This window comes from Amycolatopsis sp. NPDC052450 (assembly GCF_044547565.1).
Taxonomy (GTDB): Bacteria; Actinomycetota; Actinomycetes; order Mycobacteriales; family Pseudonocardiaceae; genus Amycolatopsis.
The window spans coordinates 446,954-500,744 of the sequence record NZ_JBIUAQ010000002.1 but is presented as its reverse complement, the minus strand read 5'-3'; the positions used below and the strand labels follow the sequence as shown (position 1 = coordinate 500,744).

Annotated in this window: 61 protein-coding genes (1 of these 61 only partly in view); 30 read left to right on the top strand and 31 right to left on the bottom strand. The window is 68.7% G+C overall.

Annotated features, from left to right (window positions below):
- Positions 1–253: 253 nt before the first annotated feature.
- The 3 genes from ACIHAO_RS07350 to ACIHAO_RS07340 all read right to left on the bottom strand — a co-directional run bounded on the left by ACIHAO_RS07350 (position 254) and on the right by ACIHAO_RS07340 (position 4,497).
- Positions 254–1,327 carry a SagB/ThcOx family dehydrogenase gene (locus ACIHAO_RS07350; RefSeq protein WP_396555357.1) on the bottom strand — a complete coding sequence of 358 codons (1,074 nt, stop codon included), beginning with the start codon at positions 1,325–1,327 and terminating at the stop codon, positions 254–256.
- A gap of 53 nt (positions 1,328–1,380) precedes the next feature.
- Positions 1,381–1,503: a hypothetical protein gene (locus tag ACIHAO_RS07345; protein ID WP_255431256.1), complete on the bottom strand. Its 123-nt coding sequence runs from the start codon at positions 1,501–1,503 to the stop codon at positions 1,381–1,383.
- A gap of 81 nt (positions 1,504–1,584) precedes the next feature.
- Complete coding sequence (locus ACIHAO_RS07340) at positions 1,585–4,497, bottom strand: AfsR/SARP family transcriptional regulator (RefSeq protein WP_396555355.1); 2,913 nt, start codon at positions 4,495–4,497, stop codon at positions 1,585–1,587.
- Positions 4,498–4,927: 430 nt separating this feature from the next.
- On the opposite strand from ACIHAO_RS07340, the gene ACIHAO_RS07335 reads away from it, so the two are divergent.
- Both ACIHAO_RS07335 and ACIHAO_RS07330 read left to right on the top strand, forming a co-directional pair.
- Positions 4,928–5,206: a YggT family protein gene (locus tag ACIHAO_RS07335; RefSeq protein WP_396555353.1), complete on the top strand. Its 279-nt coding sequence runs from the start codon at positions 4,928–4,930 to the stop codon at positions 5,204–5,206.
- Between the two features lie 58 nt (positions 5,207–5,264).
- Positions 5,265–6,194, top strand: a complete 930-nt coding sequence (locus tag ACIHAO_RS07330; protein ID WP_396555351.1) for a Ku protein — start codon at positions 5,265–5,267, stop codon at positions 6,192–6,194.
- Here the strand turns inward: ACIHAO_RS07330 and ACIHAO_RS07325 are convergent.
- On the bottom strand, positions 6,181–6,828 hold the full coding sequence (locus ACIHAO_RS07325) for a B3/4 domain-containing protein (protein WP_396555349.1): 648 nt from the start codon (positions 6,826–6,828) through the stop codon (positions 6,181–6,183). The two genes, ACIHAO_RS07330 and ACIHAO_RS07325, sit on opposite strands and share 14 nt — an antisense overlap.
- Positions 6,829–6,839: 11 nt before the next feature.
- A complete protein-coding gene (locus tag ACIHAO_RS07320) occupies positions 6,840–7,451 on the bottom strand; it encodes a LysE family translocator (RefSeq protein WP_396555347.1) in 612 nt (203 codons plus the stop codon).
- Positions 7,452–7,599: 148 nt separating this feature from the next.
- Between ACIHAO_RS07320 and ACIHAO_RS07315 the strand changes: the two genes are divergently transcribed.
- From ACIHAO_RS07315 to ACIHAO_RS07305, 3 genes are all read left to right on the top strand, one after another.
- Positions 7,600–8,100, top strand: a complete 501-nt coding sequence (locus tag ACIHAO_RS07315; RefSeq protein ID WP_396555400.1) for an ATP-binding protein — start codon at positions 7,600–7,602, stop codon at positions 8,098–8,100.
- Positions 8,100–8,984: an alpha/beta fold hydrolase gene (locus tag ACIHAO_RS07310; protein ID WP_396555345.1), complete on the top strand. Its 885-nt coding sequence runs from the start codon at positions 8,100–8,102 to the stop codon at positions 8,982–8,984. The genes ACIHAO_RS07315 and ACIHAO_RS07310 overlap by 1 nt, the downstream gene beginning before the upstream one ends.
- Positions 8,985–9,079: 95 nt before the next feature.
- A complete protein-coding gene (locus ACIHAO_RS07305) occupies positions 9,080–9,286 on the top strand; it encodes a CsbD family protein (RefSeq protein WP_396555343.1) in 207 nt (68 codons plus the stop codon).
- Between the two features lie 48 nt (positions 9,287–9,334).
- Here ACIHAO_RS07305 and ACIHAO_RS07300 read toward each other — a convergent pair whose 3' ends face one another.
- Positions 9,335–10,441, bottom strand: coding sequence for a cytochrome P450 (locus tag ACIHAO_RS07300; RefSeq protein WP_396555341.1), 1,107 nt, complete (start codon positions 10,439–10,441; stop codon positions 9,335–9,337).
- A gap of 87 nt (positions 10,442–10,528) precedes the next feature.
- Between ACIHAO_RS07300 and ACIHAO_RS07295 the strand changes: the two genes are divergently transcribed.
- The 3 genes from ACIHAO_RS07295 to ACIHAO_RS07285 all read left to right on the top strand — a co-directional run bounded on the left by ACIHAO_RS07295 (position 10,529) and on the right by ACIHAO_RS07285 (position 12,410).
- Positions 10,529–10,984, top strand: a complete 456-nt coding sequence (locus ACIHAO_RS07295; protein WP_125794995.1) for a MarR family winged helix-turn-helix transcriptional regulator — start codon at positions 10,529–10,531, stop codon at positions 10,982–10,984.
- Between the two features lie 116 nt (positions 10,985–11,100).
- Complete coding sequence (gene sigK, locus ACIHAO_RS07290) at positions 11,101–11,697, top strand: ECF RNA polymerase sigma factor SigK (RefSeq protein ID WP_125788560.1); 597 nt, start codon at positions 11,101–11,103, stop codon at positions 11,695–11,697.
- Positions 11,694–12,410, top strand: a complete 717-nt coding sequence (locus ACIHAO_RS07285) for an anti-sigma factor domain-containing protein (protein ID WP_396555338.1) — start codon at positions 11,694–11,696, stop codon at positions 12,408–12,410. Before sigK ends, ACIHAO_RS07285 begins: the two co-directional genes overlap by 4 nt.
- A gap of 74 nt (positions 12,411–12,484) precedes the next feature.
- On the opposite strand, the gene ACIHAO_RS07280 is transcribed toward ACIHAO_RS07285, so the two are convergent.
- The 5 genes from ACIHAO_RS07280 to ACIHAO_RS07260 are packed head-to-tail and all read right to left on the bottom strand — an operon-like array spanning position 12,485 to position 14,642.
- Entirely contained in the window at positions 12,485–13,051 is a 567-nt protein-coding gene (locus ACIHAO_RS07280; protein ID WP_396555336.1) for an alkaline shock response membrane anchor protein AmaP, read from the bottom strand.
- Positions 13,048–13,575 carry a DUF6286 domain-containing protein gene (locus tag ACIHAO_RS07275; RefSeq protein ID WP_396555334.1) on the bottom strand — a complete coding sequence of 176 codons (528 nt, stop codon included), beginning with the start codon at positions 13,573–13,575 and terminating at the stop codon, positions 13,048–13,050. The genes ACIHAO_RS07280 and ACIHAO_RS07275 overlap by 4 nt, the downstream gene beginning before the upstream one ends.
- Complete coding sequence (locus tag ACIHAO_RS07270) at positions 13,572–13,958, bottom strand: Asp23/Gls24 family envelope stress response protein (protein WP_396555332.1); 387 nt, start codon at positions 13,956–13,958, stop codon at positions 13,572–13,574. The genes ACIHAO_RS07275 and ACIHAO_RS07270 overlap by 4 nt, the downstream gene beginning before the upstream one ends.
- A 5-nt stretch (positions 13,959–13,963) precedes the next feature.
- Complete coding sequence (locus tag ACIHAO_RS07265) at positions 13,964–14,140, bottom strand: hypothetical protein (RefSeq protein WP_037321503.1); 177 nt, start codon at positions 14,138–14,140, stop codon at positions 13,964–13,966.
- Positions 14,141–14,180: 40 nt separating this feature from the next.
- A complete protein-coding gene (locus ACIHAO_RS07260) occupies positions 14,181–14,642 on the bottom strand; it encodes an Asp23/Gls24 family envelope stress response protein (protein WP_396555329.1) in 462 nt (153 codons plus the stop codon).
- A 211-nt stretch (positions 14,643–14,853) separates the two neighbouring features.
- Here ACIHAO_RS07260 and ACIHAO_RS07255 point away from each other — a divergent pair, with 211 nt between their 5' ends.
- A complete protein-coding gene (locus ACIHAO_RS07255; protein WP_396555327.1) occupies positions 14,854–16,071 on the top strand; it encodes an alkaline phosphatase in 1,218 nt (405 codons plus the stop codon).
- A gap of 7 nt (positions 16,072–16,078) precedes the next feature.
- Here the strand turns inward: ACIHAO_RS07255 and ACIHAO_RS07250 are convergent, their stop codons facing one another.
- Entirely contained in the window at positions 16,079–16,429 is a 351-nt protein-coding gene (locus ACIHAO_RS07250; RefSeq protein ID WP_125795002.1) for a metalloregulator ArsR/SmtB family transcription factor, read from the bottom strand.
- Positions 16,430–16,477: 48 nt separating this feature from the next.
- Between ACIHAO_RS07250 and ACIHAO_RS07245 the strand changes: the two genes are divergently transcribed.
- Entirely contained in the window at positions 16,478–17,764 is a 1,287-nt protein-coding gene (locus ACIHAO_RS07245) for an MFS transporter (protein ID WP_396555398.1), read from the top strand.
- On the opposite strand, the gene ACIHAO_RS07240 is transcribed toward ACIHAO_RS07245, so the two are convergent.
- Together ACIHAO_RS07240 and ACIHAO_RS07235 are read right to left on the bottom strand one after the other, a co-directional pair.
- The gene (locus ACIHAO_RS07240) at positions 17,700–19,250 is read right to left on the bottom strand and encodes an MFS transporter (RefSeq protein WP_396555324.1); all 1,551 of its coding nucleotides are present in this window, start codon (positions 19,248–19,250) and stop codon (positions 17,700–17,702) included. The two genes, ACIHAO_RS07245 and ACIHAO_RS07240, sit on opposite strands and share 65 nt — an antisense overlap.
- Before the next feature lie 517 nt (positions 19,251–19,767).
- The gene (locus ACIHAO_RS07235) at positions 19,768–20,010 is read right to left on the bottom strand and encodes a hypothetical protein (protein WP_396555322.1); all 243 of its coding nucleotides are present in this window, start codon (positions 20,008–20,010) and stop codon (positions 19,768–19,770) included.
- A 215-nt stretch (positions 20,011–20,225) separates the two neighbouring features.
- Between ACIHAO_RS07235 and ACIHAO_RS07230 the strand changes: the two genes are divergently transcribed.
- On the top strand, positions 20,226–20,606 hold the full coding sequence (locus ACIHAO_RS07230; protein WP_396555318.1) for a hypothetical protein: 381 nt from the start codon (positions 20,226–20,228) through the stop codon (positions 20,604–20,606).
- A gap of 38 nt (positions 20,607–20,644) precedes the next feature.
- On the opposite strand, the gene ACIHAO_RS07225 is transcribed toward ACIHAO_RS07230, so the two are convergent.
- Together ACIHAO_RS07225 and ACIHAO_RS07220 are read right to left on the bottom strand one after the other, a co-directional pair.
- A complete protein-coding gene (locus ACIHAO_RS07225; RefSeq protein WP_396555316.1) occupies positions 20,645–21,268 on the bottom strand; it encodes a TMEM175 family protein in 624 nt (207 codons plus the stop codon).
- A gap of 17 nt (positions 21,269–21,285) precedes the next feature.
- Positions 21,286–21,810 (bottom strand): DUF6790 family protein, encoded by a 525-nt coding sequence (locus tag ACIHAO_RS07220; RefSeq protein WP_396555314.1) that lies wholly within the window; start codon positions 21,808–21,810, stop codon positions 21,286–21,288.
- Positions 21,811–21,866: 56 nt separating this feature from the next.
- Between ACIHAO_RS07220 and ACIHAO_RS07215 the strand changes: the two genes are divergently transcribed.
- Positions 21,867–22,286, top strand: coding sequence for a MarR family winged helix-turn-helix transcriptional regulator (locus tag ACIHAO_RS07215; RefSeq protein WP_396555312.1), 420 nt, complete (start codon positions 21,867–21,869; stop codon positions 22,284–22,286).
- 17 nt (positions 22,287–22,303) lie between these two features.
- Here ACIHAO_RS07215 and ACIHAO_RS07210 read toward each other — a convergent pair whose 3' ends face one another.
- Positions 22,304–23,554: a LuxR C-terminal-related transcriptional regulator gene (locus ACIHAO_RS07210; protein ID WP_396555310.1), complete on the bottom strand. Its 1,251-nt coding sequence runs from the start codon at positions 23,552–23,554 to the stop codon at positions 22,304–22,306.
- Positions 23,555–23,705: 151 nt separating this feature from the next.
- On the opposite strand from ACIHAO_RS07210, the gene ACIHAO_RS07205 reads away from it, so the two are divergent.
- Positions 23,706–24,791, top strand: a complete 1,086-nt coding sequence (locus tag ACIHAO_RS07205; protein ID WP_396555308.1) for an S-(hydroxymethyl)mycothiol dehydrogenase — start codon at positions 23,706–23,708, stop codon at positions 24,789–24,791.
- Positions 24,788–25,420, top strand: a complete 633-nt coding sequence (locus ACIHAO_RS07200; RefSeq protein WP_396555306.1) for an MBL fold metallo-hydrolase — start codon at positions 24,788–24,790, stop codon at positions 25,418–25,420. Before ACIHAO_RS07205 ends, ACIHAO_RS07200 begins: the two co-directional genes overlap by 4 nt.
- Positions 25,421–25,429: 9 nt before the next feature.
- Here the strand turns inward: ACIHAO_RS07200 and ACIHAO_RS07195 are convergent, their stop codons facing one another.
- The 4 genes from ACIHAO_RS07195 to ACIHAO_RS07180 form a co-directional block, all read right to left on the bottom strand.
- On the bottom strand, positions 25,430–26,407 hold the full coding sequence (locus tag ACIHAO_RS07195) for a teichoic acid biosynthesis protein C (RefSeq protein WP_396555304.1): 978 nt from the start codon (positions 26,405–26,407) through the stop codon (positions 25,430–25,432).
- Positions 26,408–26,505: 98 nt separating this feature from the next.
- Positions 26,506–28,224: an ABC transporter ATP-binding protein gene (locus ACIHAO_RS07190; protein WP_396555302.1), complete on the bottom strand. Its 1,719-nt coding sequence runs from the start codon at positions 28,222–28,224 to the stop codon at positions 26,506–26,508.
- Positions 28,221–29,963, bottom strand: coding sequence for an ABC transporter ATP-binding protein (locus ACIHAO_RS07185; RefSeq protein WP_396555300.1), 1,743 nt, complete (start codon positions 29,961–29,963; stop codon positions 28,221–28,223). The genes ACIHAO_RS07190 and ACIHAO_RS07185 overlap by 4 nt, the downstream gene beginning before the upstream one ends.
- 27 nt (positions 29,964–29,990) lie before the next feature.
- Positions 29,991–31,106: a serine hydrolase domain-containing protein gene (locus ACIHAO_RS07180; protein ID WP_396555298.1), complete on the bottom strand. Its 1,116-nt coding sequence runs from the start codon at positions 31,104–31,106 to the stop codon at positions 29,991–29,993.
- A 108-nt stretch (positions 31,107–31,214) separates the two neighbouring features.
- Here ACIHAO_RS07180 and ACIHAO_RS07175 point away from each other — a divergent pair, with 108 nt between their 5' ends.
- Positions 31,215–31,868 (top strand): TetR/AcrR family transcriptional regulator, encoded by a 654-nt coding sequence (locus tag ACIHAO_RS07175; RefSeq protein ID WP_396555296.1) that lies wholly within the window; start codon positions 31,215–31,217, stop codon positions 31,866–31,868.
- A 29-nt stretch (positions 31,869–31,897) separates the two neighbouring features.
- On the opposite strand, the gene ACIHAO_RS07170 is transcribed toward ACIHAO_RS07175, so the two are convergent.
- Positions 31,898–33,160, bottom strand: a complete 1,263-nt coding sequence (locus tag ACIHAO_RS07170; RefSeq protein ID WP_396555294.1) for an MFS transporter — start codon at positions 33,158–33,160, stop codon at positions 31,898–31,900.
- Positions 33,157–33,696 carry an ArsR/SmtB family transcription factor gene (locus tag ACIHAO_RS07165; protein WP_396555292.1) on the bottom strand — a complete coding sequence of 180 codons (540 nt, stop codon included), beginning with the start codon at positions 33,694–33,696 and terminating at the stop codon, positions 33,157–33,159. The genes ACIHAO_RS07170 and ACIHAO_RS07165 overlap by 4 nt, the downstream gene beginning before the upstream one ends.
- 163 nt (positions 33,697–33,859) lie before the next feature.
- On the opposite strand from ACIHAO_RS07165, the gene ACIHAO_RS07160 reads away from it, so the two are divergent.
- Positions 33,860–35,002 (top strand): oxygenase MpaB family protein, encoded by a 1,143-nt coding sequence (locus tag ACIHAO_RS07160; protein WP_396555290.1) that lies wholly within the window; start codon positions 33,860–33,862, stop codon positions 35,000–35,002.
- 5 nt (positions 35,003–35,007) lie between these two features.
- On the opposite strand, the gene ACIHAO_RS07155 is transcribed toward ACIHAO_RS07160, so the two are convergent.
- From ACIHAO_RS07155 to ACIHAO_RS07145, 3 genes are all read right to left on the bottom strand, one after another.
- On the bottom strand, positions 35,008–35,694 hold the full coding sequence (locus ACIHAO_RS07155) for a PAS and ANTAR domain-containing protein (RefSeq protein WP_396555288.1): 687 nt from the start codon (positions 35,692–35,694) through the stop codon (positions 35,008–35,010).
- Entirely contained in the window at positions 35,694–36,269 is a 576-nt protein-coding gene (locus ACIHAO_RS07150; protein ID WP_396555286.1) for a response regulator transcription factor, read from the bottom strand. The genes ACIHAO_RS07155 and ACIHAO_RS07150 overlap by 1 nt, the downstream gene beginning before the upstream one ends.
- 199 nt (positions 36,270–36,468) lie before the next feature.
- Positions 36,469–37,020 carry a CGNR zinc finger domain-containing protein gene (locus ACIHAO_RS07145; protein WP_396555284.1) on the bottom strand — a complete coding sequence of 184 codons (552 nt, stop codon included), beginning with the start codon at positions 37,018–37,020 and terminating at the stop codon, positions 36,469–36,471.
- Positions 37,021–37,544: 524 nt separating this feature from the next.
- On the opposite strand from ACIHAO_RS07145, the gene ACIHAO_RS07140 reads away from it, so the two are divergent.
- The gene (locus tag ACIHAO_RS07140) at positions 37,545–37,886 is read left to right on the top strand and encodes a hypothetical protein (RefSeq protein WP_396555282.1); all 342 of its coding nucleotides are present in this window, start codon (positions 37,545–37,547) and stop codon (positions 37,884–37,886) included.
- 58 nt (positions 37,887–37,944) lie between these two features.
- On the opposite strand, the gene ACIHAO_RS07135 is transcribed toward ACIHAO_RS07140, so the two are convergent.
- Positions 37,945–38,682 (bottom strand): hypothetical protein, encoded by a 738-nt coding sequence (locus ACIHAO_RS07135; RefSeq protein ID WP_396555280.1) that lies wholly within the window; start codon positions 38,680–38,682, stop codon positions 37,945–37,947.
- 849 nt (positions 38,683–39,531) lie between these two features.
- Here ACIHAO_RS07135 and ACIHAO_RS07130 point away from each other — a divergent pair.
- Positions 39,532–40,002 (top strand): hypothetical protein, encoded by a 471-nt coding sequence (locus ACIHAO_RS07130; protein ID WP_396555278.1) that lies wholly within the window; start codon positions 39,532–39,534, stop codon positions 40,000–40,002.
- A 158-nt stretch (positions 40,003–40,160) separates the two neighbouring features.
- Here ACIHAO_RS07130 and ACIHAO_RS07125 read toward each other — a convergent pair whose 3' ends face one another.
- The 3 genes from ACIHAO_RS07125 to ACIHAO_RS07115 form a co-directional block, all read right to left on the bottom strand.
- Entirely contained in the window at positions 40,161–40,511 is a 351-nt protein-coding gene (locus ACIHAO_RS07125; RefSeq protein ID WP_396555276.1) for a hypothetical protein, read from the bottom strand.
- A gap of 318 nt (positions 40,512–40,829) precedes the next feature.
- Complete coding sequence (locus ACIHAO_RS07120; protein ID WP_396555274.1) at positions 40,830–41,180, bottom strand: hypothetical protein; 351 nt, start codon at positions 41,178–41,180, stop codon at positions 40,830–40,832.
- A 304-nt stretch (positions 41,181–41,484) separates the two neighbouring features.
- Positions 41,485–42,408, bottom strand: coding sequence for a hypothetical protein (locus tag ACIHAO_RS07115; RefSeq protein ID WP_396555272.1), 924 nt, complete (start codon positions 42,406–42,408; stop codon positions 41,485–41,487).
- Positions 42,409–42,655: 247 nt separating this feature from the next.
- Here ACIHAO_RS07115 and ACIHAO_RS07110 point away from each other — a divergent pair, with 247 nt between their 5' ends.
- From ACIHAO_RS07110 to ACIHAO_RS07080, 7 genes are all read left to right on the top strand, one after another.
- Positions 42,656–43,657, top strand: coding sequence for a polysaccharide deacetylase family protein (locus ACIHAO_RS07110; RefSeq protein WP_396555270.1), 1,002 nt, complete (start codon positions 42,656–42,658; stop codon positions 43,655–43,657).
- Positions 43,658–43,688: 31 nt separating this feature from the next.
- Positions 43,689–44,594 (top strand): DUF3152 domain-containing protein, encoded by a 906-nt coding sequence (locus ACIHAO_RS07105; RefSeq protein ID WP_396555268.1) that lies wholly within the window; start codon positions 43,689–43,691, stop codon positions 44,592–44,594.
- 112 nt (positions 44,595–44,706) lie between these two features.
- Positions 44,707–45,117: a hypothetical protein gene (locus ACIHAO_RS07100; RefSeq protein ID WP_396555266.1), complete on the top strand. Its 411-nt coding sequence runs from the start codon at positions 44,707–44,709 to the stop codon at positions 45,115–45,117.
- A gap of 34 nt (positions 45,118–45,151) precedes the next feature.
- The gene (locus ACIHAO_RS07095) at positions 45,152–45,490 is read left to right on the top strand and encodes a hypothetical protein (RefSeq protein WP_396555264.1); all 339 of its coding nucleotides are present in this window, start codon (positions 45,152–45,154) and stop codon (positions 45,488–45,490) included.
- Between the two features lie 105 nt (positions 45,491–45,595).
- On the top strand, positions 45,596–46,150 hold the full coding sequence (locus ACIHAO_RS07090; RefSeq protein ID WP_396555262.1) for a hemerythrin domain-containing protein: 555 nt from the start codon (positions 45,596–45,598) through the stop codon (positions 46,148–46,150).
- Positions 46,151–46,257: 107 nt separating this feature from the next.
- On the top strand, positions 46,258–46,731 hold the full coding sequence (locus ACIHAO_RS07085) for an SRPBCC family protein (RefSeq protein ID WP_396555260.1): 474 nt from the start codon (positions 46,258–46,260) through the stop codon (positions 46,729–46,731).
- Between the two features lie 25 nt (positions 46,732–46,756).
- Entirely contained in the window at positions 46,757–47,116 is a 360-nt protein-coding gene (locus tag ACIHAO_RS07080; RefSeq protein ID WP_396555258.1) for a hypothetical protein, read from the top strand.
- Positions 47,117–47,185: 69 nt separating this feature from the next.
- Here ACIHAO_RS07080 and ACIHAO_RS07075 read toward each other — a convergent pair whose 3' ends face one another.
- Entirely contained in the window at positions 47,186–48,862 is a 1,677-nt protein-coding gene (locus tag ACIHAO_RS07075) for a RecQ family ATP-dependent DNA helicase (RefSeq protein WP_396555396.1), read from the bottom strand.
- A 126-nt stretch (positions 48,863–48,988) separates the two neighbouring features.
- Here ACIHAO_RS07075 and ACIHAO_RS07070 point away from each other — a divergent pair, with 126 nt between their 5' ends.
- From ACIHAO_RS07070 to ACIHAO_RS07050, 5 genes are all read left to right on the top strand, one after another.
- Positions 48,989–49,198 (top strand): hypothetical protein, encoded by a 210-nt coding sequence (locus tag ACIHAO_RS07070; protein ID WP_396555256.1) that lies wholly within the window; start codon positions 48,989–48,991, stop codon positions 49,196–49,198.
- A 91-nt stretch (positions 49,199–49,289) separates the two neighbouring features.
- Complete coding sequence (locus ACIHAO_RS07065; protein WP_396555254.1) at positions 49,290–50,477, top strand: cupin domain-containing protein; 1,188 nt, start codon at positions 49,290–49,292, stop codon at positions 50,475–50,477.
- Positions 50,474–51,349, top strand: coding sequence for a sucrase ferredoxin (locus ACIHAO_RS07060; protein WP_396555252.1), 876 nt, complete (start codon positions 50,474–50,476; stop codon positions 51,347–51,349). Before ACIHAO_RS07065 ends, ACIHAO_RS07060 begins: the two co-directional genes overlap by 4 nt.
- A 107-nt stretch (positions 51,350–51,456) precedes the next feature.
- Positions 51,457–53,493 (top strand): DNA ligase D, encoded by a 2,037-nt coding sequence (gene ligD / locus ACIHAO_RS07055; protein WP_396555250.1) that lies wholly within the window; start codon positions 51,457–51,459, stop codon positions 53,491–53,493.
- A 142-nt stretch (positions 53,494–53,635) separates the two neighbouring features.
- On the top strand, positions 53,636–53,791 hold the beginning of the coding sequence (locus ACIHAO_RS07050) for a ferritin-like domain-containing protein (protein ID WP_396555248.1). The gene runs 843 nt beyond the window's last position; only the first 156 of its 999 coding nucleotides appear in the window; its start codon is at positions 53,636–53,638; its stop codon lies beyond the right edge, outside the window.

Here is a 53,791-nt window from a genome sequence, read left to right as displayed (position 1 = left end):
GCGTGGATCTCGGCGAGTTGTGTTTTCGGCAACGACAAGACCGTCGGCTCGAAGACGCACCCGGCTGGACTATCGGCTGGCGCCGGACGACACTGTCACGCCACAGCCGCTACGCCCCCCGCCTGACCGTTGCCGGAGAACAGCGACGGCATCCGAGCCGGCCCGGCGACGAACCCCGACTGGGATCTCCCGCCGAGGCCGCGGCACCCCAAGTCACTGCAGCGCTAAGCAAAGCAAAGCAAACACGCGACCCTCAAGCGCGGGTACCGAGCACCGACATCCCCAGCACCAGTTCGTTCGCCGGATCGCAGCCGAGGAGGTCCTCGACCAGTTCGTCGCGGAGCGCCGCGGTGAACGTGACGTTCAGGCCGAGCGCGGTCGCCAGCAGGTACACGGTCTGGCTGAGGTGGCCGACGTCCATCAGCAGGACCCGATAGGTGCGGCTCACCGGGTACTTCCACTGGTTTCGCTCGATGACGCTGGTGTAGATCAAAAGCGCGCCGGCGTTGCCGGTCCAGTGCTGGTCGCCGGCGAGCGCGATCAGCTGATCGTCGTCGATCTTGCCGTCCAGTGGCGTGAGGCCGTGCCGGAAACCGTCGTAGTGGTAGACGGCCCGATCCAGGCCTTCGACGTTCCTCGCGTAGACGTAGACCTCTGTCGGGTGCCTCGCGCCGCCGGACGGGCTCGTCTTGAAGACGTTGCCGGTGGCGGGAATGTCGGGATGCGTTTCCGGTCTCGTCGGCCGGGCGGCGGTGAGGAGTGCGCTCAAATCGCGCAGCCGCAGAGGTTCTTCGCCGAACTCGCGGACGCTTCTGCGCTGGTTCAGTGCGTCGCCGAGCCCGATCGCGTTCAGTTTTTCCGGTGACGGTTCGGGGAGTGCTATCGCCTCGTACTCGCCCGAAGGCCGCACCGGAGAAGGCGGAGGGCTGGCCTTCGCCTTCTCCAGCAAGGATTTCGCGGTCATTTCGCTGGTCGTGAACTCGGTTTCACGCAACGAGCGGGTGCCATAGTGAAAAGCCCTCGCGGACGTTCCCCAAGGGCCCCAATCCCGAAGGATCTCTTCTTCCCGCTGGTGCCGGGAAGAACCTTTGACCACCAGCACGTCGTACCGGATCATCGCGCGCGCGATACGGACGAGCCTTTCCCCGATCTCGGGATTCTCGTCCGCCGCGCGGACCGATTCCGGTTCTCGCCAAGAACCGAACCAGCGCAGGACGCGTTCGGTTCCTTCGGCGAGTTTGAGCTGGCGATGTCCGAGGTGGTCGTCCCAGACGACGTCACCATCGGACCAATAGAGCGTTCCGCAAGAGGAAACCCTTACCAGCATCGAAAGTCTTGTGCCCCAGTCCCCAGTAATACTTTCCGAATACGTCAGGTCATTCAGCGTCGCGAGCGGAAAGGAGGCCCGCCGTTCGGCGGCGGCTCGAACCCGCCCCAGGTGCTCTGTGCCTTGTACTCCGCTTCAAGCTCGTACAAGAACTCGTCGTCATCTTCATCGTGCATGCCGTCGATCCTCTCCGTGAGCGGTTACTCCGGTCAAGCGAATATACCTACGCCAACAGAGTACCGGAGCAGAACGGCTAATTACGCCGAGTAATCAGTCAGGTGCTGTTTGAGTTCGCGCACCTCTGGCGACTCGGAAATGCCGAGATCGGTGTACAAGCGCAATGCGAAGCGGCGATGACGTTCCGCATTCAGTCGCTTACCGAGAATGTCGAACGCCGCCGCCATCTCCTTGTGGGCGATGGGCAGCATGCTGCGATTACCGGTCGATTCGAGCACTTCCACCGCGGTGGTGAACTGGGTGACCGCGAGTGCGGCATCGCCGAGTGCACGCGAATTGATACCGAGAGCGAGAAAGCATTCCGCCTCGAGATCGGGTGATTCGTTCTCGTGCGCGAGTCTCAGCGCCTCGTCGAGTTCCTCGGCGGCTTCGGGATAGCGCCTGTTCTCGGTGTGGATCAGCCCGATCCGGTGCCTGGCGCGGGCTTCGATGAGCACGCTGCCGTGGGCGTGGGCGGTCTCGCGGACCCAGCCGAGGTGTTCGATCGCCTCGTCCGACTCGCCTTTGAGCCAGTGGGTGACCCCCGAGTTGCCCCTGGCCCGGCACTGCATCCGGATGTCGCCGGTGGTCGCGGCCAGTTCGAACACCTCGTTGAACAGCCGGTTCGCTTCGGTGAACTCGTTGAGCCGCCACAGGGTCAGCGCGTACATGTGCAGGGCCTGGTACTCGAGGACCACGTTCCCGGTGACCCGCGCGGCGGACAGGGCGAGGGTTTCCAGCTCCCTGGCCTGCCGGTAGTAGCCGCGGTTGTCGAAGTAGCGCCACACCGCCGAGCAGAACGGCACGAGGTCCGAGTAGTGCTGGTGGTTGTTCATCGCGACGGCCACCGGCAGCACGTTCTGCCATTGGGCGTCCATCCAGTGCGCGGCCTGGTCGTAGTCCGCGAAGGACTGTCCGTACTCGCTCTTCGGGACCTCGAGGCCGCCTGGCTCCTCCTCGGAATCCGGGTCGATGAAGTCCATCGCGGCCGCGACGGTGCTGCGGTAGTAGTCGAACAGCCGCCGCATCATCGCCTCACGCTGGTGTTCGGGCTCCTCGGCGAGCAGGAGTTCGCGACCGTAGCTGCGGAGGAGGTCGTGCATCTCGTACCGGTCCATCGACGGCTGACGCAGGAGGTTCACGTCGACGAGGCGTTCGGCGAGGCGGCGGGCCTCGCCGAGGTCGACTTCCGCCAGCGCCGCGGTCGAATGGAGGTCGAAAGCGGCACCGGGATGGTGGCTCAGCCGGCGGAACACCCGGCGTTCGGTTTCGCTCAAGTTCAGATAGGACACCCGGAAGGCGCCCGCGACATCGCGTTCCCCCGCGGTGAGTTCGCCGAACCGGTTCCGCTCGTCGCGCAGCTGCCTGGCGACGAAGTCGAGCGTCCACGAGGCACGCGCGCGCAGCCTGCTCGCCGTGACCGCCAGCGCGAGCGGGAGGTCGCCGCACAGGCTCGCGACCTGGTCGGCCGCGTCGGGGGATTCCCGCTTCAGCCGGGAGGGGCCGACGATCCGGCCGAGCAGGTCCACCGCGTCGGCCCGGCTGAACGGTTCGAGGGACAGCAGTTCGGCGCCGTCGAGGTCCACGAGCCGGGTGCGGCTGGTGATCAGCACGCAGCAACTCGCCGAACCGGGCAGCAGCGGGTTCACCTGCGCCGCCCCGATGGCGTTGTCGAGCACCAGGAGCACGCGTTTGCCGGCGAGGCAACTGCGGAACAACGCCGCGCGCTGCCCCGTGCCGGCGGGGATGTCCGAACCCTGGATGCCGAGCGATCGCAGCAGTGCTTCGAGCGCGGACCCCGGGTCGACCGGATCACCCGCCGGCGAGAAGCCTTCGAGGTTCACGAACAGCTGTCCGTCGGGGAACAGCGGGGCGAGCCGGTGCGCGGCGTGCACGGCCAGCGCGGTCTTGCCGACACCGGGCATCCCGTCGATCGCGATCAGCCGCGGCCCCGAGGAGGAGTCGTCCTGGCCGATTTCGAGGACGGTCCGCAGTTCCGCGGCGCGGCCGCCGAACGCGGGGAGGTCCGCGGGAAGCTGCGCGGGGCGGGGGAAGAGCGCCTTCTGCGCGTCCGCGTTCTCACGTCGCCCGAGGGTGTCCATCCCGGCCCGGAGCCCGCCGACGCCGTACCGGACGAGGGCGGCGTCCTCCATCAGTTCGGCGTCGGCGCGCAGGATCTGCTGGTGCAGGGCGCTCAGTTCGGCACTCGGGTCGACGCCGAGCTCCTCGGCGAGCGCGATCCTGGTCCGGTCGAACGTCCGGAGCGCGTCGGCGCCGCGGCCCGCCCGGTAGAGCGCCAGCATGGTGAGGCACTGGAGGGTTTCGCGGGTGGGATGCCAGGCGGCGAGGTCGAAGGCCTCGCGGGCCGCCGCCTCGGTCTCGCCGAGCCGGAGCCTGGCGCCGATCAGGAGCTCACAGGCGGCGAGGCGTTCTTCGTCGAGCCGTCGAGCCGTCTGCTCGATGGCGTCGCCTTCGAGACCGTCGAAGGCCGGGCCGCGCCAGAGCGAGAGCGCGTCCGCGAGTTTGACGGCCGCCTGCGAGATCAGCCCGGCCGCCAGGAGTTCGGCGCCCTGGTTGTAGTCCGCTTCGAAGCGGGCCGAGTCGAGTGAGGCGCTGCTGATGACGACGCGGTACGCCGAGCCGGTGGTGACCACGGCGGAGCGGGCCACGCCGAGGTCGTGCCGCAGCCGTGCGATCGCGTTGCTGACCTGGCGGACCGCGGTCTTCGGCGGATTTTCCGGCCACATCGTGCCGATCAGGTACGACACCGGGACCAGCCTGCCGGCGTTGATCAGCAGGGCGGCGAGAAGACGCTGCTCACGACGCCCGCCGAGCCGGACGGGGACGCCGTCGACCTCGGCCTCGAGCGGGCCGAGAACGGAAAAGCCGAGTTGGGAGCTGTGGGCGGCGGTCCGGGGAGATCCCGCCGAATCGGGTAAACGATCAGCGGTCATATGCGACTATGTCGTCCGAGACCGTGAGCGTGCTCACGCACTACCTCCAGTCCGTTCGCCGGCTGATCGGCACCCTAGCCCACCGCTTCGGCCTCCAGCCAGATCGGCGCGGGGGCACGCCGTGCGGCATTCGGCCTAACGGGCGCGCGCTCGGCTGCCCTGGAACCGGTTCGATTCTACGCCCGGTGGCCCCTGAACTGCGCGGATGCCCGCCGGTGGAGAGCCGATGTAATTCCGATGCAGGGCCTTGGAAAGCTGAAGACATCAGCTGGCGGATCGGCGCGACGGGGCAGCGCGCCGAACCGTGTGTAGGGGCTCCGCGGCGGTTGGCCTTCGAACTGGGGGTGGCCAACCGCCCTGGTAGCCCTTTCCTCGCACAGGTCGCTCCCAGCCGAGCACGGCACACTGGAACAAAGAGGAGTGTGCCGTCATGAGTGCTCTTGGCTATCTGGTGGGCGTCCTGCTCACCCTGTTCCTGATCGTGCTCGTCGTCCGGATGGTGCTGGACTGGACCGTCAACCTCGCCACCCGCCCGCCTGCCTGGTCTTTCCGGGCGCGCGGGATCGCCCATCGGCTGACCGAGCCCGTGCTGGCGCCGGTCCGCCGCGTGCTCCCGCCGGTGCGGACCGGTGGAGTGGCGTTCGATCTCGCCTTCACCCTGGTGTTCCTCGGGGTCGTTCTCCTGCAGTCCCTCGCTTTCAGCCTCTGACCAGGTGTGATCCGCCGCTGTCGCGGGTACCAGGTGGCTGGAGGAGAGGAGTGTGCCCATGCGTCCGGTCTGGAGCGGTTCGCTTTCACTCGGTCTGGTGACGGTGCCGGTCCGGTTGTACAGCGCGGTCGAGGACCACACGGTGCACTTCCGCCAGTTCCAGCGCGGCACCGAAGACCGCATCCGGTACCGGCGGGTGAACGAGCGCACCGGCAAGGAAGTCGGCTACGAGGACATCGTCAAGGGTTACGAGCTCGACAGCGGCGACTACGTGGTCGTCGAACCCGAGGAACTCGACGAGATCGCCCCCGGGCGGTCGAAGTCGCTCGACATCGAGAGCTTCGTCGAGCTGGACGCCATCGACCCGATGTTCTTCGACAAGACGTATTGGCTCGCGCCCGCGAAAGACGAGTTCGAGCGCCCGTACGCGCTGCTGCTCGAGGCGATGGGTTCGTCGGGCAAGGCCGGGATCGCGAAGTTCGTCATGCGCGGCCGCGAGTACCTGGCCCTGGTCCGTTCCGGCGACGGCGTCATGGTGCTCAACACCCTGCATTTCGCCGCCGACCTGCGGGATCCCGCCGAGCAGCTGCCGGATCTCCCCGGCAAGGCGAAGGCACGCGGCAAGGAACTCGACATGGCCGTCAACCTGATCGACGCGATGAGCGACGACTGGCGGCCCGAGGAGTACCGCGACACCTACACCGACCGTGTGCGTGAGCTGATCAAGGCCAAGAAGAAGGGTGACACCATCACGCCCGCCACCGAACCCGGGGAGCCGACGAAGGTCGTCGACCTGTTCGAGGCGCTTTCGAAGAGTGTGGAGAGCGGGAAGGCCAAGAAGAAGTCGGGGGCGAAGAAGCCACCAGCGAAGCAAGATCTCTCTTCGTTGTCGAAGGCGGACCTGGAGAAGCTGGCTCGGGAACGGGACATCAAGGGGCGGTCGAAGATGACGCGGGCCGGTCTGGAGAAGGCGCTCAAGGCTTCGTGACGATGCCCGCCGTCGCCAGTTCGCCCGCGATGGCCTCGATCAGCAGCCGGACGTCCTCGGCCGCGGTCGCGTGCAGCCCTTCGGAAACGATCAGCACGTCGGACGTCGTGGCGGAGACCGCCGAGTGCCCGCTCTGCCGGTTCGTCCACCGCCGTGCGTGGGCTTGACCGTCCTCGTCCGCGAAGATCACCTCGCCGGGGCTCGGCTGTTCGACCGTGCCGGCGAAGGTCACGTACTTCTCGTCGCCTCGCGCGTGGCGGACTTCCAGCGAGCCGCTGATCTTCGCGACGTCGAGCACCGCGACGGGAATGGCGTAGGCGACCGAAACCGCGTTGCAGAGGTCGATCACCGGATGGATCCGGGGAAGCGAGCCTTCTTTCCGCAGCCGGCGCAGCAGGGACTCCGACGCGCAGCGGTACTGCGTCGGCTTCAGGCCCATCCTGGCGAACGCCCGGCGCCAGGCTTGGATCTCGGGGAACTCCGATTCCGGGCCATCAGCCAGCCGTCGTGTCGCTCGTTCGACGAACTTCTCCAGGTCGACCGGCATTTCCGGGGTGATGCCGCCGGCCTGGAGGGTGCCGACGGCGAGGCCGGGGTGAGCGGCGTGGATCTCGGGGTGGTGCTGGAGTCGCATGCTGGACCTGTCTACTGGGTGGTGAACGCGAGTTTGGCGCCGAGCGCGGCGAAGGAACCGGCGAAGATCCGCCGAAGCCAGGCGAGGACGCGCGGCCGGGAAAGAACGTGGTGCCGCACGCCGGCGGCGAGGACGCCGTACACGCTGAACACCACGAACGTCGCCAGCATGAACACCCCGCTCAGCAGCAGCATCCGGGGGACCGAACCGGGTTCGCCCGCCGGGACGAACTGGGGCAGGAACGCGAAGAAGAACAGTGTCAGCTTCGGGTTCAGGACGTTGATCAGCACGCCGGAGGTGATCGTCCGCAAGGTCGACGCGGGTGCGGGATCGCCCTCCACGACGATCGCTTCCCGGTCCTTCAGCGTCGCCCAAGCCATGTAGAGCAGGTACGCCACGCCGAGGTACTTGAGGATCTCGAACGCCAGGGCGCTCGCGTGCAGCAGTGCCGCGAGACCGGTGATCGCGGCGACCATATGCGGGATGATGCCGAGGGTGCAGGCGGTCGCGGCGATGACGCTCGCGCGTCTGCCGCGGGCCAGTCCGGCGGAAAGCGTGTAGACCACGCCGGTGCCGGGCGTGGCGACCACGACCAGCGTGGTGATCAGGAAGGCGATGCTCACGAGATCACTGTGCGCGTGGTTTGGCCCCGTGGACAGAGCCAAAGCCTGCCGGGTCCACTGGACCAAAGGCTTGCGTGAGGCGGCGTGAGGGCGTCACCGGATGGAGTGGCATGATGCACGCTCGCACGTCGACGAGGAAGGCCTTGGTTTGAGCGCGCGCACTTCCCAGATGGACGACCTCCGGCTGGTGGCACAACCGAATGCCGTGTTGTGCTCCGAGCTTTTCGTCCGTCTCATCTTGTCGGACTGGTCCTTGCGGCCGCTGCTCGATCAGGCGAAGACCGCCGCCGCCAAATTGGTGGGCGCGCTCGTCGACGCTGCCGACCCGAAGGAGCCGCCGTTCCTGACGCTCAGACTGCGGTTGCGCTCGGACGTCCTGGTCATCGAGGTCGACCACGACGTGGACGGGCTTCCCGTGCCGACGCCCGCACCGGGTGAGCGGACCGGGGTGGCGCCGAGTGAGACCCGCGGCGTGACCTTCTGGTGCGAGCTGCCGCTGCCCGGTGGCCTGTCCGCCGGACAGGTCCAGCTGCCGCGGCGGGGCGACCGCCGCACCCTGGTGGACGAGCCGGTCTCCGGCGCGCCCGTCGGCGCCGATCCCGAAGTCCTGGAACGGCTTTTGACGCGGCTGAGCGGCTGGTCGGGCTGATGGGCACGAAGCGCGTCATCACACCGGTTCTGGAGATCGAGTACGAACACACCGGTGCGGCCGACGGGCCGCCGGTGGTCCTGCTCCACGGTTTCCCGTACGACGTCCGGGCCTACGACGAGGCCGCCCGGGTCCTCGCGGACGGCGGCGCCTCGGTGTACGTCCCGTATCTGCGCGGGTTCGGCGGGACGCGGTTCCTCGACGACGCCACACCCCGTTCCGGACAGCAGGCCGCGCTCGCGCAGGACCTGATCGAGTTCATGGACGCGCTGGGGCTGGAAAACGCCGTCGTCGCCGGATACGACTGGGGCGGCCGCGCGGCGTGCATCACGGCGGCGCTCCGGCCCGAACGCGTGCGCGGGCTGGTGTCGGTGGACGGCTACAACGTCCAGAACCTCGCCTACGCCGGGGAACCGGCGCCGCCGGAATGGGAACGCACCTACTGGTACCAGTTCTACTTCCATTCCGAGCGCGGCCGCCGCGGGCTGGCGGAGAACCGGGACGAGTTGTGCGCCCTGTTGTGGCGCACGTGGTCGCCGACCTGGACGGGCGCCGACGCGGCGTTCCCGGCGAGCGCCCGGAGCCTCCACAACCCGGACTTCGTCGACGTCGTCATCCACTCCTACCGGCACCGATTCGGCCTGGCGGAAGGGGATCCGCGGTACCAGGCGCTCGAAGACCTGATCGCGGAGGAACCGGCGATCACGGTGCCGACGGTCGTACTGGAAAGCGGGGACGACGGCATCGGCGGGCCCGGCGCCGCGGGCGACCGCGAGTACTTCACCGGGCCGTACGACCACCGCGTCCTGCCGGGTGTCGGCCACAACGTCCCTCAGGAGGCGCCCGGGGCTTTCGCCGCCGCTGTGGCTTCACTGTTCCAGTGAGGGTGATCACCCGTCCGTGGGCATGACGATCCGGATCTTCGCTTGTCCTACCGGGTAGGCGCACGATCCGGGCGCCACGGACGGAGGAGGTCCCGATGTCGTTGGGCGACAAGATCAGCAACAAGGCCGAAGAGTTCGGCGGTAAGGCCAAGGAAGCCGCCGGCGACGCCACGGGCGACGAGGAACTGCGCGCGGAAGGTCAGGCGGACCAGGCGAAGGCCGGCCTCAAGGGCGCCGTCGAAAACGTGAAGGACGCCGTCGGCGACGCGGCGGACAAGCTCCGCGACACCTTCAAGAAGTAGCGGCTCTCGCGGGCCGGGGCGGCGGGTTTCCGCGCCCCGGCCCGCTTTTCAGCCGTGCAGCAGCACCGGCAGGCTGATGAGCCGCGTGCCCTGGATGCCGCCGAGGAACGTCTGCCGGAGTTCGGTGTGGGGCACGGCGAGCCGGGCTCGGGGGAAGTCCGTGCGCAGGACCGTCGTGACCGCCCGCAGTTCGAGCTGCGCGAGCTGGGCGCCGACGCAGAAATGCGGGCCCGCGCCGAAGGTCAGGTCCGGACCGGGTTTCCTGGCCGGGTAGGTGTTGATGCCCTGGATGTCGACGAGCACCGGGGCCTTGGCGGGGAGCCGGATCCCGGCGAGCTCGATCTCCGTGGTCGTGAACCGCCAGAGGGTGAACGGGGCGGGCGGGTGCTCCCGGAGGGTTTCGCGAACCAGAGTGCCCTCGGGGGCGGTGTCGCCGTTGAGAAGTCGTGAGATCAGGAAACCGATCGAGGCGTCGGTGGTCAGCTGCCCGGCGAAGATCAACGCGAACAGGTGATACCGCAGATCGTCTTCGGACGTCTCGGGCGGGAGGTTGTCGCGCAGTTCCTTCGCGAGCCCGTTCCGGTTCGGCGTCAGCCCCGCGGCGGCGAGGTCCGCGATCGCGGCGATGGCCTTGCCCTGGGCGCCCGGTGCGGGGTCGGACATGCGGCGGCAGGCGTCAACGGTGGCGTCGAGCAGCCGGAGCGGGATGCCGAGCAGGTCGAGCAGCACGGTGAGCGGGAAACGGGTGGAGAACCCGTCCATGAGGTCGACGGTTCCGTCGCCGAGTTCCGCCAGCAGCACGTGCGCGATCTCGTGGATGCGATCCGACTGGGCTTGGATCCGTTTGGCGCTCAGGAGCGGAGCGTGCGCTCGCCGCAAGAGCGTGTGGTCCGGGCCGTCCAGTGTGGTGAGGGACGGCTGTTCGGCGGCGGTTCGTTCGAGCCCGGTCCATCCCTCGGGGGCCAGCGCGGGATCTTTGGCGATGCGCGGGTCCGACAAGACCGCACGGGCCAGCTTCTCGTCGGTCACGATCCAGGCGCTTCCGCCCTCGGGGGCGGCCACTTCGACGAGGGGGCCGGCGGCTCGCAGCGCGGGGCGGACGGGATCGGGCTCGGTGATGCCGCGGGTCTTCGCGGCGAACGGATCGGGGAACACGGGAACTCCTTCATGAGAAAGTAGCTTCACAATGAAGGTATATTTGCGACCGGTAGGTTGTCAAAGCACCTGAGTCGAGGAGGGCCGATGGAGGATCGCGTCACGTCGTTGCTGGACGGCCTCCGGAGCTTCGGGGCGAACTACACCGAGTTCACCCGGCGTTTCGCGAACTGGCTCGGCCTGCACGCCACCGACGCCGCCGCGCTGGTGGAGATCCTCTACGCCGAAGACACCGGCTCCCCGCTGTCCCCGGCCCGGCTCGGCGAACGCATCTCGCTGACCTCCGGCGCGACCACGAACCTGCTGAACCGCCTGGAGAACCTCGGCTACGTGGTGCGCACCCGCGAGAACACCGACCGGCGGGTCGTGACCTTGCGCAGCGGCCCCGACATCCAAGGGCCCGCGCGGGAGTTCTTCGGCCCGTTCAGCGCCGGGCTCGCGGCACTGGTCGCGGAGTATCCGGCCGAGGAGATCGAACGGTTCGAGGCCTTTCTGCGGCATCTGCGGTCCACAATGGACAAGGTGCTCGAAGAACAGGGGTGAGCCCCCGTTCGAGTGTTCTCACCCACCCGACCAGTCCGTGCCGCCCTCGGCGCCGAATCCCTCCCGGACGCCATGGAACCGCGTAGCCGGGCGTCGGGTGAGGTGGAGGCAGCTTGATGGTCGAGGGTGTGCGGACGAGTCCGCGCGGAAGCGGCGGCACCGGAACGGAGCCTGCCGAAACGAGCCTGATGCAACGGGTCGCGGCCGGCGACGAACAGGCGTTCGCCGACCTGTACGACGTCGTCGCGGGGCCGGTGTGGGGAGTGGTGAACAGGGTCGTCCGCAACGGCACGTTCGCCGAGGAAGTCACCCAAGAGGTCCTGGTGGAGGTGTGGCGGACGGCGGCGCGGTTCAAACCGGGCAAGGGGAGCACGCTGGCCTGGGTGCTCACCATCGCGCATCGGCGGGCGGTGGACCGGGTGCGTTCGCATCAGGCCTCGCTCGACCGGGACGACCGCGCGGGCAGACTCGATTTCCGGCGCCCGTTCGACGAGGTCGCCGAGTCGACGATCAGCAATCTCGAGCAGCAACGGGTGCGCCAATGCCTGACCGCGCTGACCGACCTGCAACGGGAATCGGTGGTGCTGGCCTACTACAACGGTTACACCTACCCGGAAGTGGCGGAAGTGCTCAAGACCGCGCCCGGCACGGTGAAGACCCGCATCCGCGACGGCCTGATCCGGCTGCGTGACTGCTTGGGGGTCGGGCAATGACGGCGGAACTGCACACGCTGACCGGGGCCTACGCCCTGGACGCCGTCCCGGAGGAGGAGGCCGCGGCGTTCAAACGGCACCTGCGGGGTTGTCCCTCGTGCGGCCAGGAAGTCCGGGAACTGCGGGAGACCGCGGCGCGGTTGGGGGCGGCGATCGGCACCGCGCCACCGGCGAGGCTGCGAGAAGCGACGCTCACGCAGGTCGCCGGAACCCGTCAGTGGCCGCCACTGGTCGCCGTCGCGCGTCGAGACGGGCCTTTGAAAACGCGGATCGCCCTCTGGGGTGCCGCGGCGGCCGCCGCCGGAGCGCTGGTGTTCGGCCTGGTCACCACGAACACCGAACCGGGGACCGATCCCGCGCAACAGCGGCTCGCCTCGGTGAACGCGGTGCTCACCGCACCCGACGCGTCGACCGCCAAGGGCGCCGAACCCGGGACGACCACGGTGGTGACTTCGCGGAGCCACGGCAAGATCGTCGTGCTGGCGAGCGATCTGCCGCCGTTGGCGCCGGGCAAGGCGTACCAGGTCTGGCTTCTCGGTGCGAGCGGCGTGCATTCGGCCGGGCTGCTGGCGCAGGACGGTCCACATCGGACTCTGCCGGTCCTCGCGGAGCTGCCCGGCGGCATCGACCGGGTCGGTATCACCGCGGAACCCGCCGGAGGTTCGCGGACGCCGTCCACCCCTGCCGTCGCGATGATCCCCCTCGGGACGTGACCGGAGGGGGATCATGCGTGATCGGAAGGCGAACTCGCGTGATTGGAGGCGTAACTCGCGTGATTGGGGGCGGATCACTGGAGGCGGGCGCCGGCCTTCGCGGAGAAGCGGAACTCGATGGTCGTCGGGAGCTCGTCGAGGTCGAGTGCCTGGCGCAGCCTCGGCAGGCTCTCCGCGGTGATCCGCTCGCGGATGGCGGCCAGATCGCCGTCCTGTTCGGCGCTCAGCACCACCGCCAGCACCGGCGCGTCCTGGGTGCCGCCGAGCGTGGCGTGCGCGGTGTGGACGCCGGGGTAGGTCGCGACCTCCGCGGTGAACGGGTCGACCGCGGTGCTCGCGGCCAGCGTGGTCTGGCCGGTGTCCTGGCCGAAGCGCCAGGTGTGGGACTTCGGTTTGCGGACGGGCTGCGCGATGAGCCACCGCAGCGCCAGCAGGCCGACGACCACGGCGCCACCGGCGACGGCGTACCAGACCCATCCGGACGGCATCGCCGTGCCGGGGACGAGAGTGGCGCCGGGGTCGAGCGCCGGGATCCGGCCGAAATGGGTGCCGACGGCGAATACGCCACCGGCGAGCAGCACGAGCCCGGTCAGCACCAGCAGGGTGCGGTTCAGCCGGGCGGGACGGTTGAGGTCGGTCATGACGTGCTCCTGGTGGCCTTGACCCGGACCCGCACGGCCGGGACGGTGGCCGGGCCGATCTGGGCGAGACGGTGCTCGATGGCGGCGCGGACGGCGTCGGCGAGTCCCGCGGTGTTCGTCCGCCCGGTGGTCACCACCGAGACGATCCCGCGCCGCTTGACCTTCAGCTTCGCCGCCGAAACGCCGTCCACAGTGGACGCGGCGGTGCGCAGGGTCGACCGGTAGCTGCGCCGTGAGGCGCCGGAGTCCGGGTCGCCTTCGAGTGGCAGCACGGTCGGCTTCCCCGGGACGATCGCGCTCACGAGGAGCACGAGGCCGAGCAGCGCGATCACACCGCCGGTGATCGCCGGAAGCGGATCACTCCACCGGAGGCCGTGCAGCGCGGACGCGACGGCGTCGTAGCGGATCCACGGGTTCTCCCCGAGGATCGTCTGCACCGCGACGGTGGCGGCGAGGACACATCCGGCGAGCACCACGACGGCGACGAGCACGGCCGGGACGCTGCGGCGGGGGCGCCGTTTCATCGGACCCTCCTCGTTTCGGTCTCGGTGGAATGCAAGGCCGTCACGGTGATGTCGACCTGAGAGACGGTCAGGCCCGAGAGTTCGCCGACGCGGCGGATCAGATGCTCTCGCGCGGTTTCGGTGGTGGCGCGGACCGAAAGCGGGTACCTCACCGAAAGCCGGACGTCCAAAGTGGTCGCCGAGCCGGTGACGTGCGCGCTCACCTTGGCGCCCTGGTCGAGGTCTTCGCCGCCGACCGCGATCCCGAGCACCCGGGAGGCCGCGCCGCCGATGCCGTCGAGTTCGGTGATCGCCCGTGCGGCGATCCGCTCGACGGCCACGCCGGCGACGGTCAGGCCGCCGCGCCCGTCCGTTTCCGGCGCGGCGGCGGTCAAGGTCGTCATGGCGATCAGCCCCTGTCGCGGCCGGCCAGGGCCGAAAGGTCGAGCTTGCCGTCGAGGAACCGGCCGACCAGCAGGCCGAGGGCGGCGAGGACGAGCACGACGAGGAAAGCGCCGAAGCCGCCGAACGCGCCGGCCACGCCGAGCACGAGACCGGTCAACAGGCCGAGATGGGTGGCGTTCATGAACGTTCTCCTTGCTGTGGGGCGCGGACGGCGCCGGTGGTCACTGGACGCGGCCGGATTCGGTGGTCTCGTCGGCGTCGTCGTCGCCCGGGATGTGCACGTCGGACACGTTGATGTTGACCTCGACGACCTCGAGCCCGGTCATCTGCTCGACCGCGCCGATCACGTTGCGGCGCACCGATTTGGCGAGATCCGCGATCGCGACGCCGTATTCGACGACGATCTGCAGGTCGACCGCGGCCTGGCGTTCGCCGACCTCGACGGAGACGCCCTGCCCGGCGGACGCGGTGGCGCCCGGGATGCGCTCGCGCAGCGCGTTGAACGCCCGCACGGCGCCACCGCCGAGCGCGTGGACACCGGTGATCTCGCGGGTCGCGAGGCCGGCGACCTTCTGCACGACGGTGTCGGCGATCGTGGTCACGCCCTGCGTGGAGACGAGGGCGCTGTTCTCGGCGGGGGCGGCGGAGTTCGAGTTCGGCTTGGTGGTGGCGGGGTTCGTCATCGCGCTCTCCTGAAGTTCGGTTTCCGTTGCCTGCGGTGGAAGTTCTTCACTTCCACACCCCATAGACCCAGCGGAACGAAGATCGTCACGACCCGATCGTGTGGTCTGGATCTCACCGTCCGTGGGTATGCCCCGGCCGCGGGGCTGGAAGGACCTCTGGTCTTCGCCCGCCTTCTCTGTTAGGAAAGGTTCCTAACTAATAGGAGGCGATGTGCGCGGACGTGGACTGGCGGCGGCGACGGTTCTGGTGGTCCTGTGCGGTGGCTCGGCCGCGGTCGCGGAGACGACGACGGCGGGATCCGGGGCGCGGACGGCGCGCAACATCATCTACATCCAGGGCGACGGCCTCGGGCTCGGCCAGCGCGACCTGCTCCGCCTGGCGCTCAAGGGCAAGCACGGAGAACTGGCGATGGACGGGCTCGCGGCCACCGGTCTCGTGCGGACGTCGTCCGGCGATCCCGACGAGATCGTGACCGACTCGGCCGCGGCGGCCACCGCCCTCGCGACCGGGCACAAGACGCGCAACGGCGCCGTCGGCGTGGACGCCCAGGGCCGCCCGCTGGAAACGATCCTCGAACGGGCGAAGCGGGCGGGGAAGTCGACCGGCCTGGTCACCACCGCGCAGGTGACAGGCGCCTCGCCGGCGGCCTTCGCGGCGCACGTGCCCAGCCGAAACTCGCAGAGCGACATCGCGAAGCAGTACATCGAGAACAGCCGGCCGGACGTCCTGCTCGGCGGCGGCGAGGACTGGTGGTATCCGAAGGGGAACCCCGGGCTGTGGCCGGACAAACCGGGGGAGGAGAGCCGCAGTCCCTACGGCGACCTGGTCGAATGCGCGCAGCGAACCGGCTACACCTACGTGCGTGACGGCGACGAACTGCGGAACACGCGGGCGAACCGGATCCTCGGCCTGTTCGCGAACGAGGACATGGTCGACTACGGCCCGGACGGCGTCGGGAAGTACGCGCCGCGGGTGCCGCTCCAGCAGATGGCGCGCAAGGCGCTGGACACCCTGTCGAAGAACCCGCGCGGCTTCTTCCTCTTCCTCGAAGAAGAGGGAACCGACGGGATGTCGCACGAGAACAACGCGCACGGCGTGATCGACGCGGGCCGCGCGCTCGACGCCACCGTCGCCGAGGTGATGCGGTTCGCCCGCGCGCACCCCGGCACGCTGGTGATCATCGGCGGCGACCACGAGACCGGCGGACTGTCCATCGAGAACTACGATCCCTCCGACACCGATCCGGATCAGGACGGTCCTTTCGACGTACCGGGCTCGAAGATCAAGTTCACCGTCGACTGGACGACCCACGACCACACCGGCTCCGATACCCCGGTCACCGCCGAAGGCCCCGGCGCCACCCGGCTGGGCGGCACGGTCGAGAACACCGGCGTGCACTGGGTGATGCGGGCGGCAAGCGGCCTCTGAACCGGGATCAGTCGTGGTCCGGGATGCCGTGCAGGTGGTGGTCGGCGGCGTTCATGACCTCCGCCAGCAGACGCCGCACATGTCCGCCGCGGGCGCGGTAGAGGACGCGGCGTCCGTCGCGGCGCAGGCTGACCAGGCCGGCGAGCCGCAGTTTCGCCAGGTGCTGGGAGACCGCCGGGCGGGCGATGCCCACCGCGGCCGCGAGTGACGCGACGTCGGACTCGTCGCCGCTGAGCAGCCACAGCATCCGCATCCGGGTCGGATCGGCGAGCATCCGCAGGGCCGTGGACGCGACTTCGACCTGGTCGGGCGGCGGAAGCGCCGACCATTGGTCACCGGACTCGTCATGTGCGTACATATGCACCTATCATGGGGCGTGTCGTCGTTCGGTGAGGAGTCTTCCGGTATGTCGTCGCTGTTCGGCCACCGGGATTATCGCCGCCTGTTCGGAGCGCAACTGGCCGCCCTGTCCGGGACCGGGCTCGCGACCGTGGCACTGGGGCTGCTGGCCTACGACCTGGCGGGTGCCGACGCCGGCGCGGTGCTGGGGACGGCGCTGGCGATCAAGATGATCACCTACGTGACGGTGGCGCCGCTCGCGGCCGCTTACGCCGACCGCGTGCCGCGCCGGAGCGCGCTGGTCTGCCTGGACCTCGTGCGGGCGCTGGTGGTGCCTGCCCTGCCGTTCGTCGACCAGGTCTGGCAGATCTACGTGCTGATCGTGGTGCTGCAAGCCGCGTCGGCCTCCTTCACCCCCACGTTCCAGGCGGTACTCCCGGACATTCTCCCCGACGAGAAGCTCTACACCCGGGCTTTATCGGCCTCTCAGCTCGCGTCGACGATGGAAAGCCTGCTCAGCCCGGTGATCGCCGCCGCGGTGCTCAGCGTGGTGAGCTTCCACTGGCTGTTCGCCGGCACCTCGGCCGGCTTCGTGCTCTCGGCCGCGCTGGTGCTGAGCACGCGTATCCCGGACGCGGTGCGTAGCCGTCGTGGTGGTGTCCGGGATCGCACGCTGGCCGGTGTCCGCGTCTTCTTCGCCACGCCACGGCTGCGCGGGGTGCTGGGGCTGAACCTCGTGGTCGCGGCGGTCGGCTCGGTGGTCATGGTCAACACCGTCAACTACGTCCAGGACGCGCTCGGCCGGAGCCAGGCCGACGTCGCCTTGTTGCTCGCGGGCAACGGGGCAGGCACCATCGCCGCGGCGCTGCTGCTGCCGCGGATGCTCGGGCGGATCGCCGAACGGACGGTCATGTTCACCGGCGCGTCGGTGCTCCTGGCCGGGATCGCCGGGGCCATCGGCCTCTCCACCGTCCACGATGGAGTGTGGCGCTGGCCTGCCGCGCTGGCGGTGTGGGCGGTCGTCGGCACCGGAACCGGGTTGGTCCTGACCCCTGTCGGCCGGGTCCTGCGGCGGTCGAGCGGTGCCGGCGACCGGTCCGCCGTGTTCGCCGCGCAGTTCGCCTTGTCGCACGCGTGCTGGCTGCTGGCCTATCCGATCGCCGGCCGGCTGGCCACGGCGGCGGGCTTCACCGTCACCTGGATCGTGCTCGCCGCGCTCGGGCTGACCGGCGTCGTGATCGCGCTGCGGACGTGGCCAAGACGGGAACCCGGATTCTCCTGCGCGGAACTCACCCGGACACCGATGTCACCGCTTCGGCCGGCGCCTTCTTCTTCCCGTCAGCGGGCAAGGTGATCAGCAGGACGACCGCACCGAGGAGGGTGACGACCGCGATCCAGCCCGCGCCGACGTGCATGGCATGGATGAACGCGTCGTCCGCGGCCCGCGCGAGCGTGGGCCGGTCGGCGGCGGAGGCGACGTGGCGGGCCTGTTCGGCGGACACCCGCGCCTGATCCCGCATCGGGCCGGGCGCGTCCGCCAGCGAAGGTTCGATCGCCCGCCGGTACACGATCGACATGATCGTGCCGCCGACCGCGATTCCGAGCACACTGCCGGTTTGCCGCACCGTGTTGGTGACGGCGGACCCCGCACCGGCCTGGTCCAACGGCAGGTCGGCGATCAACGCGGCCGTGACGGGGCCGATCACCATGCCGATCGAGAGACCCTGTACCAGCAACAGGATTTCGATCCAGACGAGTGGGGTGTGCAGCCCGAGGAACCCGTATCCGGCCATCGTCAGCGCGGCGATGGTCAGCGCGGGCACGGTGACAAGGCGCAGCGACAGGCGGCGGACCAGACGGGTGGCGAGGGGTGCCCCGGCGAGCGCGCCGAGAGCGGTCGGGACGTTGGCCAGACCCGCTTTCATCGGTGAGAATCCGAGCGCGCCTTGGAGGTAGAAGGCGTTGTAGAAGGTGATCGCGGCCACGGCGAAGAGCAGCAACCCGAGCGCCACATTGCCGCCACCGAACGCGCGTCGCGCGAGCAGCCTCGGGTCGAAGCCGGGCACCTTGGCGCGCAGTTCGACGAGTACGAAAACGGCCAGCAGAACCAGACCGAGAACGATCGGCGCCCAGACGTCGGTGCGGCTCCACGCGGTCACCTGCCCCGCCCGGATCAGCCCGTAGGCCAATGCCACGAGTCCACCGGCCGACAGCACCATTCCGGCGGGGTCCAAGGGTCGCGGAGCAGGGCTGCGGAAATTGGGAACCAGCAAGGCGAGCCCGGCGAACGCCAATACCGAGACCGGGACATTGATCAGAAAGACCGAGCCCCACCGGAAATGATCGAGCAGGAACCCCGCCAGCACCGGACCCGCGGCCATTCCGACACCGGCCGACGTCGAGAAGACACCGATCGCGGCAGCGCGGGCGGGGCCGGTGAAGGTCCACATGAGGATGGCCAGCATGGCGGGCGTGATCAGCGCGCTGCCCACCCCCATCACGGCCCGGGCCGCGATCAGCTGACCGGCATCGCTCGCGTACGCCGCCCACAGCGAGGATCCGGCGAAGACCGCCAACCCGCTGGAAAACACCGTCCGGTGGCCGAAACGATCGCCCAAAGCGCCCGCGGTGAACATCAAGGTGGCGAAGGCAAGCGTGTACGAACCGGTCGCCCATTGCAGTTCACCGGGATCGGCGCCCAGGCCGCGGACCGGGTCGGCAAGGGTCTCCAGCGTGGTACTCAGGACGGTGTTGTCCAGCCAAATCAGCAGCGAACACAACATGAGAACGGCGAGAATCAACTGCTGCCTGATTTTCGGCAGCGTCGCAGGCGTGGTCAAGGAGCACCTTCGGATATCGATCGGCGGGAACTCGAGCGACCATAAGGAAACTCCGCGACGCTGTCAAACATTGTTCTTCTTGGCGACACTGTTGCGGTTGGATGAATTGTATGCCCTCGGAATAATTTGTCATTTGAGGGATTTTATGCCTTCTGGAGGTTGCGGTCGGGCGGCATTCATGCCGGTTATTGATCGGACTCCGTATTCCCGAGTGCGGCATCCAGGCACGCGAGTCACGCCTTGCCGAAGTACATGAAGGCCCCCTTCCTTGCGCTAGACGCAAGGAAGGGGGCCTTCATGTACTTCACGACCGGCCGCCGAGATCACAGCAGTCTCACTGTTACCAGGGACCACATCTGAAGGTAGCGAAAGCCTCCTTCACTACCTTCAGAGTAGGCAAGGAGGCCCTCGCTACCAGGAGAACGCCTACGCAGGAGCGACACTGGCCCCCGCCACGACACGGTGACTTTCCCCTCGATAACCAAGTAGGGGCGCCCTGTGGCAGCGGTCCGGTTCGTCAGGCGACAAGACGCCCTTCCTGTGGATCGAAGCAGATCAGCCCCAGTGCGAGGGCACGCTCGACGGCGAATCCCGCGGCTTGCTCGTACTTGCTGTAGACCATGCCGAAGTAGAACAGTGGGCCGCTGGCGTTGTTGATCAGTGGTCCGTCCGACCAAGGGACGTCGTCTTCATCGTCCTCGGCGTCTGGATCGAGATCGGGCCAGCGTGCCACCAGTGCACGGACGTAGTGCTGGATCACGTGGTCGGTGGAGTGCGTCGTCCTCCCATGTACTCGATGTGGAGGGTTTCGAAGATTGTGTGTGCGGCTTTGTGGTCGGCGGGACGGGGTCCTTCCCAGACGGCGAGGTGGTAGCTCATGGGCAGAGTGTCCTCGACAGGTCCGACAACGTTTGTGACGGACCGCACGGGCTGCCGCATTGACCTCGAGCTTGGTCGAGGTCCAACCATGAGGCCATGACCCTCGAAGCAGACGAAACGCTCCTGTTCCGGAACACCATGCGGATCACCAACGGCCACCTGGAGCAGTTCACCGCCGCCGTGCGCGAAGCAGTCGACTTCGTCGAGCGCAACGCGCCGCAGGTGATGGTGCAGACGTTCGTGGACGCCGACCGCATGCTGGCCTACAGCTATCAGATGTACGCCGATTCGGACGCGGTCCTCGAACACTGGCGGATCTCCGAGAACCACATCAACGCCGTGTCGGAGCACTGCGCGGTGGTGGATTTCCAGGTGCACGGCTCGCCGGACGAACGAGTGCTGGCGGGGATGCGGGGCATGATCGACGACGGCACCGCTGTCGTCACGCCACGGATCGCGGGCTTCGTGCGCCCCTGACGGACCCGCACGGCACGACATGACACGTACGCGTCGTTTCACGGTTCGCGGTCCTGGACACGGCGGGCGATGGCGAGTGCGATCGGCGCCACGAGCCAGCACAGATACGCGCCGGCGTTCTCGGTCACGAACGAGACGGGAATGGAAACCCCGAACACCGCGGCCAGGCAGATGCTGCGCGTCAGGCTTTGGGCGAAGACCCGGGGCGGGCCGTCGGTCCGATACAGGTGTTCGCGCCGGATCTCCCGGATGATCAGCGCGAACGACGCGGAGGCCAGCACCTGGACCATCGCGTAGAGGCTGAACCGGAGCGGGAAGGCTCCCTCGGCGGTGATCACCCGCGTCGCGAACGGCATCAGGACCTGCATGAACAGCCAACCCAGGGTGAGGCTGATCAGACGGCCGTTCAGCGAGCGGACATGGGGGAAGATCTCGTGGTGGGCGCGCCAGTGGGCGGAGATCACCACGAAGCTGAGCGCGAAGGCGACGTACTCGTTGCCGTGGGCCGAAATCGAGCTCAGCATGGCGGCGGTGGTGTCGCCGTGGGGGATCGGGAGATCCAGTGCCAGCAAGGTGAGCGCGATCGCGATCACCGCGTCGACGAAGACGGTGAGCCGCTCGGCGGCGGCCTTTCCGATCGCGGGGCCGGTCTGTGTCGTCATGGTGAGCTCCCGCGGTCTCAGGCGGCGATTTCCGCGGCCGGTCGTGGGGAGGGCGCGAGTCGCCGGGAGCGCACGGCCAGGATGATCATGACCGCGGGGATCAGGATGTCGTTGACGAGCACTCCGCCGGTGTTGCCGGGGGAGTGGTCGCCGCCCGCGAACCATTGGTAGACGTGGCCGATCGCGGCTCCCCAGAGGAACATCCCGCCGCCGATGCCGATGGTGATGCGTTCGCGCGCGGACGCCGAGGCGGCCCGGAAGCCCATGACGGCCAGTGCGAGGTTGGCGAAGGCGATCTCGAACATGAACGGTGTCCGGTCGAAGCCGATCGCCGTGGCCATGACGTCCGGGAAGGCGAGGAAGGCGACCGTCATCCACAGGCTGCCGCAGCCGAAGGCGCCGATCGCCCACCAGCGCTGCCAGATCTCGAGCCGTTCTTCGGAAGACGTCGCGTGGCGGGCGCGGAGGGAGGCGCCGATGGCGGGCACGACGATCCAGACCAGCGGGAAGGCGGATTGGGCGAAGTAGGAGAAGTTGTCCATGCCCTCAGTCTTACCTGGTTAATATTAACCAGTCAACACTCTGGTATGGTGAGGTCGTGGATGACGGACTCGCAGACCTGCTGCACCGCGTGGTCATGCTGATGGGCGAAGCCGCCCGTCGGCGCGCCGATGACTCCGGCGGTTTGACCTACAGCCAGATACGGCTTCTTGGCACGCTCGAGGAGATCGAGCCGACGACGCAGCACCGGCTCGCTCAGGCGCTGTCGGTCTCCGACCCGGCGATCAGCCGGGCCCTGCGGCCACTCGAAGCGGACGGTCTGGTGCGGATCACCGTCGACCCCGAACACGCGCGGCGGCGGCTGGTCCGGCTCACCGATCTCGGCCGGAAAGCCTTCCACGCCGCGGGAAAGCCGCTCTACGACGAGTTCCGCGAGGGTCTCGTCGCGGCCGGCTTTCCCTACGAGCGCTACCTCGAAGACACGCTTCGGCTGGCGGAAATCCTCGCACCCGACTGAGTCCGCTGCCGCGCGACTCAGATGCCGGTGATTCCGGCGCTCAGTGCCAGTGCCGCGGCTTCACCGCGTGAGGTGACGTCCAGCTTCTTCAGCAGGCCGGTGACATGGAACTTGACCGTGCTTTCGGTGATCCCGAGCGCGTCGGCGATGGACTTGTTGCGCTGCCCCCGGGCGACCAGCCGCAGCACCTCGAGTTCGCGGCGGTTGAGATTCGACGGCAGCGTCTCGTCGGTCCGTCCCGCGGCCGGTTCGAAGGGGACGCTGATGGCGACGTGGCTCCCCCATTCGGGGAGGGCGTCGATCCGGACGGTGGCGCCGAGGGTTTTCGCACGTCCGTCGAGTTGCAGGCGCAGGCCGGCGCTGTCGAGGCTGCCCGGTCCCTGATCGCGGATGTCGAGGTGCAGCGCGGTGCTGTCGGTCGACCAGGCGACCCGGAGGCGGGTCAGCTCGGGTTGGCTGGTGAAGGCCAGCACCGCCGTGCAGGTCATCGCGCGGGCGGCGTGGGCGATCTCGCCGGGTATCGGCCGCCCGTTCTTCGGCGGGGCGACGAAATCCAGTCGCGCGTCGTGGTGGCGCAGCATTTGCCGGAGTTCGCGCCGCAGCCTGCCGAACGCGGTGTGCGCGGGCTCTTCGGACTGGGCGAGATCGGTCTTCTGGGCCGACCGGAGCGCCACCAGCGCGGCCGAGGCGGAGTCGGTCGCGGCGAGCCGGGCGCGGTGGTCGTCCAGCCGGGAGGACCGCAGGGTGGTGAGGATCGTGACGAGCGCGGTTTCGTGCGCGGCGGCCATTTCGGCGATCGTCCTGGCGCGTTCGCTGGAGGCCGCGCGGGATTCGGCGAGATAGTCGGGGCTGGCCTGCGTCACCTGCTGGCGGATCGAGGTCGCGACGACGCCGAAGACGTCGGCCAGGGAAGCGGGATGCGGGAAGCGGGTCCGGCTCGACCGGGGGACGAGCGCGAGCAGGGTGCCGATCGGATCCTGTACGGCCCAAACGGTCCGGGTGGCGCCGCCGAGCGTGGCCGTCGTGGTCACCTGATGGCCGGGCGGCACGCTCGCTTTGAGCGCTTCGAGTTCGGCGATGGTGATCTTGTCGGTGATCTCGCGTACGCCGGTGACCTTCCGCGGCCGCCCGGTGCACTCCCGGGTGAAAATGACCAGAGCCTGGTGCGGCCAGCCGTCGGCGAGGAAGCGCGAGAACCGGTCGGCGATTTCGCGCAACGGGCCTTCGATGACGTCGCGCAGCGCGGTCAGGTCGGCGGAGTCGGACATCCAGCGAGCCTAGCCACCGGCTCGCCTGGTCGAAAGGACAGGATCCACTGGACCGACGACCAGGTCGCTTCCACGGCTTCCCGGCCTAACCTCACGTAAAGCATGCGTCAGTGCGCATGCCTGTGTTGCCGGACGGCGGAGGAAACAGGGAATGTCACAGCAGGTGCGCGGAGTGATCGCCAGGTCCCGGAACGCTCCGGTGGAGCTGACGGACATCGTGATCCCGGATCCGGGCCCCGGCGAGGTCGTCGTGTCGATCGCGGCCTGCGGGGTCTGCCACACCGATCTGACCTACCGCGACGGCGGCATCAACGACGAGTTCCCGTTCCTGCTCGGTCACGAGGCCGCGGGCACCGTGGAGAGCGTCGGCGACGGCGTGGATTCCGTACGACCAGGGGATTTCGTCGTCCTCAACTGGCGTGCGGTGTGTGGACAGTGCCGGGCCTGCAAGCGCGGACGCCCGCAGTACTGCTTCGACACCTTCAACGCGACACAGAAGATGACACTGACCGACGGCACCGAGCTGACCCCGGCGCTGGGCATCGGCGCGTTCGCCGACAAGACGCTCGTCCACGCCGGGCAGTGCACCAAGGTCGACCCCGCCGCGGATCCGGCCGTCGCGGGCCTGCTCGGCTGCGGCGTGATGGCCGGACTCGGCGCGGCGGTCAACACCGGCGCAGTCGGCCGCGGGGATTCGGTCGCGGTCATCGGCTGCGGGGGAGTCGGCGACGCCGCCGTCGTCGGCGCCCGGCTGGCAGGCGCGGGCACGATCATCGCGGTCGACCGCGACGAGCGAAAACTCGAGTGGGCCCGTGAACTCGGCGCGACCCACACCGTCAACGCCTCCGGCACCGACACGGTCACCGCGATCCAGGAACTGACCGGCGGTTTCGGCGCCGACGTCGTCATCGACGCGGTCGGCCGCCCGGAGACGTGGAAGGCCGCCTTCTACGCACGTGACCTGGCGGGCACGGTGGTCCTGGTCGGCGTCCCGACGCCGGACATGCGCCTGGAGATGCCGCTGATCGACTTCTTCTCCCGCGGTGGCGCGCTGAAGTCGTCCTGGTACGGCGATTGCCTGCCGGAGCGGGACTTCCCGATGCTGATCGACCTGTACCTGCAGGGCCGGTTGCCGCTGGAACGGTTCGTGACCGAGCGGATCGCGCTCGACGGGGTCGAGAAGGCCTTCGACGCCATGCACGCCGGCGAGGTCCTGCGTTCGGTGGTGATCCTGTGAGCGGGAACCTGCGGATCGAACGCGTCGTCACCGCCGGGGTCTTCGAACTCGACGGCGGGAGCTGGGACGTCGACAACAACGTCTGGCTCGTCGGGGACGACGACGAGGTCGTGATCGTCGACGCCGCGCACGACGAGAAGACCATCACCGGGGCCGTGGGCGGCCGTGACGTGGTCGCCGTCGTCTGCACCCACGGGCACAACGACCACGTCACCGTCGCTCCGATGCTGAGCGAACACCTGCACGCCCCCGTCGTGCTGCATCCGGGGGACCGGGAGCTGTGGGAGATGACCCACCCCGGCCGCGGTTTCCGGCCCGCGGAGGACGGCGAGCGGATCGCCGTCGCCGGCACGGAACTCGAGGTCGTCCACACGCCAGGGCATTCACCCGGATCGGTGTGCCTGCACCTCCCCGAGGCCAAAGCGCTCTTCTCCGGGGACACGCTCTTCGCGGGCGGCCCCGGCGCGACGGGGCGCTCGTTCTCCGACTTCCCGACGATCATTTCCTCGATCAGGGAACGGCTCTTCGCCTTGCCCGAGGACACGAAGGTCCACACCGGACACGGCGACCCCACCACCATCGGTACCGAAGCGCCCCATCTGGCCGAGTGGATCGCCCGCGGACACTGAGTTCCGGTCTCAGTCGATGAGGACGTTCTTGTAGAACAGGTTCGCGTAGCGGTTGATGTTGTCCATGCTGCTGCGCGAACCGAAGCCCATGTACAACCGGGTCTCCCCGGCCAGGCTCCGGTAGATCCCGAGTCCCTCCGGCTCGCGGAACACCAGCGACTGCCCCGCCTTGGTCAGCGCGCGGCTCTTCACCTGGCCGGTGTTCATGTCGATGCACGTGACGTAGGAATTGATGTCGGCGGGATCCGCGTGGCCGGTACCGTCCAATGTGTACAGATACTGGCCGTAGATGGTGTACCCCTGGAACGTCACCGCCTGGTCGGCCAGTGCGGGCTGCGGGAAGTGCACCAGCGGTGCGCTGAAGTTGCCTGCCGCGGCGGACGCCAGCGGGTACACGCTGATGTGCATCTTGCCGCCTTCCTTGCGGCGTACCGCGATCCGCTTGTTGATCGGATCGGTGGCACAGGTGATCGTGTCGCTGCCGGTGAGGAACTTCTTCACCGACGGCGTGCCACCGTTGACGAACTTGAACCTGGCCAGCGCCGTCCCGCGACCGGCGCCGGTCGGTCCGTCCGAATCGCATTCCATCCAGATGTAGGAGTCGGTGCCCACCGGTTCGACGCCGATCGAGACACCGTGCCCGGCGTTGTTGAGATGCATCGAACCCTGGATCTCCCCGGAGAAGTTGACCTGCGTGATGCACAGGTCGTCCCCGGTCCCGCCGTTGCGGGCGTTCACGATGAAAATGCGCACGTTCTGGTTGTCGAAGGCGAAACCCTGCATCACGTGGTGCGACTCGTGCAGGATCTTGCTGCGGAACTCGTCGTAAGACGGCTCGGTGAGGTCGAAACGCTTGGACACCGGCATCGCGGTGATCGCGGCCGAAGCCGGGCCGGCGAACATCGCGCCGGTGCCGAGCAGCGCCGTCGTCGCGGCGAGTCCACCGCCCATGCGCAACAGTGAACGTCGGGAAACGTGCTCGGACATGAGCGCTCACCTTCGTCGAGTTTCGAGGTCCGATCGAAACTTCTTGAAGCGCGTACAAGATTCGTACAATGCGGCCGCGAATCCGAGCGCGCCGCGCTCTAGTCCCCGCTGAAAGCCGGTGCCAGGGAAGCGTTCCAGAAGTCGGCGTAGCGGCCGCCGCGGCGGAGCAGTTCGTCGTGGCGGCCTTCTTCCACGATCCGGCCGCCGTCGAGGAAGGCGATGCGATCGGCGCGCCGGACCGTCCGCATCCGATGCGCGACCAGCACGACCGTCCTGCCCGCCATCAGGCGTTCGATGCCTTCGTGGACGGCGGCCTCGTTCACCGGGTCCAGCGCGGAGGTCACTTCGTCCAGAAGCACGATGGGCGCGTCCTTCAGCAGCGCCCGCGCGATCGAGACGCGCTGGCGTTCGCCTCCCGACAGCAGCGTGCCACCCTCGCCGACGGTCGCCGCCCAGCCGCCGGGCAGCCGCTCGATCACCTCGTCCAGCCGCGCGGCGCTCGCCGCCGCCCGCAGTTCGGCCTCGGTGGCTTCGGGACGGCCCAGTCGCACGTTGTCTTCGATCGTGCCGTCGAAAAGGTAGACGTCCTGGAAGACGATGGCGATCCTCGCCATCAACTCCTCGGTGGCGACGGAGCGCAGGTCCACGCCGCCCACGCGCACGGCGCCCGCGTCCACGTCGTGGAAGCGCGCGAGCAACTGCAGCAGTGTGCTCTTGCCCGCGCCCGAGGGGCCGACCACGGCGAGTCGCTGTCCCTCGGGCACGGACAACGACAGGTCGTCGAACACCGTGCGATCGCCATGCCGGAAGGTGACGGACTCCAGATCCAGGCCGTGTCCCACCGGCCGGATCGGGTCGGCTGCTTCCGGCAGGGGCTCGGTGCGCAGGACCGCGTCGAGCCTGTCCAGTTCGGAGCGCGCGGAGCGGAGTTTGCCGCCGATGTCGGCCAGGGACAGCACAGGATCGGCGCCGCGGGCGGCCAGCACCAGAATCGTCAGCACCTCGGCGACACCGATGCTTCCGCCGAGCGCGAGGTAGGTGCCCAGAAGCAGCACCACGGTGAACATCGCCTGCACCACGAGCGTCAAGCCGATCATGCCGGGCAAAACCGACAGCACGGTACGGCGGGAGGCGCGCTGAAGTCCTTGCAGCGCCTCATCGAGCAGCGCGAAACGGTGGGCGTTGCGGCCGCCGGCGCGCAGCACCGGCTGAGCCTGAAGGAACTCGATGACGCGGCCGGTGGCCTCGGTGTCCCGTTCGTGGCGGCCGGCGTCGCCCGCGGCCACCGAGCGGCCGGTCCGGAGCTGGATCGCCACCACGAGGGGAACGGCGAGGAGCGCGACCAGCCCCAGCTGCCAGTTGAAGGCGAGTATCACGCCGATGATCGTCACGGGGGTGACGAAGGCGGAGATGCAGGGCCCCAGCAGATGCGCGATCACTCCCATGGTCTCCAGCACGCCCCGGCCTGCCAGGACGGACAGCTCCCCGACGCGGCCGGTGCTGTACCAGCCGAGGGGCAGCCGGGCCAGATGATCGCCGAGGCGGTGGTACATGCCACGCAGCAGCGTGGTTCCGGCGCGGAAGCCGAACAGATCGCTGACATAGCGCAGCACCGCGTAGATCGCGACCGCACCGCCGAACATGATCAGCCAGGGCACCGCGTCCGCGGGATCGTCGCCGAACAGAGCCGTCAGCACGGGAACCAGCAGTGCGTAGGACAACCCCTCGATGATCGCGGTCATCGTCATCAAGGCCACGGTGCGACGCACGGGCCCGGCGTATTCCCGGCCGAGGACGTGCAGCAGGGTGCGGATCATCGGTACTCCTCGGATTGCCAGAAGGCGGCGAACTTTCCGTTCTGTGCCAAGAGATCTGCGGGTTTGCCCTGTTCGACGATCGAGCCGTCGTCGAGCATCACGACGGTGTCGGCGTCGGCGATCGTCTCCAGGCGGTGGGCGATGAGCAGGATCGTGCGATCGCTTTCCAGCGTGGTCAACGCCCGCCGTACCGCCTGCTCGGTCTGCGGGTCGGCGAAGGCGGTCGCCTCGTCCAGCACCAGGACGGGGGTGGCGGCGAGCAGTGCCCTGGCGAGCGCGATCCGCTGCGCCTCACCACCCGACAGCCCGGCTTCCCGCCCCAGCACCGTGTCGTAGCCGTGTGGCAGCTCGAGAATCCGGTCATGGATGTTCGCCATCCGGGCCGCGCGGACCACGTCGTCGAGATCGGCGTGCGGTACGGCGAGCGCGATGTTGTCCGCGACCGAGGCTCGCAGCAGGCGAACGTCCTGGAAGACGAAGGAGACCATCCGGTAGAGGTCATGGCTGCCGAGTTCGCGCAGATCGACGCCGCCCAGGGTGACCGAACCGTGGGCCGGGTCGAAGAAACGCGGCAGCAACTGGACCAAGGTGGACTTGCCGCTGCCCGAGGGCCCCACGATCGCGGTGACCGTGCCGGGTTCGAGGACCAGGTCGATCCCGCGCAGCACCTCGCGATCGGCTTCGTAGCCGAAGCGGACATCACGCAGCTCCACCCGGTGGCCCCGCGGCGCGATCGGCTGCGCGGGCTCCGGCAGCGGCGCCACCTCGAGCACCGTCCTGATCCGGCCGATCGCACGTTTGGCGGCCTGCAGATCATCGAAACCGTGGGCGATCAGAGCCGCCACCGGAGCGGTCAAACCCAGTCCCAGCAACAGGAACGGCAGCAGGTCGGCCGGGGGCAGGCCGCCGGTCGTGATCAGCACGGTGCCGCCGATCAGGACGACCAGCAGCACGAACGGAGGGGACAGCACCAGCTGCATTCCGGCCGCGAGCACGGAAAGGCCGCGCACGAAGCCGTGGTAAACGCCGACGAAGTCGTCGGTGGCCGTGCGGAACCGGCGGTGGGCGCGGCCGGTGCCGCCGAACGCCTTGACCACCGAGATGCCCTGCACGAACTCGACGACGGAATCGGCGATCCGCCCCATGGCCGCGTCGAACCGCTTCTCCTGTTCCATCCGGGCCGGGGTCATCATCAGCGGGATATGCGCCAGGGCCAGCACCACCGGGATCAGCGTGATCAGCGTGAGCCGCCAGTCGATGGTGAACAGGTAGACCAGCGAGACCAGCGGCACCACGAACGCGGCGACGAGTTCGCCGGGGGCGTGGGCGATGAACGGGTGCACGGCACTGACGTCCTCGCCGACCACCTTGGCCAGCTCACCGGTCCGGCGCCGGGAGAACCAGCCGATCGGCACTCGGCCAAGCCGCGCGGCAAGGTGACGGCGAAGGGCCAATTGCACCCGGCCGTCGAGCAGGTGCCCGATTCCGGACGACGCCGCGGTGAACAGCAGCCGGACGAGCAGGCCGACGGCACCGGCGATCGCGACGAACCAGACCCGATCGTGGTCGATCGGGCCAGGGGCCAGCAGCGCGCGCCCCAGTTCGACGACCGCCAGCAGCGGCGCCAGTCCCGCGAGCGCGCCGATCACCTGCAGTAAGACAACGGCGCCGAAGCTCCATCGGTAAGGGCGCAGCAGCCCGGCCATGGACTGTCCCGCCGCGAAATCGGTGGTAGTCATCGTTCTCCTGATTTCGTGACGGGCCGGTCAGCCGCACATCGCCGCGTCGTACAGAGCCGCGAGCGCGTCGTTGATGGGATGGGGCCGCGGAGTGCCGGTGGCGTCGAACCTGTTCCACCGCTGCATGTTCACCGCGACGGCCAGCTGCCGCCTGCCGTCGGCGCTGGTCATGGCCAATGCGCCGCCACCCCAGACGGTGCCGCCATGTCCCCAGAAGGTGCCGCCGGGCGTCTCCATCGGGTACAGGCCCAGCCCGTAGTCGATGATCTTGCTTTCCTGGGAGACGACGCGGACGGTGCGCCGCATTTCCGCCAGCGACGACGGGCTGACGATCTCCCCGGCGAACAGCAGGCCGAAGAACCGGTTGAGATCCGACACGGTCGAGATCAGCGAAGCCGACGGCCCCACATAGGACATGTCGAAGACGCTGAAGTCGCGCGGCGGTTCGTACTTGCCGAACCACGCCTCGTAAATCCGCGACTGCGGGCCGTCGAACCGCGGGCCGTCCGGGAACTCCGTGTCGCGGAGGCCGGCGCGTTCGATGACGTTCCGGGTGATGCACTTTTCGGCCGTGGTGCCGGTCACCTGCTCCAGAAGCCGGCCGAGAAGCAGGTAGTTGGTGTTGGAGTACAACCCCGGAGTGTCGCCTGGTGCGGCGAAAGCCGGTGCGGCGACGCCCTTCTCGATCAGCTCGATGGTGTCGAACCGGGTGTGCCGGTGATCCTCCAGGCTCTGCGGCGTGGTGTCGGCCATGGCCGGGAACGCCTTGAGCGAGGGGTAGACGTACGGAAGGTATTCGGCGAAGCCACTGGTGTGATCGAGCAACATCCGGACCGTGATCGCGTCACCGCGGGTCCCGGGAACCAGCTCCGGCAGGTAGTGGCCGATCGGCGCGTCGAGCCCGATCGAGCCGTCTTCGACCAGCTGCAGCACGGCGGCGGCGGTGAAGGTCTTGGTGATGCTGCCGACGCGGTGCCGCATGTCGGTGGTGACGGGGCGGCCGGTGGCGAGGTCGGCGACCCCGGCGGCGCCGCACCAGACCTCGTCGCCGTCACGCACCTCGGCGAACACGCCCGGCATCCCGGCGCGGTGGACATTCTCGATGGCGATGGCCAGCTTCGCGGAATCCAGCGGTTTCCTCATGACATACGTCCTTTCGTCATCCCCGAGTCGGTCTCTCGCCACCATTATGCACGCAGTGCGTGCAACACCAAGTGCATAAGTTAAGCTGGTCTCGACGAGAGGGGTGGGATGACAGGCAGAAGGCGCTGGTCGACCGAGGACATCCTGGACGCGGCGGCGGAGTTGCTGCGCACGGGCGACACCGAGTCCTTCAGCGTGCGCAAGCTCGCGGCCGTGCTCGGCACCGATTCGTCCAGCCTGTACCGGCACTTCCGCAGCAAGACCGAACTGCTGCGCGCGGTCGCCGACCGGATCCTTCTGTCCGCTATGGACGATTACCGGCCCGAAGGCGACTGGAAGCAGCGCATCACGACCCTGGCCCTGCGCGTGCGAGAGGCCTTCGGTCAGCACCCGCAGCTCGCCGCGGTCTGGGGACGCTATGCCTCAGGCGGCACCGGTTCCCGCCTCGTCATGGAAGAAGTGCTGCAGGCTCTGCGCGAGTCGGGGCTGCCCGACGCGGAGATCCCGGCGCGCTACCACCGGATCGCGGTCCTCATCGCGGCGTTGATCGCCTCCGAGGCCGGGGTCAGCACCCTCACCCCCGAAGAGTACGAACAGGGAATGGAACTGTTCCGGGTCGCGGTACTCGGCGCCGATCCAGGACGCTTTCCCGCGCTGGCCCATTTCGCCCGCGACGTCCGCCCTCTCGGCGAGGACCGTCTCGCCGTGTTCGAAGAGATCCTCGCCGTCCAACTCGCCCACATCGAGGCCGCGATCGGCTGAGCCGGCTCGTCACCTTGGTCGTCAGTGCCCTACTGGACGAGATCCTTGGCGGCGGGGTGATCCGGGGCGGCGGCACGCAGCGCCGCTTCGACCCGGCGGTTACCGGTCATGGAGGCCGTGACGGCCGTCATCGTCAGGAGGAGGCCGCCCGCGGCGTAGAGCGGGGTGCGGATGTCGTAGGCGGTGGCGAGCCAGCCGCCGAGGAAGGCGCCGGCGGGGGCGGCGCACATGGCCAGCATGCGGGAGGTGGACGCGACCCGGCCCATCAGATCGGCCGGGACGATCGCCTGCCGGAGGGAGGGCCCGAGCACCATCGTGGCGCCCATACCGGCCCCGCAGACGGCAAGCGCCAAGCCGGCCAGATACGGGTTCGAGGTGGTGGCGAGGCCGAGGATGGCGAGCCCTTCCACCGCGGCCGTGGTGGTCAGTGCCGTGCCGGTGCCGAGCCGTCGGCCGAGGGCGGAGGCGATGCCCGCACCGAGCAGGCCGCCGGTGGCCTCCGCCGTGAGGAGCAGGCCGAAGCCGTAGGTGCCGATGCCGAGGCGGTCGTGCGCGAAGAGGGCGAGGACGGTCTCCACGGCGAGGAAGGCGACGTTCCCGACCGCCGGGCGGAGCGCGAGCCCGAGCAGCAACCGGTCCCGGAAGACGTACGACGCCCCAGCCCTCGCTTGCCGGAGCAGCGACTCGCGGATCTCCGGCACATGCCGCGGCATGGCGGGCAGTGTCCGTACGAGCAGCGCGGAGACCACGAACGACACCGCGTCGGCGAGTAGTGGAACCGCCCGGCCGAAGGCGAGCAGCGCACTTCCCGCGGGCGGGCCCGCGAAGCCGGACATGGCGGTCTGGGCTCCGCGTAGGCGAGAGTTCGCTCGTTCCAGCAGCGCGGGGTCGCGGCCGAGCAGATCCGGCAGATAAGCCGTGGCGGCGGTGTCGAAGAACAGTCCGCCGAGGGAGAGCAGGAAGGCGACGGCCGTGAGCAGCGGAATGCTCAGCACGTCGAACGCGGCCGCCGCCGCCGGTATCGCGAGCAGTGCCGCCCGCGCCGCGTCCGCGACCCACATCGTCCGACGGCGGTCCCAGCGGTCCACCAGTGCACCGCCGAGCACACCGAAGAGCAGCCATGGCAGCGTTCCCGCGGCCGTGACGACGGCGAGCGCCATCGGATCCCGCGTCAGCGTCAACGCGAGCAGTGGCAGTGCGGCATGCGACACCCCGTCACCGAGCGAGGACACCGTCTGCGCGGTCCACAGCCGCCCGAACCCGGTCGGCGACTTTCGAACGGTCGAGGTCACTTCGCGTCCCCTTCGGACTGCTCGCGCGGTGTCGGATGGAACAAGGCGAAGACGAGTGACGCGTCCGGCAGCGACGGATCGGACAGCCGCTGGTACTCGTCCGCCAGGGCCTGCAGGCGCGCCCCCAGTTCCGCGAACTGCTCCCCGGTGAGCCGCAGATGCGCCATCCGTACGTGCCGCTCGCCGTCCACCGGTGCGGCCTCGAGGTCCGCGACCGCGTGGCGCATCAGCACATCCGGCCCTCCATCGCCCGGATCCGGCAGCACGATCGCCCGCGCGGCCAGCGCGTAGTACCGCTCGGTGACCCCTCGCACCTTTCGCGTCCGCACCACCTTCACCAGGCCGGCCCGCTCAAGCAGGCGCACGTGATAGCTGGAACTCCCTTTCGCGAGGCCCAACCGCTCGGCGATCTGCGTGATCGTCGCCGTCTCGAAGCGGAGCACGGCCATGATCCGGTGACGCGTGAGATTGGAGACGGCGCGCAGCTGCTCGTCAGTGGTGACGTGCACCGTCTCGGGAAGGTCGTCGGCAGGCATGCGAGCAATGGTCAACGATCCTTGACCATTGAGCAACCGGTTTTCGCGGAGCATCGACGGCCGCGCGGAGTGACGGACAGCGAGCGCGGCCGCCATCAGATCGAGTGCGAGCTTTCCCCTGACGGCGCTAGCGGGGCGTTCCGGCGTGCACAAGGCTGATCCGATGTCGGAAACGCTGTCGGCCCTGGAAAGACTGAAGTATCAAGGCGATCCGCTCGCCGATGCCGTCGTCGCCGAGTTGGTGGCCGGTGAGCGGACGAGCGCGGTGAACGAGGTGCTGGCGCAGTTCAGGGACAACGACCAGCCCATTCCGGAGAACCTGCCGGAATCGGTGCGCCGGTACCTGATCGAGACCGACACGCCGCCGGGCTGGGCTGATCTCGAGCGGGTCGCGGCGGCGTACGAGTTCTTCGTCGACGACGGTATGCACGTCGCTTCGGTGCTGTCGTTCGGGGCGATGGTGAACTGCTATGCCCAGCCGCGGCCGTCCCGCGTCCTGTCGCTGACCCACCGGCTCAACCAGCCGCACCGACGGCTGTCGGAGACCTCCCAGTTCGTGCTGAACCTCATGGGCCCCGAACCGTTCGGTTCCGGTGGCGCCTTCGTGCCCACGATCCAGAAGACCCGGCTGATCCACGCGGCCGTCCGGTACTTCATCACCCGGTCCGGCGAGTGGGACGTCGAGGCGGACGGTGTCCCGCTGTGCCAGCAGGACATGCTGGGAGCACTGCTGATCTTCTCGGTGCAGGTCATCGACGGGATGCGGCGGATGGGCGTCACGGTGACCGACCGCGAAGCCGAGGACTACTACTACGTCTGGCGGGTGACGGGCGCGATGCTCGGCATCCCCGCCGAAGCGATGCCCGAAACACTGCGAGAGGCCCGAGAGCTGAACGCCGGACTCGTCGAGGCGAGCTACGGTCCCTCCGCCGAAGGCATCGAACTGACCCGCAACCTCCTGCGCCTGTACGAAAACATGGTGCCCGGCAAAGCCTTCGACGGCGTGGTCGCCGCGATGATCCGCCAAGTCGTCACCGAAGACGTCGCCGACTGGCTCGAGGTGCCGCGCTCACGCGGCTGGGGTCGTGCCGTCGGAGCGGGCGTCCGGGCGATGCGGCTACTGGAACGATCAGAGGACCGCAGCCGGATGGCCACGGCGGTGCTCGACAAGGCAGGCGATCTCCTTCTCGGCGGGAGCGTCCGCACCCTCACCGACGGACAGTCCACCGCCCTGACCATCCCGGTGGCCCTCCGCGAGAAATGGCTCGCCGCCGGCGTCTGCCCCGTCGCACCTCACCGGACCTGACACTCTCACGCGGGGCCGGGGTGTTGATGAATGGTGAGCAGGAGGTGGTCGAACCGGGAGCGCTGTCGCACGGGGCAGCCGTCGAGAGTGGTGAGGGCGGCGGTCAGTTTCGCCGCGAGGACCCGCAGTTTGGTGTTGGTCTCCTGGGATCGCCACTGCAGGACATGGAAGGCCTGCTCGGCATTGATGGTGTAGACGAACATGAGCGCCCCCTTGGCCTGCTCGATGACGGCGCGGGCCTCGAGGAACTCCGGGAGGACTTCGGCCAGGATCTGCCGCCGCTGCTCGTCCCGGCCGGCGTCGAGGTCGATGTAGTAGCCGGTGACGCCGACAGTGGCGCCGGTGTCGTCGTGGAGCTGATCACCGACGACCAGTACATGGTGCTCGATACCGGAGGTGTCGATGATGCGGTGGCGGCCGCAGAACGGAGTGCCGTCGCGCAGTGTCGCGGCGAGCGTGCCGGCGACCGCGGCACGGTCCTCGGGATGCTTGTGCGACAACACCAATTCGGTCGTGGGCTGCACGGTTCCCGGCCGGTAGCCGTGGAGCCGGGCGACTTCGTCGGACCATTCCCACGAGTGGTCGCCGAAGTGGAAGCGGAAGCCGCCGACGGGGTGCGGGCGCCCGGCCATGATCCGGTCCAGTACGGGAGGTGAAGCGTTTTCCGGATCGCACGGGGAAGCGAAAGCCATCAGTCGATGAGGTTCTGGCGCATGCCCTGGACGACCGCGTGGGCGCGGTCGGTCGCGGAAAGCTTGCGGAACAACCGCTGTGCGTGTGTTTTCACCGTGTCCTCGGACAGCTGCAGATCACCACCGATCTCGCCGTTGGTCTTACCGAGGCTCATTCCACGCAGTACTTCCAGTTCGCGTTTCGACAAGCTGAACTCCTGCTCCGCCGCGGTTCGCGGAAGTGGCACGGATCGCGGCCGTCGACCGCAGCCGAGCGAGCTCGCCTCGCAGGCCAGGAATCCGACGGCGCCCTCTTTGATCGCGACGGCGACGAGATTCCCGGACTCCGGCGGGCCGTACACGACCACTCTTGTCCCGTGGTGCGTTCTCGACAGCTTCCTGATCGTCTCCACGACCACCTCGGACGGCATGCGCACGCTCAAAAAGACCATGTCCGCGGGCAGGAAGCGAAACTTGCCGACGAGATCCGTGCTGCTCGCGGCGGCACCGACACGCGCCACTCCCGGCGCGGTCATGAGAAGGCGGGCCATGCGGTCACGCGGTTCACGCCGACTGTCCAAGACCAGGATGTTCATCGCGATGTCCCCCGCGGGCCGAAGTGATGGGTCGCCATGGACTCGGGCGACTCGAAGAATCGAGGCCCGGTATTCGACCACAGAATGGTCATATCCTAGGAGAACAGGGCCATGCCGGGGGAAGCGATGCAGGGAAAGCAATCCTGACGGGTGAGCGCGATGCAGGTACCGGGGAGAAGGACGGTCTCGTTCGGTGTACCTACCGCAACTCGGCCTGTTCCGGCTCTTTTGCTCGGGCCCTCTTGCGGCGCCGATAGCCTGCCGCCTTCACCTTCGTGCCGCACGTGTTCATCCCGCACCATCGGCGGCGGCCGGAGTGCGACACGTCGCGGAAGAGCCGGCTGCACTCCGGATGGGCGCATTCGCGGATCCGCGTGGCCCGCGGGCCGGACAGCAGGGCGATGGCATCACGCGCGAGCGTCGAGAGAGCCTGTTCCAGGGTGCCACGATTTTCGACGGCGGCGCCGGACCAGTACGGCATGAGCGGCGGGGCCGCCGCGGTGGCGTTGAGCGCGGCGAGGTCGTCCGCCGAGCCGGTGCCTCGGCACAACCGATCGACGACTTCGCGCAAAGCCACTGTCCGGCGGAGCCCCGCTTCGTCGACCGCGACCTCGGCGACGAGTCCTGCCTGGTCGAGCCAGGACGTGACGTCGCCGGGTGTGGTCAGCAATTCACGCGGTTTCCGCAGGTGCCGCATTTCCAGCGTGGCCGTCAGGTCGAGGCATGGACTTCCGCCGAGAAAGGTGAACACGTTCCGATGGTGACCGGATGGTCGCCTGCTCGCCGGGCGAATGTAGTCCATCAGTGTGGCCGGGCCTTTCAGTTGCGCTTTTCTGGGCACCCCGTGGTACTGACTCTTGATTTCGGGGTCGCTGTCCGGCGGGGCCACGGAAAGCATGTGTGCGAGAGCACAGACGGGGGAGTTCCTTGTCCGTGAGGCGAGATCGCCGCTCGCGGGACTACGGAAAGTGGCGTTTCGGCGCGGCAACGACACCCGATCGTGTCGTTTGTCGGTGGGTCATGTTGGGTATACAGGGAGGTTTGCGGTACCGAAGAAACGCACCCATACGAATGGATCGGTGCCCGAGTCGCAACATTCCACAGGCTGGGGGTTCTGCGCGAAGCCGTTTTTCCCTAAAGTGTTCACCGGTTCAAACAGGAGCCGTGGAAGTGCGGGCCGCTTATGCGGGTCCGTCCCCGGTCTGCCTTCCGTGTCGCGTACTGACGTATTCACCGGAAGGAACTATGGCCCACGCCGGTGGAGCCAGGGGAAAAGTGAACGACCAACTAATGGCCGCGCCGGTGGGTGCGGCTTTCACCTCGCGCCTGGTCTGTCTGGCAGGCGATCGTCTCATTCATCCGGCCGACGGCCGCAACGACCTGGCACGCATCGTCGTCCGATGGGCTCGAAGATGGGTGGCCGAAACCTGGGCCGCCCGGCAGTACTTCGAGGCGCTCGGCATCGGCGACCTGGAAAACCCTTGCTACACGGACGAAGATGTCGCGGGCTGGCTACTTCTCGAACCCCGGCAGGGCTCGCTGGCGTGGCGGGTGCGCTCGGGAGAGATCGAGATCGCGACGGCCTTGACCGCGGAAGCCGAAGCCTGGCCCGACTGATCCCTTGCCCGTCCTTGGGCGTGGGCCGGACCGCCACCGGCGGCCCGGCCCACAGCTTTCATCGGCGGTCGCGCGAGTGGTGCCGGTGGTGTCCGGGCCAATCGGTCGCGTCGGCCACCGCGGTCACCTCATGGGTGATCGCACCGTCCTCGTCGGCGGCGGTGTACCACTTGTCGTAGCTCGCGTACTGCGGCACGGCGACGGCGTTCACGCCTTCGGACACCGCGCCGTCCGGGCCGGCGGACAGATCGCTGGACTCGTACACGGCGTGGTCGTCGCCCGCGTGACTGACGACATGCGAGGACGTCGCGCCGTCCTCGTCCGCGGTCTTGGTGGACTCGGCGTAAACCACGTGCGAAGGACGGGTTTCCCGGACCGGGTGCGACTTCACGGGACGGTGCTTCGAGATCGACACCTCGTCATCGGTGTGCGCGACCGGCCGTTTTCCGTGACCGTGGTACGTCGGCCGACCAGGCTTGTCGTCGTCGTCCGCCTCGTCGTCGTCCGTGTCGATGTCGGACTCTTCGGCGTCGAACTCTTCGGTGTGCACGACCGCGGCACCCGTCGGCCCGGCCACCACGGCGTCCTCCTCGGACCACTCGTTCCCGTGGTGATCGATGCCCCACGTGCTGTCGATCGTCCCGGCCCCGCCGATACCGGCGTAGGTCACGGAAGTCTCGGTGTGGCCGGCGGTGTCGGGGCCGTGGTCCGGGTCGGCGGCCGCGACTCCGGTGAAGCCGAGGGAAAGTGGAACGGCGGCCGCCGCCGCGAGCGCCCACCGGCGCAATTCAGTCATGATTATTGTGATCCTTTCGAGCTGGTTATACCTACACGAACTGAGTCACGAGAATCGACTCGGGCAAGATGCCTGCCCGCTCGACGACATTACCTGGATCCGTGTCGAGGAAAAGAGTCATCGGAGCATCGCACCCATTCGGTACTGCGTGTGCGCGGGTTTTCCAGGTCGGCGCAACCCCAATGCGGTACACGGCATCGCGGCACAAAGCCGTCGTGGGCGAAAGGGTCGAACGGAGAATGTGCGCGCGTGTCCTGCCTGCGGGCGGGCGCGGAAGCTCTGCTTGAATGCCGGAAAAGGCGATCGATACGGGGGCCTTTGTGAAGGGACGCCCCGGCGCGCGCCGGGACGTCCCTTCCGCTGATGCCCGCTGGCAGGCGCTTTCGTGTCAGGTCCCAGCGCCGCGAGATCGGGTCCATCAGGCGGGTTCAGGTTAGCGCCGCGGTTCCGCTGTAAGTAGCCCGCTTGATCAGTGCCATTCTTAAGAGTGTCTTTCGGGGTCGGATCAAAGCAGAGTGGTTACCCCTCGGATCGGTCGTCAAACGGCGCCGAAGAGTGAATGCCGGATTCGCGCCCAAAGGCTGCCTTGCGTCCGGAAAATCGTGAACTTCCCGCTGAACGGTGACTTCGGATCCATCAATCAGGTGCCTCGGACACGCGCTGTGCGCGCCGGTGTGCCACAGGCGTTCCGGCATTCATGCGAAACTTCCGTTTGTTTCCAAGTATCCGGTACTTCGTGCACGGTGCGGAATTGTGCTCCGGAGAAGGGCGACGGACTCCGCTGGCTTAATCCGAAGCGTGAGTTCACCATTGGTCGAAGTCGGCAGCAGGAATCCGAAGGAGTGCTACATGAGAAGCCAACTGAGGCGAGCATTGACGATCTTCGTCACCGCGGCGTCGGTGACCCTGGCAGGTACCGGTGTGGCGGCGGCGGGCGGACCCGGCGGTAGCGGCTCGTCCAGTACCACCAGCGCGGCCGCGGAGATCCAGGCCAAACGTGACGCGTTGGTTTCGCGTGCGGACAGTGGGGACATCTCGGGTACGCGGGCGACGCTCGACGAACTCGCCCCGGTGCTCACCGATCTGGCGCAAGGCAAGCGGTACATGATCCAGGCACAGGCGAAGGAATCCGCTGCCACGGCCCGGCAGGACAATGTCGAAGCGCGGAAGGGCGTCGACGAGCTTGCCGCGCAGGTCGAGAACCGCGCCGGACTGCCGCCGGTGACCACCCTGCTCAACGCGCTGCTTCAGCGGTTGCTGGTCAGCTTGTCGTCACTGGTGAACGATCTCCTTGGCGGGTTGCCCGTGCCGGTCGGCTAGGCCGACCGGGCCCCGGACGGGCACCCGGCGAAGGCCCGGTGCGGAATCTCCCTTCCGCACCGGGCCTTCGTCGTCGTCGCGGTCCGGTCCTCGGCCGGGCCAAAGAGAAAGCCGCCGCGTGGAGGGGCATCCACGCGGCGGCTTCTCAGCGGGGCCGGTCAGTTCTCCTGGACGGTCCCGCCGTCTACGATGCCGCCGCCGGCGCAGTTGTCCGGGGTGGCGCCTTCGGCCTCGGTCTCGCCGGGGGACAGGACCGGAACGGCGATGCCTTCGGCGACGTCGCGGACCGGGACCTGGACGCCGAGGACGTTGACGTTGTTGTCGCAGACGCCGCCGATGACGTTGGCGTTGTGGACCACGTCCAGGTTCTGCACGTTGGCGAGCCCGATCTGGTCGTTGTGGTCGACCGGCTGCCCCGCGACGGTGATACCGGCCGCGGAAGCGGATCCGCCGACGATCGCCATTCCGGTGGCAACGGCGGTGGCGACGAATCCGAGCTGCTTGATCACTGAAGAACTCTCCTAGGAATACCGCACCGGACGACTCCGGTGGGCGAAAGACGCGGGCGGGCGGCACATCGGCTCGCCGCGCCCGCTGCTGTCGGTTATGGTGCGTTCGCGCCGGGTGGGGCCGGTCCACTCCTGGGCAGGAAGACCCGGCCCCACCCGTGCCGGCGTCGCTACGCGTCGCAACGTGCCCGGAACACGGATACGGAGTGTGCAGCTCTCTCCGTGTTCCGGGCACGCCTCACGACATCGACGCGAATCGCCGGACCCCACGCCTCGGTCGGCTTTCGCACACCCTTGCGAGCGACCTCGGCGGGAGAATCAGTTGTCCTGCGAAGTGCCACCGTCGGTGATGGCACCGGCGGCGCAGTTGTACGGGGACTCCCCGCTGGCCTCGTGCGAACCCGGCGACAGGATCGGCACACCGATGCCGTTGAGCGAGTCGCGGATCGGCACCTGCACGCCGAGCACGTTCACGTCGTTGCCACAGACACCGAGCGTGCCGTTCACGTTGTGCAGCGCGTCGATGTTGTTCAGGTTGACCAGGCCCAGCTGGCCGCTGTGGTCGTAGCCGTGGTGATCGCCGTCAGGAGTGTCCGCGGAGGCGACACCTCCGCCGATGAAGGCACCGGCGGCCATGGCGGCCGCGACGAAGCCGATCTTCTTCAACATGTGTTCTCCTTGGATTGACGAATGCGTCGGAACGGACGGCGTCAAGGGTGTTTCCGTCCGGTGCTTGGGAAACGTACTGACGATCGCACTCGATTTCCACGACGGGTCCACCATCGTGTGGGTACCGCGAACCGCTGACCGCGCCTCGGTTGACCCGATCGGGTTACGAGCAGTTCGTTGCCCGGCAACCATCCGACGTTCTCCGTCCCGTCGCAACGCCTGTGTAGCAAGAAAATCCCGCGCACGCCAAGCAGCCCTGCTCTGTCGCCGAGGAGCAGGGCTGCCGGTGGTTCTCCGCCGTCGGCTATTCGTAGAGCACGTAGGACGGTGTCGGTGTGAGGGCGAGGACTTCGGCCGGGGTCATCAGTGCGGCGCCGCGGCGCGTGTCCTCGTCGAAGAAGAGTTTGAACCCCGACCGGACGTGGGCGGGCTTGCTGGGCATGAGCGTCTGCCACGTCGACTTCTTCGCCGCGGCCGAACCGATGCCGTCCACCACTTTCACTGGCGAGACACCGGCGTGGGGGAGCAGCAGTGCTTCGTCGCGGACGACGGAGGAGGTCACCTGGTGGTAGACCATGACCTTGGCAGGCAAGCGATGCGTGCTCGCCAGGTCGCCGAGATAGCGGGCGACCCCGTCCAGTTCGGCTCCGGTGGTGCGGCCGAATTTCCGGCCGGGGACGGCCCCCGGTTCGACCGCCCATTCCGGGTCGAGCGCGACGCCGACGTCGGGCTCTTTCAGCCAGCGTTCATAGGCGCGGACCTCGGGCAGGAAGTCCGCGCGGCCGGGTTGGACGTCCAGCAGAAGCAAGCCTTTCAGGGCTCGTGCCGCGTCGAGGTACTCCTGCACGGTCTTGTCCGAGCACCGGCTGCGGTACATCCCGTCCGAGCCCGGTGACCGGTGTGCCGTGGTGGCGATCAGTTCGACGACCGGGGTGACCGGCCGTCCCGGTGGGAAGGTCGCGATCCGTTCCCGGAGCAGGCGGCTCGCGGCCGTCAGGTCGCCCGTCATCCGGCCGAGTGCTTTCGCGCCTGGCGCGCCACAGAAGCCGATCAGCAGGCTGCCGGCAAGGGGGTCGGCGGGGGGAGCCGCCACCGGCGGTTCCGCGGCCGCGGCGGGAGCGATCACCGGCGCGACCGGCGGCCCGCCCCGTTGGGCCGCACCACAAGCACTCGCCGCGAGGCCCGCGAGCCCTGCGGTCAGAACGAGGCGGCGACTGAGGTCGGGCATGCGGTCTCCTTGAGTGATGCGCACGGGGCAGAGGGCCGGACTTTCGTTGGCGGAGGGAGGGATTTCCCGTTTTGATCTTCGGCAAACCCCGATTTCCGGCGATCACCGGATCGTGATCGAGCAGGTCCCGCCGTCGGCATGTCTAGCTGGGGAAACGTGCTTTTTCGGCTTAGGGCAAGGAAAGTCGCACTCACCCGGCTCGGTGGAAACCCGCGACCGCGCCCGGGACCGGCCGCACACTGCTCGCATGTCTTTTCTTCGCCGGCTCGGCGCGGGCTTCGCGATCCTGTTCGTGGCGGCCTGCGGTGCTCCTTCGCCTTCGCCCGCGACCCCGGAGCGTCCGGAGCCGGGTCTGGCGCTCGCGGCGCCCGCCCGGGTCACCGCGGAGTCCGCGCGCCAGGTGGGCGCCGACGAACTGGGCCGGATCCCGATCCTGATGTACCACCGAGTCGTCGCGAAACCGAAATCGGCCTATGACCGCACCCCCGCCGAGTTCGCCGCGGAACTGGAACGCCTCGCCGCCGAGAACTACGTCCCCGTGACGACCGCGGACCTCGTGGCGGGGAAGCTCGATCTGCCCGCGGGCGCGCATCCGGTCGTGCTGACCTTCGACGACGGCGACCCGAGCGTGCTCACCCTGACGCCGGAAGGAGACCCCGCCCCGGGAACCGCGATCCGGATTCTGATGGACGTCGCGGCCGCCCATCCCGGGTTCCGCCCGGTCGCGAGTCTGTACGTCAACGAGCGCCCCTTCGGCGGTGATGGACGTGCGCTGCGCTGGCTCGCCGACCATCACTTCGAGATCGGCAACCACACGGCCCGGCACACGAACCTGCGCCGTGCCACGGAATCGGCGGCGATGGCGGCCATCGCCGAAGGGGATGCCTCGATCAGGCAGGCGCTCCCCGGCTATCAGATCAGTACGCTCGCCTTGCCGTACGGAGCGCAGCCCCGGCGCGAAGAACTGGCGTTGCGGGGAGAGGGCTACTCCTACCGAGGTGCGCTGCTCGTGGGAGCGGGTCCGGCGCCTTCGCCTTGTTCTCCCGCCTTCGAACCGTCGTCGATTCCCCGGATCCGGTCGCAGGGGGCCGGTCCGGAAGCGGAATACGGCTCGGCCCATTGGCTGGACGAACTCGGTTCCCCGGCCGGCCGCCGGTACACCTCGGACGGTGACCCGTCGACGGTGTCGTATCCGCGTTCCGCGGGCGAACCCGCACCGACCTGCGCGAGTGTGAGCCTTGCCTACTGAACCACGGCACGTGCGACGCGACGGCACTCTCGTGGACTGGCTTCCACAGCCGCGTAAGCCTTTCCCGCCGGAGATCCCGACGGCACGCGAACCTTCTCCGCCGCAGGAACGACGACGGCCGCCCGCGGATCGGACCTGGTGGCCGCTGATCGTCATCCTCGTCGCGCTGGTGCTTTCGATGGCGCTTTTCGTCGCGCCGTTCGCGATCGAGGTTCCCGGGGCGCCGGCCACTGTTCCTCCCCAGCCCCCACCCGCTCCTCAGGTGACGGTGGCGCGTCCGGTCACCCATGTGCCGGAGTCCGCGGCGCTTCCGGAAGGCGATCCCGTCACTCCCGCCGGGATGGGGACGTGGCGAGTGGTGGCCGGTGCGAGTGGTCCGGTGGCCGGCACCGGTGCGGGGCTTCGGACCTACACCGTCGAAATCGAGGACGGCGTCGAGTATCCGTCGTTCGCCGCGGAGGTCGAGTCGATCCTGGCGGATCCGCGCGGCTGGATCGGACTCGGTGACGTGTCGTTCCGGCGGGTCGACGGCGCGGGCGCACCGGACTTCCGCGTCAGTCTCACCAGCCCCGGCACGAGTCGCCGCCCGGATCTCTGCGGGTTCGCGATCCCCTACGACTCGTCGTGTCACCTCACCCGCGAACACCGGGTCGTCGTCAACCTCGCCCGCTGGGTGCGCGGCGCGCATGCGTACCGGGACGATCTCCAGGGCTACCACCGTTACGCGATCAATCACGAGGTCGGCCACGCGCTCGGGCGGCGCCATGAGGGCTGCCCCGCCGACGGAGCGCCGGCCCCGGTGATGATGCAGCAGACCTTCGGCCTGTCCAACACCTATGTCGCGGAACTGAATCGCGCCGAATCGGGGGCGGCGTCGAAGGTCACCCCCGACGGCGCGGTGTGCCGCCCGAACCCCTGGGTCATCTCTGTGTCGTGAAGGTCGTCCGGAACCGGAGGGGGTCGCGGATCGTCGAATCCTCGTTGGGTGACCAGTCGACGCGTTCCGTCGAAACGGCGTTTCGCGTCGTAGGCAAAGAGAGGATGCGTCGATGCGCGAAAGCGTCGGAAAGATCGGCTCGGCCAGACGAGCGGTGGTCGTGATCGGAGCACTGGCCGCCGCGAATTTCATCTCGCCGGCCATGGCGAGCGCCGCACCCGCCGCCGGGTGTTCGGCGTTCATGAACTCGGCGGTCAGTGGTGGCTACCAAGCCACGCTCAGCTGCAACGGTATCGGGCTTTCCTTCGTCAACGGGCTCGGCACCACTCTCACCCAAGCCAGTGAAGAGGCCCGTGCGCTGGCGGGGATCGCACTCGGCGGCGGCGACACCTGCAGCGCTTTCATGCACGCCACGGCTCCTGGCGGCTACAAGGTCACGCTCACCTGCGTCGACACCGGGCTGGTGTCCGGTGTCGGCACCACGTTGACCGACGCCTCGCGAGCCGCTCGCGCGTCCATCTGAGGTTTGCCCGCCGTGTGACGGGGTATGGGCAGGCATGACGCGGAGCACGGCGGAAGCGGTTTGGCAGGTTCGGTTCGTCGAGCGGCTCCGGTATCGGGTGGAGTACTGCTGCCGTGGTTCGGGCGCCGGGACGTTCGAGGTGTTGCTGACGCCGTGGTTGCGTGAGGCGGTGGACCTGGGGCCGGCGGCGGACGACGCTTTGGCGTTGTGCGCCGCCGGCCTGGTCCTCGACTCGCTGTTCCCGGCCGAGACGCCGATACCGCGAGAGGTCGACCTCGAGACGCTGGCCTGCACCGATCCTTCCTTCGTCACCGAGCTGCGACGGCGCCTGCGGCATGGGACCGATCGGGCGCTGGTCCCCGAATCGGCTTGACGAGGCTCCTCGAGGTCACTCTCGTGCAGGCGAAGCAGGTGTGAAGCACAGTGATGCGGGAACCCTCCGGCAACCGAATATTCCGCCGGACAAAGGGAAGAAACCGTGCCTGACAACGAAAACGAAGACGTCATCGCCCTGCTGCACCGTCAGCACGACGAAATCCGGTCGCTGTTCACCGAACTGGAGACCGCGGAAGGGGACCGGCGCCGGGACCTGTTCCGTGCTCTCGTCCGGTTGCTCGCGGTGCACGAGACCGCCGAGGAAGAGGTGGTCCACCCCGAAGTGCGCGGCTTGCGCAACGGCGAACACGTGGTGGAAGCCCGGGTGGGAGAAGAACACCGCGCCAAGCGGCTGCTCGTCACCCTGACCGAGATGGGACCGGACGCCGAGGGCTTCGACACCTTGCTCGTCCAGCTGCGGGAGGACGTTCTCGCGCACGCCGAACATGAGGAAAAAGAGGAGTTCCCGTTGCTCCGGGCGGCACACGGGCCGGACCGGCTCCGTGCCATGGCCGCGACCGTCCGGGTGGCGGAGGCGATCGCGCCCACCCGTCCCCATCCCGGGATCGAAAGCGCGACGGCGAACCTCCTTCTGGGTCCGCCCGTGGCGATCATGGACCGGGCCCGTGACGCCATCCGCGACGCCCTCGGCCGCTGAACTCCGCGCTGTCCCGGCCTGACGAATCGGTCATGAATCGGTTTGTGGTCGCGCCTGCCGGGTATCCGCCGGACAAGCCGACCAGCTGAAGGAGTTGACGCCTCGCCATGGGCACGATCACCAAATCCGTCGATGTACAAGCCGATGTGTCCACTGTGTACAACCAGTGGACCCAGTTCGCGGACTTCCCGCGGTTCATGGAGGGTGTGGACCGCGTCGAGCAGCGCGACGACACGCATACGCACTGGACCGTCACCATCGCCGGTGTGTCCAGGGAGTTCGACGCCACCATCACCGAACAGCACCCCGACGAGCGGGTCGCGTGGCAGTCCGACACGGGCCCGAACCACGCGGGTGTGGTCACCGTGCACCGGATCGACGAAACCCACAGCCGGGTCACCGTCCAGCTGGACATCGACCCTGAGGGTTTCGTCGAGAACGTCGCCGACAAACTCGGCGTCCTCGACCGTCGCGTGCAGGGAGACCTCGACCGGTTCAAGACCTTCCTGGAAAACCGGGACGGCAACGAGACCGGGGCGTGGCGCGGCGATGTCGACCGCCCTGCTCAACACGGCGGCTAGGCCGTCCAGCCAAGGAGAATGCCGCATGCCCACTCTCACTCGTGTGCTGGGCGGGATCACCGCCGCCTACAGTGCCGCACTGATCGTCGCGCCGAAGGTGCTGGCGAAACCCAGCGGCCTCACCACTCCCGCCGGGGAAGTGACGGCGCCGGTGAGGACGCTGATCGCCGCGATCGGTGCCCGTGACACCGCGATCGGCCTGGCGATGATGTTCGCGCCGGAAGGGCGGCCGCTACGGGTCGCGCTGAGTGCGCGGGTCGCCGCGGACGCCGCCGACGCGGTGATCTTCGGCGTGAGCCTGCCGGACAAGGCGGCGCGGGCGAAAGTCGCCGGATTCGCCACCGGCTGGGCGGTGCTGTGCGCGCTGTCCGGCGTGCGGCGGTGACCAGGCGGAGAACCAGGTGTCACCTTGATCCGCCGCCGGGCGATTCGATCGCCCGGCGGCGGACGGCTTTCACCGGGTCGTGGTCTCCTCGACGGTGAGGAGGTCGTTCTCGTCGACGGCGGACAGGTCCAGGGTCTTGTAGCCGATGTCGTCGAACAGGATCGTGACGCGGTCCGGTTCCACCGACATGACGGCGCCCCGGCCCCACTCGGAATGGCGGACGGTGCTGTTGACGGCGTACTTGCCGCTTTCGACGCGTTTCCGCTCGCCGGTGCCGAAGTCGCAGGTGTCGCAGTTACCGCAGGGTTCGGCGAGCTGTTCCCCGAAATAGCCGAGCAGATACCGCCGACGGCATTCCATGGTCTCCGCGTAGCCGCGGACCATTTCGATCCGGGACCGGACCAGCCGCTGGTGCCGCTCGGCGGCCTCCACGGCTTTCCGGGCCGCTTCGTCCGGCGGGAGGTCGCGGTCGACGTACTCGAGCCGCCCGTCACCGGTGGTGCCGACGGCTCCGGTCTCTTCGAGGAGATTGACCGCTTTGGTGCGCCTGGCCGCCGAAGCGTCCACTGTGTCCTTCAAATCGGACGGCCGGACGGGTGAGCCGTTTTCGCCGAGGGTCTTCGCCACCTGGCCGAGAAGCTCTTCCGGGGCTTTGGCGGCGGTGAGGAACTTCTGGAGACCCAGGTCCTGAGGCCGGTAGAGCAGCGTGATCGTGGCGGGTTCGCCATCGCGGCCGGCCCGGCCGATCTGCTGGTAGTAGGTGTCGAGCGAATCGGGGGCCGACGCGTGGAGGACGAACCGCACGTCGGGTTTGTCGATGCCCATGCCGAACGCCGAGGTGGCGACCACGACGTCCACCTCACCGTCGAGGAACCGTTCGTGGACCTGTTCGCGACCGTGGGTCTTCATACCGGCGTGGTAAGCCGCCGCGCGCACACCCGCCCGCGCGAGCTCATCGGCGAAGTACTCGGCGTCCTTCCGGCTGGCGACATACACCAGGCCGGTTCCGTGCTCGTTCGTCAATGACCTCGCCAGTGCGATCAGGGTGTGTCGTTTGTCTTCGTCGTCGCTGAACCGCTCCACCGACAAATGCAGGTTGGGCCGGTCGAAACCGGCGATGACCTCCCGATGGTCCCGCAGGCCGAGCCGTTCGACGATGTCTTCGCGCACCGGCAGCGCGGCGGTGGCGGTGAGGGCGAGCACCGGCGGATGCCCGAGCCGCTCGATCACCGGCGCCAGCCGGAGGTAATCGGGGCGGAAGTCATGGCCCCAAGCCGAGACGCAGTGCGCCTCGTCGACGACGATCAGGGAGATCTTCAGTTCGTTCAGCGTGCCGAGAACGTCTTCTTTGGACAGTTGCTCCGGCGAGAGGAACAAATACCCCGCTTCGCCTTCCTCGACGGCCTTCCACGCGCTCTTCCGCTCGCTCGCACGCTGGGAGGAGTTCACCGCGACCGCGTCCGGCGCCCGGCTGTCCTCGATGCTCTCCCGCTGGTCGTTCTGCAGGGCGATCAGCGGGGACACCACGAGCGTCACGCCGTCCAGCTTCAGGGCGGGCACCTGGTAGATCGCGGACTTTCCCGCGCCGGTGGGGAGTACGACCAGTACGTCGCGGCCCGCCACGACGTACTCCATGGCCTCGAGTTGCTCGCCGGTGAGTTCCGGCCAGCCGAAGACCTCCGCGGCGATGCGCTGCAACTCTTCACGTCTTTCCGTTGCCTTCACCAGCCGGTGATACCCCGGCATCCCGCGCGGAAACGGCGGTGCCGACGGAACGCGGAACTCGTTCGTGTTCATTCCCGCAGGTGTGCGGCGTGCCGATCCGGGGTAGCCGGTCGGTGATCCATCCCGCTTAGGCGAAAGGGAACCGACGTGAGCCTGAACGACGACGACATCTCCACCACATCGGACAAGGAAAACGAAGGACCGGCCGACTCCGGAGCGAGCCAGGGGACGCCCGGCCGGCACGATGGCGGAGCCGACGGCGGTGCCGAAGGTCCCGCCGACTCCGGTGCCGGCGAAGGCACCCCCGGCCAGCACGACGGCGGAGCCGACGGCGGCGCGGACAGTGGCGCGAGCTGATTCGAGCGAGCCGGCGACCGGTACCGGGCAAGGCGGCGAAAGCCTCCCGGTACCGGTCGCCGACCGCGTTCCGCGAGGTGTCCTTGCCCGGTTGGTCGGTTCCGGCATCGAGGAGTTCTCCGTCCGGCATTGGGGCCGTGAGCCGTTGTTGCGGCGGACGGGCGGCGAGTTCGGCGATCTGCTCGACCTCGGCGGCGTCGACGAAATACTGTCCCGCCGCGGGCTTCGTACGCCGTTCCTCCGGATGGCCCGCGACGGATCGGTGGTCGATTCCCGCTCGTTCACCGGAGGCGGAGGGGTCGGTGCCGAAATCGGCGACCAGGTCCGCGACGACCGGGTCGCCGCGCTCTTCGCCGACGGCAGCACGATCGTGCTGCAGGCGCTGCACCGCACCTGGCCGGCCATCATCGACTTCACCACGCGTCTGACCGGCGAGCTCGGCCACCCCGCGCAGGCCAATGCCTACATCACCCCGCCGTCGTCGCAGGGCTTCTCGGCGCACTACGACGTGCACGACGTCTTCGTGCTTCAGCTGGCAGGCCGCAAGCGGTGGAAGGTGCACGCGCCCGTCCACCCGTCACCTCTGCGCGACCAGCCTTGGGACGAGCACGCCGGTGCCGTCGCCGCGCGCGTCCGCGACGACGCTCCGGTCATCGACGACGTCCTCGAACCCGGTGACGTGATGTACCTGCCTCGCGGCTGGCTCCACTCGGCGACGGCGCTCGGTGACGTTTCCGCGCATTTGACCGTCGGCATCCACGTGATCACCACCTTCGCCTTGGTGGAGGCGCTCACCGCGCTCGCCGGTTCCGACGAGCGGCTGCGCGCGTCCCTGCCGCTGGGGATCGACGTCGCGGATCCAGAGCAGCTCGAAGGCCACCTCAAGTCCGTCCGGGAGGACCTGATCGACGCTCTGCGGGCAGTGCCCGGCGAAGACGTCGCCCGGCATGTTCGCGGCAGGGCCTGGCAGGGGAACCGGCCGGAACCGCTGGCACCGGTCGCCGCCGCCCAGTTCGCGCTGAACCTCGGGGACGGGGATTCCGTGCGGCGCCGCGACGGCCTGCGTTTCCGTGTCGAGGACGCGGCGGACGGCCAAGTCGCTCTCGAGCTCCCGGATCGCCGCCTCTCGCTGCCGGCTTCCACGTCGACCGCCTTGGCGGCGGTGCTGGACGGAAGAATTTGGCGCGTGGGGGAGATCCCGGGGCTGGACCGGACCGATCAGCTCGTCCTCGTGCGCCGCCTGCTCCGGGAAGGCGTGCTGACGGCCGCGATCGCATGACCGCGACGGCGGGCCGTTGCGCGGATCTGGCCGAAGCCGCGGGTGATCCCGGTGAAGGCACGGCGCCACCCGCGGGGCATTGGCTCCTGATCGAGCATCCGGGTCCGTGGGGACGGCTCGCGCTCAAGGAGTCCGGGATCGACCCGGCCGCGGTCGCTTCGCTGAGCTCCTGGGCGCGGCGGGTCAATGGCCGGATCGCCTTGATACGCCGGGTCGCGCGGCGCACCGAAGCGCGGGAACGGCGCCATCGCTGGTTCCGGATCGACGCGCGACCCGGTCACGAAGAGATCCGCGCCGGAGAATTCACGGACGCCGCCGAACTCGCCCTCGCCACCTCAGCACGGGGGCGCGGGTGGCCGGATCCTCTCGCGCTCGTGTGCGTTCACGGCAGGCACGACACGTGCTGCGCGGTGCGTGGCCGTCCGCTCGCGGCCGCGGTGGCCGCGGATTTCCCCGACGCCGCCTGGGAATGCAGTCACCTCGGCGGCTGCCGCTTCGCTCCCTCGATGGTGTTGCTGCCACACGGTTTCACCTTCGGCGGCCTGCGTCCTGGCGACGCGGGCGGCGTCGTCCGCGAGTACCAGCGCGGCACTCTCGACACGAAATACCTTCGCGGCCGGTCCTCGTTCGAACCGCTGGTCCAAGCGGCGCACCACCACGCACGCGCCGCCACCGGTGCCACCGGAATCGACGATCTCCGGCTGATCGAGTACGTGCGCGACAGTGGTTCCGATTGGCGGGTGGAGTTCGCCGGCCCCGGCTGCACGGTGTACCTGCGCGAACGACACATGCCGGCGAACCGCCGGCTCACGTGTGCTTCCGAACCGGTGAGCGGGATCAGGGTGTTCGAGTTGCTGGGGCTGCGGTACTAGACCGGCCGCCACCTGCGCGAATCCGGCATTGTTAGGCTGTTCGGGTTACCGTCGTTTCAGGCCGCCGGACGAGCGGGTTCCGGCAGGCTCGACGACGGGAGCTGGTGATGGCGCGGACGGCGGGCGGCCGTGGTGGCACCGAGGTCCCCGCCTGGGTGGAGCCGATGCTGGCCAAACCGGACGGCGGCCGGCTGCGGGAAGGTCCCGAGTGGGCCTACGAGTACAAACTCGACGGCTATCGGGCGTGCATGCGGATATCGCCCGCCGGTACGACGGTGCTGACCAGCCGCAACGGTATCGACTTCACCGCCGAGTTCGCCGGTCTCGGCGGCGTCCTCGCCGAAGCCCTGGACGGCAGGGCCGCGGTGCTGGACGGCGAGATCGTCGTCTACAACGAGGCCGGGGAGATCGACTTCGGGGCGTTGCAGGAGCGCCGTGGCCGCTTCCAGACCCACAGCACGAGCCGCCGCGGCGAGCCTTTCGACGATGTCCCGGTGCGGTATCTCGCCTTCGACCTGCTGCAGCTGGGGTCCGAGAAGTTGCTGAACGAGCCGTATGACGAGCGCCGCCTGCTGCTGACCGGGCTGCCGATGCCCGATCCCTATCGGATCTCCACGGTGCGCGGCTTCACCTTCACCGAACTCGCCGCGGACCGCCGCACCCCGGCGCATCTGCTCGAGCACGTCGTCTCCAGCGGCCACGAAGGGCTGGTCGCCAAACACCGCACCTCGGTCTATCACCCCGGCCGCCGCAGCGACGCCTGGCTCAAACACCCGCTCACCCGGACCACCGAGGTCGTCATCTGTGGTTACCGGCCCGGTCAGGGCCGTATCACGGGGCGCATGGGCGGTCTTCTGCTCGGTGCCCACGATCCCGGCACCGGCGACCTCGTCTACATCGGTGACGTCGGGACGGGGTTCAGCGAGGCCGAACGCTCCCGGTTGCAAACCCGGTTGGACGCGTTGGCACGGCGGAGCCATCCGTTCGCCGTCACCCCGCCGCGCGAGGACACCGTGCGGGCGCACTGGGTGGACCCCGTGCTGGTGGGCGAGGTCGAATACCGGCACTTCACCCGCGGCGCCGGCCGCCTCCGCCACACAGCCTGGCGAGGTCTCCGGCAGGACAAGGAACCTCGCGAGGTCCTCAAGCCTCGGCAGCCCGGACCTCGCGGCGCCGAGCCGGCCCGGAACGCCACCGAAGCGCCCGGCACCGGGGAACCGCCCGAGGCACCCGTGCGGCTCGGCCCGAAGATCACCGTGCAGGCGGGAGAACGCCGCCTCACGTTGTCGAACCTGGACAAGGTGCTCTACCCGGACGGGTTCACCAAAGGCGAGGTCATCAACTACTACTCGCGGATCGCCCCCGTCCTGCTGCCACACCTGTCCGGGCGGCCGATCACGTTCATCCGCTTTCCCGACGGCGTCGAAGGCGAGCAGTTCTTCGAGAAGAACGTCCCGCACGGAGCACCGGCCTGGCTGCCCACCGTGCGGGTGGCCCGCTCCGGTTCCCGCGGCGCCGGGGAAGCGATCACGTACGCGCTGCTCGACGAACTCGGCGCCTTGGTGTGGGCGGCCAACCTGGCCGCCCTCGAACTCCATGTCCCACAATGGACCGTCGACGCCGGCGGAGCGCGCCGTCCGCCGGACCGGCTGGTGTTCGACCTCGACCCCGGGCCCGGCACCTCGATCGTGCATTGTTGCCGCGTCGCGGAACGGCTTCACGACGCTCTGACCGCCGACGGGCTGACGCCGTTCGCGAAGACGTCCGGGTCGAAGGGGATGCAGCTCTACTGCGCCATTTCCACCGATGACCCCGCCGCGCCCTCGGCCTACGCGAAGAAACTCGCGCAACGCCTGGCACGCGAGACCCCGGACGACGTGACCGCCGTGATGGCCAAGGCCCAGCGAACCGGACGGGTGTTCATCGACTGGTCGCAGAACAATCCGGCGAAGACCACGGTCGCCCCGTACTCACTGCGCGGTCGCGACCAGCCCACCGTCTCCACCCCGGTCACCTGGGGCGAGGTCCGTTCGTGCCGGCGCCCGGCGCAGCTGGTGTTCACCGCGGACGACGTCCTCGACCGCGTCGGCGAGCAGGGAGACCTGCTCGCCGGCCTCGGCGCGACCCGGGCCGCTCTTCCCTGACCTGGCGCCGGTGCGATCCGCCTGACGCGGCGGCGGATCCGGGTGAGCCGACCAAGCCGCCGCGGCCGCGGGAACGAAAGCAGGCTGTCCGCGAAGGCCAGCACCTGTCCGTCGTCGTCGACGGGCGGGAAGGAGATCGCCCGTGTTCGGCAAACGCTACGCCGCCTCGATGATCAACCGTAGTGCGGGGAACGAACAGGACCGCCGCCGTTTTCTGCGCGCGGCCGGAGTGACCGGTCTGGGTGTCGTCGGCGCCGGGGCACTCGGTGGTGTCGCCGTCCCCGCCGCGGCGGCGATG

Coding starts and splice junctions, on each gene's coding strand:
- ACIHAO_RS07190 (WP_396555302.1), bottom strand. CDS start 28,224: ATGATCCGCACCCTGCTGCACGTCCTCGGCCGGGAATACGCCGGGCCC.
- ACIHAO_RS07100 (WP_396555266.1), top strand. CDS start 44,707: ATGCGCGAAAGCGTCGGAAAGATCGGCTCGGCCAGACGAGCGGTGGTC.
- ACIHAO_RS07325 (WP_396555349.1), bottom strand. CDS start 6,828: ATGCGACTCCAGCACCACCCCGAGATCCACGCCGCTCACCCCGGCCTC.
- ACIHAO_RS07225 (WP_396555316.1), bottom strand. CDS start 21,268: ATGACGACACAGACCGGCCCCGCGATCGGAAAGGCCGCCGCCGAGCGG.
- ACIHAO_RS07295 (WP_125794995.1), top strand. CDS start 10,529: ATGGAGGATCGCGTCACGTCGTTGCTGGACGGCCTCCGGAGCTTCGGG.
- ACIHAO_RS07340 (WP_396555355.1), bottom strand. CDS start 4,497: ATGACCGCTGATCGTTTACCCGATTCGGCGGGATCTCCCCGGACCGCC.
- ACIHAO_RS07250 (WP_125795002.1), bottom strand. CDS start 16,429: ATGTACGCACATGACGAGTCCGGTGACCAATGGTCGGCGCTTCCGCCG.
- ACIHAO_RS07150 (WP_396555286.1), bottom strand. CDS start 36,269: ATGAACATCCTGGTCTTGGACAGTCGGCGTGAACCGCGTGACCGCATG.
- ACIHAO_RS07345 (WP_255431256.1), bottom strand. CDS start 1,503: ATGCACGATGAAGATGACGACGAGTTCTTGTACGAGCTTGAAGCGGAG.
- ACIHAO_RS07080 (WP_396555258.1), top strand. CDS start 46,757: ATGCCCACTCTCACTCGTGTGCTGGGCGGGATCACCGCCGCCTACAGT.
- ACIHAO_RS07135 (WP_396555280.1), bottom strand. CDS start 38,682: ATGACTGAATTGCGCCGGTGGGCGCTCGCGGCGGCGGCCGCCGTTCCA.
- ACIHAO_RS07130 (WP_396555278.1), top strand. CDS start 39,532: ATGAGAAGCCAACTGAGGCGAGCATTGACGATCTTCGTCACCGCGGCG.
- ACIHAO_RS07245 (WP_396555398.1), top strand. CDS start 16,478: ATGTCGTCGCTGTTCGGCCACCGGGATTATCGCCGCCTGTTCGGAGCG.
- ACIHAO_RS07195 (WP_396555304.1), bottom strand. CDS start 26,407: ATGTCCGAGCACGTTTCCCGACGTTCACTGTTGCGCATGGGCGGTGGA.
- ACIHAO_RS07165 (WP_396555292.1), bottom strand. CDS start 33,696: ATGCCTGCCGACGACCTTCCCGAGACGGTGCACGTCACCACTGACGAG.
- ACIHAO_RS07270 (WP_396555332.1), bottom strand. CDS start 13,958: ATGACGACCTTGACCGCCGCCGCGCCGGAAACGGACGGGCGCGGCGGC.
- ACIHAO_RS07060 (WP_396555252.1), top strand. CDS start 50,474: ATGACCGCGACGGCGGGCCGTTGCGCGGATCTGGCCGAAGCCGCGGGT.
- ACIHAO_RS07205 (WP_396555308.1), top strand. CDS start 23,706: ATGTCACAGCAGGTGCGCGGAGTGATCGCCAGGTCCCGGAACGCTCCG.
- ACIHAO_RS07085 (WP_396555260.1), top strand. CDS start 46,258: ATGGGCACGATCACCAAATCCGTCGATGTACAAGCCGATGTGTCCACT.
- ACIHAO_RS07185 (WP_396555300.1), bottom strand. CDS start 29,963: ATGACTACCACCGATTTCGCGGCGGGACAGTCCATGGCCGGGCTGCTG.
- ACIHAO_RS07160 (WP_396555290.1), top strand. CDS start 33,860: ATGTCGGAAACGCTGTCGGCCCTGGAAAGACTGAAGTATCAAGGCGAT.
- ACIHAO_RS07305 (WP_396555343.1), top strand. CDS start 9,080: ATGTCGTTGGGCGACAAGATCAGCAACAAGGCCGAAGAGTTCGGCGGT.
- ACIHAO_RS07330 (WP_396555351.1), top strand. CDS start 5,265: ATGCGTCCGGTCTGGAGCGGTTCGCTTTCACTCGGTCTGGTGACGGTG.
- ACIHAO_RS07265 (WP_037321503.1), bottom strand. CDS start 14,140: ATGAACGCCACCCATCTCGGCCTGTTGACCGGTCTCGTGCTCGGCGTG.
- ACIHAO_RS07115 (WP_396555272.1), bottom strand. CDS start 42,408: ATGCCCGACCTCAGTCGCCGCCTCGTTCTGACCGCAGGGCTCGCGGGC.
- ACIHAO_RS07260 (WP_396555329.1), bottom strand. CDS start 14,642: ATGACGAACCCCGCCACCACCAAGCCGAACTCGAACTCCGCCGCCCCC.
- ligD (WP_396555250.1), top strand. CDS start 51,457: ATGGCGCGGACGGCGGGCGGCCGTGGTGGCACCGAGGTCCCCGCCTGG.
- ACIHAO_RS07155 (WP_396555288.1), bottom strand. CDS start 35,694: ATGGCTTTCGCTTCCCCGTGCGATCCGGAAAACGCTTCACCTCCCGTA.
- ACIHAO_RS07335 (WP_396555353.1), top strand. CDS start 4,928: ATGAGTGCTCTTGGCTATCTGGTGGGCGTCCTGCTCACCCTGTTCCTG.
- ACIHAO_RS07310 (WP_396555345.1), top strand. CDS start 8,100: ATGGGCACGAAGCGCGTCATCACACCGGTTCTGGAGATCGAGTACGAA.
- ACIHAO_RS07095 (WP_396555264.1), top strand. CDS start 45,152: ATGACGCGGAGCACGGCGGAAGCGGTTTGGCAGGTTCGGTTCGTCGAG.
- ACIHAO_RS07210 (WP_396555310.1), bottom strand. CDS start 23,554: ATGTCCGACTCCGCCGACCTGACCGCGCTGCGCGACGTCATCGAAGGC.
- ACIHAO_RS07075 (WP_396555396.1), bottom strand. CDS start 48,862: ATGCCGGGGTATCACCGGCTGGTGAAGGCAACGGAAAGACGTGAAGAG.
- ACIHAO_RS07175 (WP_396555296.1), top strand. CDS start 31,215: ATGACAGGCAGAAGGCGCTGGTCGACCGAGGACATCCTGGACGCGGCG.
- ACIHAO_RS07110 (WP_396555270.1), top strand. CDS start 42,656: ATGTCTTTTCTTCGCCGGCTCGGCGCGGGCTTCGCGATCCTGTTCGTG.
- ACIHAO_RS07285 (WP_396555338.1), top strand. CDS start 11,694: ATGACGGCGGAACTGCACACGCTGACCGGGGCCTACGCCCTGGACGCC.
- ACIHAO_RS07180 (WP_396555298.1), bottom strand. CDS start 31,106: ATGAGGAAACCGCTGGATTCCGCGAAGCTGGCCATCGCCATCGAGAAT.
- ACIHAO_RS07220 (WP_396555314.1), bottom strand. CDS start 21,810: ATGGACAACTTCTCCTACTTCGCCCAATCCGCCTTCCCGCTGGTCTGG.
- sigK (WP_125788560.1), top strand. CDS start 11,101: ATGGTCGAGGGTGTGCGGACGAGTCCGCGCGGAAGCGGCGGCACCGGA.
- ACIHAO_RS07120 (WP_396555274.1), bottom strand. CDS start 41,180: ATGTTGAAGAAGATCGGCTTCGTCGCGGCCGCCATGGCCGCCGGTGCC.
- ACIHAO_RS07230 (WP_396555318.1), top strand. CDS start 20,226: ATGACCCTCGAAGCAGACGAAACGCTCCTGTTCCGGAACACCATGCGG.
- ACIHAO_RS07275 (WP_396555334.1), bottom strand. CDS start 13,575: ATGAAACGGCGCCCCCGCCGCAGCGTCCCGGCCGTGCTCGTCGCCGTC.
- ACIHAO_RS07280 (WP_396555336.1), bottom strand. CDS start 13,051: ATGACCGACCTCAACCGTCCCGCCCGGCTGAACCGCACCCTGCTGGTG.
- ACIHAO_RS07350 (WP_396555357.1), bottom strand. CDS start 1,327: ATGCTGGTAAGGGTTTCCTCTTGCGGAACGCTCTATTGGTCCGATGGT.